Origin of the sequence: Halovenus marina (assembly GCF_051414115.1) — an archaeon.
Lineage (GTDB): Archaea > Halobacteriota > Halobacteria > Halobacteriales > Haloarculaceae > Halovenus > Halovenus marina.
Genome location: NZ_JBLKNZ010000001.1, coordinates 835,265 through 890,543, shown reverse-complemented (window position 1 = coordinate 890,543; position 55,279 = coordinate 835,265). Strand labels below are relative to the sequence as shown.

The 55,279-nt window shown below is 62.7% G+C and carries 57 protein-coding genes and 1 tRNA gene (2 of these 58 cut by a window edge); 27 read left to right on the top strand and 31 right to left on the bottom strand.

All coding sequences use genetic code 11. The features are described from left to right. Nucleotides 1-242 carry the 3' end of an alpha/beta fold hydrolase gene (locus ACMGFL_RS04505; protein ID WP_436934342.1) on the top strand. Its footprint begins 574 nt before the window's first position, so the window shows 242 of its 816 coding nt (coding positions 575-816); its start codon lies beyond the left edge, outside the window; the stop codon is at nt 240-242. 33 nt (nt 243-275) lie between these two features. Here ACMGFL_RS04505 and ACMGFL_RS04500 read toward each other — a convergent pair whose 3' ends face one another. From ACMGFL_RS04500 to ACMGFL_RS04470, 7 genes are all read right to left on the bottom strand, one after another. After that, nucleotides 276-758 (bottom strand): Hsp20/alpha crystallin family protein, encoded by a 483-nt coding sequence (locus ACMGFL_RS04500; RefSeq protein ID WP_436934341.1) that lies wholly within the window; start codon nt 756-758, stop codon nt 276-278. Continuing rightward, complete coding sequence (locus tag ACMGFL_RS04495) at nt 755-913, bottom strand: DUF7559 family protein (RefSeq protein WP_436934340.1); 159 nt, start codon at nt 911-913, stop codon at nt 755-757. The genes ACMGFL_RS04500 and ACMGFL_RS04495 overlap by 4 nt, the downstream gene beginning before the upstream one ends. A gap of 91 nt (nt 914-1,004) precedes the next feature. After that, on the bottom strand, nt 1,005-2,087 hold the full coding sequence (locus ACMGFL_RS04490; protein WP_436934339.1) for an ABC transporter ATP-binding protein: 1,083 nt from the start codon (nt 2,085-2,087) through the stop codon (nt 1,005-1,007). Beyond that, complete coding sequence (locus ACMGFL_RS04485; RefSeq protein ID WP_436934338.1) at nt 2,084-3,346, bottom strand: ABC transporter ATP-binding protein; 1,263 nt, start codon at nt 3,344-3,346, stop codon at nt 2,084-2,086. The genes ACMGFL_RS04490 and ACMGFL_RS04485 overlap by 4 nt, the downstream gene beginning before the upstream one ends. Continuing rightward, complete coding sequence (locus ACMGFL_RS04480; RefSeq protein WP_436934337.1) at nt 3,343-4,242, bottom strand: ABC transporter permease; 900 nt, start codon at nt 4,240-4,242, stop codon at nt 3,343-3,345. Before ACMGFL_RS04480 ends, ACMGFL_RS04485 begins: the two co-directional genes overlap by 4 nt. A gap of 6 nt (nt 4,243-4,248) precedes the next feature. Beyond that, a complete protein-coding gene (locus tag ACMGFL_RS04475) occupies nt 4,249-5,193 on the bottom strand; it encodes an ABC transporter permease (RefSeq protein ID WP_436934336.1) in 945 nt (314 codons plus the stop codon). A 30-nt stretch (nt 5,194-5,223) separates the two neighbouring features. Further along, nucleotides 5,224-6,936: an ABC transporter substrate-binding protein gene (locus tag ACMGFL_RS04470; RefSeq protein WP_436934335.1), complete on the bottom strand. Its 1,713-nt coding sequence runs from the start codon at nt 6,934-6,936 to the stop codon at nt 5,224-5,226. Nucleotides 6,937-7,070: 134 nt separating this feature from the next. Between ACMGFL_RS04470 and ACMGFL_RS04465 the strand changes: the two genes are divergently transcribed. From ACMGFL_RS04465 to ACMGFL_RS04445, 5 genes are all read left to right on the top strand, one after another. Continuing rightward, nucleotides 7,071-7,346 carry a DUF7577 domain-containing protein gene (locus ACMGFL_RS04465; protein ID WP_436934334.1) on the top strand — a complete coding sequence of 92 codons (276 nt, stop codon included), beginning with the start codon at nt 7,071-7,073 and terminating at the stop codon, nt 7,344-7,346. A gap of 3 nt (nt 7,347-7,349) precedes the next feature. Next, complete coding sequence (locus tag ACMGFL_RS04460; RefSeq protein WP_436934333.1) at nt 7,350-8,075, top strand: Nmad3 family putative nucleotide modification protein; 726 nt, start codon at nt 7,350-7,352, stop codon at nt 8,073-8,075. A 108-nt stretch (nt 8,076-8,183) separates the two neighbouring features. After that, nucleotides 8,184-8,870: an RAD55 family ATPase gene (locus tag ACMGFL_RS04455; RefSeq protein ID WP_436934332.1), complete on the top strand. Its 687-nt coding sequence runs from the start codon at nt 8,184-8,186 to the stop codon at nt 8,868-8,870. Nucleotides 8,871-8,907: 37 nt separating this feature from the next. Beyond that, nucleotides 8,908-9,312, top strand: coding sequence for a DUF8057 family protein (locus ACMGFL_RS04450; RefSeq protein WP_436934331.1), 405 nt, complete (start codon nt 8,908-8,910; stop codon nt 9,310-9,312). 76 nt (nt 9,313-9,388) lie between these two features. Continuing rightward, nucleotides 9,389-10,429, top strand: coding sequence for an NAD(P)/FAD-dependent oxidoreductase (locus tag ACMGFL_RS04445; RefSeq protein WP_436934330.1), 1,041 nt, complete (start codon nt 9,389-9,391; stop codon nt 10,427-10,429). Nucleotides 10,430-10,457: 28 nt separating this feature from the next. On the opposite strand, the gene ACMGFL_RS04440 is transcribed toward ACMGFL_RS04445, so the two are convergent. Continuing rightward, on the bottom strand, nt 10,458-10,796 hold the full coding sequence (locus ACMGFL_RS04440) for a 2Fe-2S iron-sulfur cluster-binding protein (protein ID WP_436934329.1): 339 nt from the start codon (nt 10,794-10,796) through the stop codon (nt 10,458-10,460). Between the two features lie 73 nt (nt 10,797-10,869). After that, nucleotides 10,870-12,240, bottom strand: a complete 1,371-nt coding sequence (locus ACMGFL_RS04435; RefSeq protein WP_436934328.1) for a glycosyltransferase family 87 protein — start codon at nt 12,238-12,240, stop codon at nt 10,870-10,872. 116 nt (nt 12,241-12,356) lie between these two features. Between ACMGFL_RS04435 and ACMGFL_RS04430 the strand changes: the two genes are divergently transcribed. From ACMGFL_RS04430 to ACMGFL_RS04415, 4 genes are all read left to right on the top strand, one after another. Further along, entirely contained in the window at nt 12,357-13,766 is a 1,410-nt protein-coding gene (locus ACMGFL_RS04430) for a geranylgeranyl reductase family protein (RefSeq protein WP_436934327.1), read from the top strand. Nucleotides 13,767-13,810: 44 nt separating this feature from the next. After that, a complete protein-coding gene (locus ACMGFL_RS04425; RefSeq protein WP_436934326.1) occupies nt 13,811-14,458 on the top strand; it encodes an isochorismatase family protein in 648 nt (215 codons plus the stop codon). 174 nt (nt 14,459-14,632) lie between these two features. Then, nucleotides 14,633-15,493, top strand: coding sequence for an SAM-dependent methyltransferase (locus ACMGFL_RS04420; RefSeq protein ID WP_436934325.1), 861 nt, complete (start codon nt 14,633-14,635; stop codon nt 15,491-15,493). A 77-nt stretch (nt 15,494-15,570) separates the two neighbouring features. After that, the gene (locus ACMGFL_RS04415; RefSeq protein WP_436934324.1) at nt 15,571-18,384 is read left to right on the top strand and encodes a DNA-directed DNA polymerase; all 2,814 of its coding nucleotides are present in this window, start codon (nt 15,571-15,573) and stop codon (nt 18,382-18,384) included. Between the two features lie 29 nt (nt 18,385-18,413). Here the strand turns inward: ACMGFL_RS04415 and ACMGFL_RS04410 are convergent, their stop codons facing one another. Further along, nucleotides 18,414-19,541, bottom strand: coding sequence for a LolA family protein (locus ACMGFL_RS04410; protein WP_436934323.1), 1,128 nt, complete (start codon nt 19,539-19,541; stop codon nt 18,414-18,416). A gap of 249 nt (nt 19,542-19,790) precedes the next feature. Here ACMGFL_RS04410 and ACMGFL_RS04405 point away from each other — a divergent pair, with 249 nt between their 5' ends. From ACMGFL_RS04405 to sufD, 3 genes are read left to right on the top strand one after another with little or no spacing between them, the layout of a single operon-like run. Beyond that, a complete protein-coding gene (locus ACMGFL_RS04405; protein WP_436934322.1) occupies nt 19,791-20,711 on the top strand; it encodes an ABC transporter ATP-binding protein in 921 nt (306 codons plus the stop codon). An 8-nt stretch (nt 20,712-20,719) separates the two neighbouring features. Beyond that, nucleotides 20,720-22,150, top strand: coding sequence for a Fe-S cluster assembly protein SufB (gene sufB, locus ACMGFL_RS04400; RefSeq protein ID WP_436934321.1), 1,431 nt, complete (start codon nt 20,720-20,722; stop codon nt 22,148-22,150). Between the two features lie 16 nt (nt 22,151-22,166). Then, nucleotides 22,167-23,387 (top strand): Fe-S cluster assembly protein SufD, encoded by a 1,221-nt coding sequence (gene sufD / locus ACMGFL_RS04395; RefSeq protein WP_436934320.1) that lies wholly within the window; start codon nt 22,167-22,169, stop codon nt 23,385-23,387. A 20-nt stretch (nt 23,388-23,407) separates the two neighbouring features. Here the strand turns inward: sufD and ACMGFL_RS04390 are convergent, their stop codons facing one another. Both ACMGFL_RS04390 and ACMGFL_RS04385 read right to left on the bottom strand, forming a co-directional pair. Next, on the bottom strand, nt 23,408-24,619 hold the full coding sequence (locus ACMGFL_RS04390) for a cation:proton antiporter (RefSeq protein ID WP_436934319.1): 1,212 nt from the start codon (nt 24,617-24,619) through the stop codon (nt 23,408-23,410). Nucleotides 24,620-24,693: 74 nt separating this feature from the next. Beyond that, complete coding sequence (locus tag ACMGFL_RS04385; protein WP_436934318.1) at nt 24,694-25,176, bottom strand: cation:proton antiporter regulatory subunit; 483 nt, start codon at nt 25,174-25,176, stop codon at nt 24,694-24,696. A 151-nt stretch (nt 25,177-25,327) separates the two neighbouring features. On the opposite strand from ACMGFL_RS04385, the gene ACMGFL_RS04380 reads away from it, so the two are divergent. From ACMGFL_RS04380 to ACMGFL_RS04370, 3 genes are all read left to right on the top strand, one after another. After that, a complete protein-coding gene (locus ACMGFL_RS04380) occupies nt 25,328-25,807 on the top strand; it encodes a ferritin-like domain-containing protein (RefSeq protein WP_436934317.1) in 480 nt (159 codons plus the stop codon). Between the two features lie 31 nt (nt 25,808-25,838). Continuing rightward, nucleotides 25,839-26,267, top strand: coding sequence for a metal-dependent transcriptional regulator (locus ACMGFL_RS04375; RefSeq protein ID WP_436934316.1), 429 nt, complete (start codon nt 25,839-25,841; stop codon nt 26,265-26,267). A 148-nt stretch (nt 26,268-26,415) separates the two neighbouring features. Further along, a complete protein-coding gene (locus ACMGFL_RS04370; protein WP_436934315.1) occupies nt 26,416-26,646 on the top strand; it encodes a hypothetical protein in 231 nt (76 codons plus the stop codon). 1 nt (nt 26,647) lies between these two features. On the opposite strand, the gene ACMGFL_RS04365 is transcribed toward ACMGFL_RS04370, so the two are convergent. Both ACMGFL_RS04365 and ACMGFL_RS04360 read right to left on the bottom strand, forming a co-directional pair. Beyond that, complete coding sequence (locus tag ACMGFL_RS04365) at nt 26,648-26,935, bottom strand: hypothetical protein (protein ID WP_436934314.1); 288 nt, start codon at nt 26,933-26,935, stop codon at nt 26,648-26,650. Nucleotides 26,936-27,021: 86 nt separating this feature from the next. Then, nucleotides 27,022-28,968 carry an ABC transporter ATP-binding protein gene (locus ACMGFL_RS04360; protein WP_436934313.1) on the bottom strand — a complete coding sequence of 649 codons (1,947 nt, stop codon included), beginning with the start codon at nt 28,966-28,968 and terminating at the stop codon, nt 27,022-27,024. 185 nt (nt 28,969-29,153) lie between these two features. Between ACMGFL_RS04360 and ACMGFL_RS04355 the strand changes: the two genes are divergently transcribed. Together ACMGFL_RS04355 and ACMGFL_RS04350 are read left to right on the top strand one after the other, a co-directional pair. Further along, nucleotides 29,154-29,645, top strand: a complete 492-nt coding sequence (locus ACMGFL_RS04355; RefSeq protein WP_436934312.1) for a cupin domain-containing protein — start codon at nt 29,154-29,156, stop codon at nt 29,643-29,645. 46 nt (nt 29,646-29,691) lie between these two features. Further along, nucleotides 29,692-29,765: transfer RNA gene (locus ACMGFL_RS04350), tRNA-Val, on the top strand. Nucleotides 29,766-30,111: 346 nt separating this feature from the next. Here ACMGFL_RS04350 and ACMGFL_RS04345 read toward each other — a convergent pair. The 8 genes from ACMGFL_RS04345 to ACMGFL_RS04310 form a co-directional block, all read right to left on the bottom strand. Continuing rightward, complete coding sequence (locus tag ACMGFL_RS04345; RefSeq protein ID WP_436934311.1) at nt 30,112-31,983, bottom strand: molybdopterin biosynthesis protein; 1,872 nt, start codon at nt 31,981-31,983, stop codon at nt 30,112-30,114. Further along, nucleotides 31,980-33,191 carry a molybdopterin molybdotransferase MoeA gene (locus ACMGFL_RS04340; protein ID WP_436934310.1) on the bottom strand — a complete coding sequence of 404 codons (1,212 nt, stop codon included), beginning with the start codon at nt 33,189-33,191 and terminating at the stop codon, nt 31,980-31,982. Before ACMGFL_RS04340 ends, ACMGFL_RS04345 begins: the two co-directional genes overlap by 4 nt. A gap of 59 nt (nt 33,192-33,250) precedes the next feature. Continuing rightward, nucleotides 33,251-33,880, bottom strand: coding sequence for a molybdenum cofactor guanylyltransferase (gene mobA / locus ACMGFL_RS04335; RefSeq protein WP_436934309.1), 630 nt, complete (start codon nt 33,878-33,880; stop codon nt 33,251-33,253). Between the two features lie 137 nt (nt 33,881-34,017). Continuing rightward, nucleotides 34,018-35,985 (bottom strand): molybdopterin oxidoreductase family protein, encoded by a 1,968-nt coding sequence (locus ACMGFL_RS04330; protein WP_436934308.1) that lies wholly within the window; start codon nt 35,983-35,985, stop codon nt 34,018-34,020. After that, the gene (locus ACMGFL_RS04325) at nt 35,982-36,578 is read right to left on the bottom strand and encodes a hypothetical protein (protein WP_436934307.1); all 597 of its coding nucleotides are present in this window, start codon (nt 36,576-36,578) and stop codon (nt 35,982-35,984) included. Before ACMGFL_RS04325 ends, ACMGFL_RS04330 begins: the two co-directional genes overlap by 4 nt. Further along, nucleotides 36,578-38,878 carry a formate dehydrogenase subunit alpha gene (gene fdhF / locus ACMGFL_RS04320; RefSeq protein WP_436934306.1) on the bottom strand — a complete coding sequence of 767 codons (2,301 nt, stop codon included), beginning with the start codon at nt 38,876-38,878 and terminating at the stop codon, nt 36,578-36,580. The genes ACMGFL_RS04325 and fdhF overlap by 1 nt, the downstream gene beginning before the upstream one ends. Continuing rightward, a complete protein-coding gene (locus ACMGFL_RS04315; protein ID WP_436934305.1) occupies nt 38,875-39,804 on the bottom strand; it encodes a 2Fe-2S iron-sulfur cluster-binding protein in 930 nt (309 codons plus the stop codon). The genes fdhF and ACMGFL_RS04315 overlap by 4 nt, the downstream gene beginning before the upstream one ends. Then, nucleotides 39,801-41,264: an NADH-ubiquinone oxidoreductase-F iron-sulfur binding region domain-containing protein gene (locus ACMGFL_RS04310; protein WP_436934304.1), complete on the bottom strand. Its 1,464-nt coding sequence runs from the start codon at nt 41,262-41,264 to the stop codon at nt 39,801-39,803. Before ACMGFL_RS04310 ends, ACMGFL_RS04315 begins: the two co-directional genes overlap by 4 nt. 155 nt (nt 41,265-41,419) lie before the next feature. On the opposite strand from ACMGFL_RS04310, the gene ACMGFL_RS04305 reads away from it, so the two are divergent. Both ACMGFL_RS04305 and ACMGFL_RS04300 read left to right on the top strand, forming a co-directional pair. Further along, a complete protein-coding gene (locus ACMGFL_RS04305; RefSeq protein WP_436934303.1) occupies nt 41,420-42,343 on the top strand; it encodes a winged helix-turn-helix domain-containing protein in 924 nt (307 codons plus the stop codon). A gap of 74 nt (nt 42,344-42,417) precedes the next feature. After that, nucleotides 42,418-43,002 (top strand): NADPH-dependent FMN reductase, encoded by a 585-nt coding sequence (locus ACMGFL_RS04300; RefSeq protein ID WP_436934302.1) that lies wholly within the window; start codon nt 42,418-42,420, stop codon nt 43,000-43,002. A 104-nt stretch (nt 43,003-43,106) separates the two neighbouring features. Here ACMGFL_RS04300 and ACMGFL_RS04295 read toward each other — a convergent pair whose 3' ends face one another. Both ACMGFL_RS04295 and ACMGFL_RS04290 read right to left on the bottom strand, forming a co-directional pair. Next, nucleotides 43,107-43,244, bottom strand: a complete 138-nt coding sequence (locus ACMGFL_RS04295; protein WP_436934301.1) for a hypothetical protein — start codon at nt 43,242-43,244, stop codon at nt 43,107-43,109. A gap of 122 nt (nt 43,245-43,366) precedes the next feature. Further along, nucleotides 43,367-44,410: a PAS domain-containing sensor histidine kinase gene (locus tag ACMGFL_RS04290; RefSeq protein WP_436934300.1), complete on the bottom strand. Its 1,044-nt coding sequence runs from the start codon at nt 44,408-44,410 to the stop codon at nt 43,367-43,369. A 160-nt stretch (nt 44,411-44,570) separates the two neighbouring features. Between ACMGFL_RS04290 and ACMGFL_RS04285 the strand changes: the two genes are divergently transcribed. Further along, nucleotides 44,571-45,749, top strand: a complete 1,179-nt coding sequence (locus ACMGFL_RS04285; RefSeq protein WP_436934299.1) for an inorganic phosphate transporter — start codon at nt 44,571-44,573, stop codon at nt 45,747-45,749. Nucleotides 45,750-45,959: 210 nt separating this feature from the next. Beyond that, nucleotides 45,960-46,451, top strand: a complete 492-nt coding sequence (locus ACMGFL_RS04280) for a DUF7978 family protein (protein WP_436934298.1) — start codon at nt 45,960-45,962, stop codon at nt 46,449-46,451. A gap of 12 nt (nt 46,452-46,463) precedes the next feature. Here ACMGFL_RS04280 and aroA read toward each other — a convergent pair whose 3' ends face one another. Further along, nucleotides 46,464-47,747, bottom strand: coding sequence for a 3-phosphoshikimate 1-carboxyvinyltransferase (gene aroA, locus ACMGFL_RS04275; protein ID WP_436934297.1), 1,284 nt, complete (start codon nt 47,745-47,747; stop codon nt 46,464-46,466). Nucleotides 47,748-47,857: 110 nt separating this feature from the next. Here aroA and ACMGFL_RS04270 point away from each other — a divergent pair, with 110 nt between their 5' ends. Next, nucleotides 47,858-49,033: a M24 family metallopeptidase gene (locus ACMGFL_RS04270; RefSeq protein ID WP_436934296.1), complete on the top strand. Its 1,176-nt coding sequence runs from the start codon at nt 47,858-47,860 to the stop codon at nt 49,031-49,033. Between the two features lie 93 nt (nt 49,034-49,126). Further along, entirely contained in the window at nt 49,127-49,336 is a 210-nt protein-coding gene (locus tag ACMGFL_RS04265; RefSeq protein ID WP_436934295.1) for a ribbon-helix-helix domain-containing protein, read from the top strand. Between the two features lie 18 nt (nt 49,337-49,354). Here the strand turns inward: ACMGFL_RS04265 and ACMGFL_RS04260 are convergent, their stop codons facing one another. Next, nucleotides 49,355-49,771 (bottom strand): JAB/MPN domain protein-containing protein, encoded by a 417-nt coding sequence (locus tag ACMGFL_RS04260; RefSeq protein ID WP_436934294.1) that lies wholly within the window; start codon nt 49,769-49,771, stop codon nt 49,355-49,357. A 46-nt stretch (nt 49,772-49,817) separates the two neighbouring features. Then, complete coding sequence (locus ACMGFL_RS04255; protein WP_436934293.1) at nt 49,818-50,492, bottom strand: hypothetical protein; 675 nt, start codon at nt 50,490-50,492, stop codon at nt 49,818-49,820. Nucleotides 50,493-50,587: 95 nt separating this feature from the next. Here ACMGFL_RS04255 and ACMGFL_RS04250 point away from each other — a divergent pair, with 95 nt between their 5' ends. From ACMGFL_RS04250 to ACMGFL_RS04240, 3 genes are all read left to right on the top strand, one after another. Further along, the gene (locus ACMGFL_RS04250; protein WP_436934292.1) at nt 50,588-51,007 is read left to right on the top strand and encodes a CBS domain-containing protein; all 420 of its coding nucleotides are present in this window, start codon (nt 50,588-50,590) and stop codon (nt 51,005-51,007) included. 58 nt (nt 51,008-51,065) lie between these two features. Continuing rightward, the gene (locus tag ACMGFL_RS04245) at nt 51,066-51,494 is read left to right on the top strand and encodes a universal stress protein (protein ID WP_436934291.1); all 429 of its coding nucleotides are present in this window, start codon (nt 51,066-51,068) and stop codon (nt 51,492-51,494) included. An 84-nt stretch (nt 51,495-51,578) separates the two neighbouring features. Beyond that, nucleotides 51,579-51,947, top strand: a complete 369-nt coding sequence (locus ACMGFL_RS04240) for a HesB/IscA family protein (protein ID WP_436934290.1) — start codon at nt 51,579-51,581, stop codon at nt 51,945-51,947. An 18-nt stretch (nt 51,948-51,965) separates the two neighbouring features. Here ACMGFL_RS04240 and ACMGFL_RS04235 read toward each other — a convergent pair whose 3' ends face one another. The 4 genes from ACMGFL_RS04235 to ACMGFL_RS04220 form a co-directional block, all read right to left on the bottom strand. Then, a complete protein-coding gene (locus tag ACMGFL_RS04235) occupies nt 51,966-52,169 on the bottom strand; it encodes a dodecin (protein ID WP_436934289.1) in 204 nt (67 codons plus the stop codon). Nucleotides 52,170-52,293: 124 nt separating this feature from the next. After that, the gene (locus ACMGFL_RS04230) at nt 52,294-52,755 is read right to left on the bottom strand and encodes a NuoI/complex I 23 kDa subunit family protein (RefSeq protein WP_436934288.1); all 462 of its coding nucleotides are present in this window, start codon (nt 52,753-52,755) and stop codon (nt 52,294-52,296) included. 49 nt (nt 52,756-52,804) lie between these two features. Then, nucleotides 52,805-53,860, bottom strand: coding sequence for a complex I subunit 1/NuoH family protein (locus tag ACMGFL_RS04225; protein ID WP_436934287.1), 1,056 nt, complete (start codon nt 53,858-53,860; stop codon nt 52,805-52,807). Beyond that, nucleotides 53,857-55,279: the 3' portion of an NADH-quinone oxidoreductase subunit D gene (locus tag ACMGFL_RS04220; RefSeq protein WP_436934286.1), read on the bottom strand. 257 nt of this gene lie beyond the right edge of the window; only the last 1,423 of its 1,680 coding nucleotides appear in the window; its start codon lies off the right edge, out of view; its stop codon occupies nt 53,857-53,859. Before ACMGFL_RS04220 ends, ACMGFL_RS04225 begins: the two co-directional genes overlap by 4 nt.

Genomic DNA, 55,279 nt, shown 5'->3' with positions numbered 1-55,279 from the left:
TCGCGGCCGCGACCGAATTTCGGGCGGACCCACTGTACGAGTACACCGAACCGGCACTCGTCTGTCACGGACTCGCGGACCCGATAGTGCCGGTCGAAGCAGGACGAACGCTCGCTGAGGAGTTGCCACGTGGGACCTTCGAGGCGGTAGAGGGGCGGCATCTCTGCTTTGCGGAGCACGCTCGGGCCGTCAACGACCGCGTGATCGCGTTTCTCGACGGCGTAGAAGCAGGCGAAGTCTGAGCAGTGGTCGAGCGGGAGTGACGCGGTAGCTGGTTATTCGTCGCCGCCGTCAGTCGGTTCGTCGTGCTCACCAGCGACATCATCATCCGATTCGTCGGCAGTCTCGTCCAGTTCGTCGTTCGCATCACCCGACTTGTCGGCGGCCTCGTCTGCTTTCGGCACGCGAACGTGAAGCGTCCCGTCGTCTTGCAGTTCGGCAGTTGCCTCGGCCGCCCGAACGGGCGTCTCAGGGAGGTCGACGCTGCCATGGAGTGTGAGACCGCGGCCGGGGAACTGCATCTCGAAGCCCTCGTAGAACTCGCGGAACCGGTCGATACGAACGTGGACTCGTCCGTCCTCGAATCGCACCTGCACGTCCTCGGCCTGTGCTCCCGGCGCGTCGAAGACGACGAGATAGGCGTCGTCGCTTTCGAGCAGGTCGGCGGGGATGGGACGGGTTTCCTGGACGCGGCTGACGGCGCGTCCGACCGTCTCGAAGACTGCCTCGCCGACCGACTCACCGATGTCGCGAATCACAGCGTCACCTCCGAGAGACAGTCCGTGCCGCCACAGTACGGGCACTGGAAGTCCTCGACTGTCACGCTGTCGGGCATATCGTAGGTGTAGTGCAACTCGAACATGTCGAGTTCACAGTCGTCGGAGGTGCAGACGACTTCGAGGGTCGCGGGCATACCGACACGTAGGGGCGCGCGACTAATCAATACCGTGGCTGAACGCTGCCACGGGTCAGCGTTCGACTGAGAGCCAGCGTGAGTTCGAGGCTCACTCCCGGTACTCTCGAACGCGCTCCGATGGATCGTCGACGCGTTCCTCGGTCAGGTCGACAGTCCCGAAGTGGCAGTGATGGGTGTGATTTTCTCCGGCGGAGCGCTCGACCGGTTCGACGGCCCCACAGACCTCCTGAGCCACGGGACATCTGGTGTGGAATCTGCATCCGCTCGGTGGGTTTTCCGGGTCCGGCGGTTGCCCCTCCAGTCGAACGCGAGAGCGGTTCGTCCCGGTGACGGTCGGCACAGAGCGCAACAGCGACATGGTGTAGGGATGTGAGGGCGACTCGAAGACGGCGTCGGTCGGTCCGACTTCGACGAGTTCGCCGAGATACATCACGCCGACGCGGTCAGTGATGTGGCGAATCGTTCGAAGGTCGTGGGAAATAAAGACCATCGTGAGGTCGAACTCGGCCTGAATCTCTTCGAGGAGCTGCAGGATCTGCGCCTGCACGGTGACGTCAAGCGCGCTCGTCGGTTCGTCGGCGACGATCAGCGTGGGATCGACGCTCAGCGCGCGCGCAATCTCGACGCGCTGTTGCTGACCGCCCGAGAGTTCGTGAGGGTACTTCTCCCGTCTCGCCGGGTCGAGTCCGACCTGTTCGAGCAGTTCGTCGATCCTGGCAGAGCGCTCCTCCGCGGTGAGGTCGGTGTGGATCACGAAGGAGCGTTCGAGGATCTGTTCGACGCGCTTGCGTGGGTTGAGCGACGACGAGGGGTCCTGATGGATGAACTGGATCTCGCTTCTGAGCGGGCGGAGTTGCCGCATCGAGGAGTTGGTGATGTCCTCGCCGCGGTAGGTGAGCGTCCCGCCGGTCGGCCGGTCGAGACGCACCAGTACCCGGCCGAGCGTCGACTTGCCACAGCCACTCTCACCGACGAGGCCGAACGTCTCCCCCTCCCGGAGATTCAGTGACACGCCGTCGACGGCGCGCACCTTCCGGTCGCGTCCCGGGAGCAGCGATGCGAGCATGCTCTCCGAGGACTGGTAATATCGTTCGAGTTCGTCCGCGACGAGGACGCTATCGTCGTCGGACACCTGCGTCGTCGCGTCTATCTCGTTACCGCTGACGGTCATCGGGACTCACCCCGCTCGTCCGATGGCGATTCTGGCTGATCAGCCGTCTGTAAGGCATCTGCGTCACCGTACAGCACACAGCGAGTGGTGTGGTCGGACGACTCCGCCCGCCGCGGCGGGGGAATCTCCGTCGAACCCTGTTCGCTCACGGCCGCCGGGTCGTCGTCGGGTCCGACAGGATAGACCGGCGGGAACCGCGAGTCGCAGGCCGCGTTTGCACTCGGACAGCGCGTCCGGAACGGACAGCCAGACGGTCGCTTCTGCGGGTCGGGGACGTTCCCCGGCAGCGGGTCCAGCGACTCCGTCCCGTCGAGGGTCGGAACGCTTTCGAGCAGGGCCTCCGTGTACGGGTGTTTCGGGTTCTCGAACAGTTCCCGCGTCGGGCCGGTTTCGACGACCCGTCCCGCGTACATCACCGCGACCCGGTCTGCGACCTCGTTGATGACGCCCATGTCGTGGGTGATGAAAAGCACCGAGGAACCGAACTCCGCCTGCAGTTCCTCGATCAGGTCGAGAATCTGGGCTTCGATGGTCACGTCGAGCGCAGTCGTCGGTTCGTCTGCGATCAGCAGTTCCGGCTGACAGCTAAGCGCCATCGCGATCATGGCGCGCTGGCGCATCCCGCCGGAGTACTCGTGGGGGTATTCGAGCGCACGCCGGTCCGGTTCCGGAATGCCCACTCTGTCGAACAACTCGACGGTGCGTTCCCAGGATTCCTCGAAGCGCTTCGGCCAGTCCTTCGGGCGGAGCAGGCTCGTGAAGGCGTTTCGCTCCAGTCGGGAGATGCTCTCTCCCGGGATGTCCTGATGCATCCGGATCGTCTCGGAAACCTGGTCGCCGACCGTCAGCACGGGATTCAGCGCGGCACCCGCGTCCTGAAAGATCATCGAGATCCGGTTTCCGCGAATCGATCGAAGGTCCTCCTCGTCCATGTCGATCAGGTTCTGTCCGTCGAACCGAACAGTCCCGTCGAGCGACGCCGAGGACTCGAACAACTGGAGGATGCTCCGTGCCGTGACCGACTTGCCGCTGCCGCTCTCGCCGACCAGTCCGACCGTCTCGCCCGCTCCGATTTCGATGTCGATCTCAGAGATGGCTTCGATCGGACCGCGCTGAGAGGGGAAACGAACGGAAAGATCCTCGATCGAGAGAAGCGGCTCCGACGGGGTTCCAGCGGGCGGTTCGTCACTTTCAGCGTGCGATCCATCAGTGTCGGGCGTTGATTCGCCGGATTCAGCGGTGGTGTCGTGGGTCGTCATTGTTCAGTGTCTAGCAACTCCTCTTCCTGCGGGTCGAGCGCGTCCCGCAGCGCGTCGCCGACGAAGTTGAGGCTCAGTACGGTCACGACGATAGCCATCCCCGGTGCAATCGTCCACCAGGGAGCCTGCGTCATGAAGTCCCGGCTCTGGGCCAGCATGCGCCCCCACGAAGGGTCCGGCGGGGGCACGCCGAGTCCGAGAAAGGACAGCGCGCTTTCGAGCAGGATGGCCACGGCCAGACTGATCGTCGCCTGCACGATGATCGGCGCGGTCACGTTCGGGAGAATCTCGCGGAAGATGATCCGGTAGTCGCGTTCGCCGATCCCCTGTGAGGCCTGCACGAAGTCCTCCTGCTTGACCGAGAGGACGCTCCCGCGGGTGATCCGGGCGAAGATCGGCCAGTAGACGATCCCGACCGCGAAGATGACGTTGTACTGGTTCTGCCCGAGCACGGCGACGAGCGCCAGGGCGAGCAGTAGGGCGGGGAAGGAGAAGATCATGTCGGCAAAGCGCATGATGCTCTCGCCGACGACGCCCTCGTAGTAGCCCGAGATAGCCCCGAGCGTGACGCCGACGAACGTCGCGACGCCGACGCCGAGCGAGGCGACGAACAGCGAGGTTCGCGCCCCGACGATAACCCGAACGAGGATGTCCCGGCCGTAGCGGTCAGTCCCGAGCGGGTGATCGATAGACGGCGACTGCAGCATGATCGCCAGGTTCGTCTGTTGGGGGTCGTATCCGATTATCAGCGGGACGGTGACTGCGGTCAGCGTGATAAACGAGAGGATCACAGCCCCGAGAAGCGCCAACTTGTTGTGGACGAGCGTCTGGAGAAACGAGCGAAGGATGGAGCGTTGCGCCGTTTGGTCCGGTTCGGATTCAGTGTTTGTTGCCATCTGTGATCACTCGTAGGAGATCCGCGGATCCAGATACGCGTAGACCAGATCCACCAGGAAGTTCACTGTGGTGAACAGGAATGCGGTGACGAGCAGCACACCTTGCAGGACGACGAAGTCACGGTTCTGAACGGCATCGAGCGTCAGCTGTCCGAATCCGGGGATCGCAAACACCTGCTCGATGACGATGGTGCCGCCGAGCAGGTAGCCCACGTTGAGACCGATGACCGTGACCGTCGGGATGAGCGCGTTCGCAATCGCGTGTTTGTTCTGGATCAGGTCCTTGGTCAGTCCTTTCGCCGTCGCCGTCTCGATGTACTGCTCGTTCATCACCTCGATGAGACTCGACCGCATCATCCGCATGACGATCGATGCGATGGCCGTTCCGAGCGCGATCCACGGGAGGATGAGGTGTTTGAACCCGGCTACCGGGTCATCGAGCGGCGAGACGAACCCGCCGGAGGGGAGCCACTGGAACGACTCCGCGAACAGCAAGATGAGCAGGATTCCGAGAAAGAAGTTCGGAATCGAGATGCCAGTGAAGGCAAACAGCGTGGCTCCGTAGTCCAGTTTGGTGTTGCGGTGCACCGCCGAGATGATGCCAGCGGGGATACCGATGATGATCGACAGGACCGTCGCACCGATTGCGAGCCAGAGCGTCTTCGGGAACGTCGTCGCGATCATCGACGAGACGGCCTCGCCGCTCATGATCGAGGTCCCGAAGTCGCCCTGGAGGACGCCTGCGAGCCAGTCGAGATAGCGGATGTGAAGCGGGTCGTTCAGTCCGAGTTGGGTCCGCACGGCGGCGACCTGCTCTTCGGTCGCCCCGGTTCCGAGCATCGTCCGGACGGGGTCGCCGCTGAGCACGTGAACGAGCAGGAAGGCGATGACGCTGACACCCAACAGGACGGGGATGTACTGCGCGAGTCGTTTGAGGATGTAGCCGTACATATGGGTAACGGAGCGGTCCGGGTGTGGACGTCAGTCCTCGATGTAGGTTTCGTGGAAGGTCGCCTGTTCGACCGGCGTCATCTCGTAGCCGCCGACCTCGTTCCTGAGGCCGGTCAGGTCCTGGCGGAAGTAGAGATACGTCATCGGCAGATCCTCGGAGACGATACTCTGGATCTGACTGTATATTTCGGCCCGCTCTTCGGTGCCGACCGTCGTACGCCCCTCCTCGACGAGCCGGTCGACCTCCTCGTTCGCGTAGCCCCAGTGGTTCCACGCACCCTCGGAGTGGTACTGCCGGTAGTACCAGCCGTCGGGGTCGATCCGTCCCGACCACGAGCCCACGGAGAGGTCGAAGTTGTTGTTCACCCAGACCTCCTGCAGCCACGTCGAGAAGTCCATAATGTCGATGGACATGTCAATACCGAACTGGCTGAGCTGTGAGCTGATGAGTGTGGCCGTGTCGGCGTAGGTCGGCCCCGGCGTTCGGGAGGCCTTGATCGTGAGGCTGATATCAGACGGGGAGTAGCCAGCGTCGGAGAGAAGCTGTTCGGCCTGTGCCATGTCCTGTTGGACGGTTTCACCGGTGTCGATGAGGTCATTCCAGGCGCTCGTGGGCGGTACCGGCGAGTCGACGACCTCGCCACGGCCGAACAGCACCCCCTGGATGAACTGTTCGCGGTTGATCGCGTGGTTGATCGCCTGCCGAACTCGGCGGTCACCCAGCGGTTCCTGGTTCGTGTTGAACCAGAAGCCCTGTTTCCAGAGCGCCGGAACCGACTCGACTCGCGTATCGCTCCCGCTGTCGATGTTGTTGGCGTTCTGGAATGGAACGCCGTACATGACGTGGGATTCGCCGGTGCTAAGCCGCGTCGACCGTGTGGCCGCTTCGGGGACGACATTGAAGTTGACGCTGTCCAGGAGGGGCATCCCATCCTGATGATAGTCGTCGAACCGCTGGAGTTCGAGTACCTCGTTGACGCTGTAGTTCTCGAAGCTAAAGGGCCCGGTTCCGACAGGGTTCTGCTGCAGGTCGACCTCCTCCTCAGCATCTGCAGGGACGATATACGCCCCCTCGGTGAACGCGACCAGGAACGGTGCGAACGGCTCCGAGAGGGTGAATCGGATCTCGTAATCGCCCATCGGCTCGATGTTCTCGACCAGCTGGAAGTTCGCCGCACGCGGTGAACCCAGGTCCGGGTCGAGGATCCGATTGATCGTGTACTCGACGTCGGCTGCAGTCAACTCGCCGCCGATCGGCTCGTGGAACTGAACGCCCTCTTTGAGCTGGATGGTGTATTCGAGGTTGTCGTCGCTCACCTGGTAGTCGGAGGCGAGCAGCGGTTCGACTTCGAGTTGGGCGTTGATGTCGAACAGCCCCTCCATCACGTTCTCGAAGGCGAGCTGTGCGACGTTTATCGTCGACGTGTGCGGGTCGAGGTTCTCCGGGTCGCCAGCGCTGGCCACCTGGAGCGTGCCACCCGTCGGCGGCCCACCGTTCGACCCATCGTCGCCGCTCCCATCACCGGAGCCATCGCCGCTGCCATCACCGCTTCCGTCGCCGGATCCGTCACCGCTGCCGTCTCCAGATCCGTCACCACTCCCGTCACCGGATCCATCGCCGCTGCCATCGTCGCCATCATCGCCACTACAGCCAGCGAGCGCGACCAGGGAGCCGGTACCAACCGCCGAGAGGATTCGTCGGCGGGAACTGCTGGGGACCGAGAACTTGTTGTGATCTGCCATATCCGGCATTATCAGTCTATATATTTAAAACCACCCCGTGGATTAATATACAGATTGTCACGAAAAAATCAGAAACGCGACAGGCAGTGGCTTGGAAGGCCAACTTCCAAATACCGTGACACCATAGGAGTGGTATGGAGATGTGGGCGTGGCTCGCGGCGTACGTCCTCGGGTTCGTGTTGCTCCAGGTCTATCTCTATCGGTACTTTGTGACCGGGGACTCCACGACGGAGAGCGCGACACCTGATTCGCCGGGGGAGCAGCGAGCACGCCCCGTCGAACGGTCGGCACGTCGGACTGAACCGCCGGAGGGCGACGAGGAGTATCTCCACTGTGAGAGCTGTGGAGCGTACAACGAGAACCACCAGATGTTCCGGTTCTGTGGCGAGTGCGGCACGAAACTCCGGTGAGCGATGGACAGCATCGCGATCAACGTCGGCGCAAACACGAACGAACCGGGGTTTCGTGGGCCAGTGCGTTCCGACGGTTCCTTCGTGTACCTCCCGATTCCCGAGTCGAAGCAGACGAGCGAACCGGTCCCGACGTACGGTGACATCATCGAGGGACTCGACATCTCGATTCCAGAGCGAGTACACGAAACGCCGGTGCATCTCGACCCTGAGTTTGCGGAGTACCCCCACTGCGAACGATACACCTACGGCGACGACTACGCGGTCAAGGCCGGGCCGCTCTCCGAACTGTCTGCGGGGTCGTACGTCTTTTTCTACGCCACGCTCTCGGTCACCGAACCCGCGACGTGGCTCCCGCCCGAGTGGGGCGCGTTTCTCATCGGGCAGTTTCGGCTGGCCCGCGATCCGGTGACTGGCGACGAGTATCAGACACTCTCGCCCGAGCGTCGACAGGTGTTCGCGTCCAACGCCCACGTCAAACGCGACCCGTTCGACGCCCGCGTGTTGCTCGTCGGTGATCCCGAGCAGTCGATGCTGTACGACAGAGCGATTCCGCTGAGTACACCGACAGGTGGCACAGAACCGGGCTGGCTGGTGACGGACCTGTCCGAGGACTCCGGAAAGGGGCCGTGGTGGCGACGGCCGCTCAGATTCGACGCGGCAGCGACCGAGCAGTTGCTCGACCTCCCGGCGGATCCGAGCCAGGTCATCGAAGGAGACAAGCGCTGATACTCGGGAAACGTTCGGGTGCAGTCCCGCGGTATCTTCGGGTGAGTGGATTATCAACGCTGATAGTCCGAGCCAACAACTATACTATGGGCACCCCCTGGTGTATGTATGCGCGTTTCGAGTGGTGTACCCGGATTCGATGACCTTGTCGAGGGAGGGCTGTTGAAGGACCGGCTGTACGTCGTCAGCGGCCCGCCGGGAAGTGGGAAGACCACGTTTTGCTCGCAGTTTATCACACAGGGCGTGAAGGAGGGCAAGGAGTGTCTGTACGTCACGATGCACGAGACCAAAGAGGAACTCAGCGAGGACATGTCGGGGTTCGAGTTTGGCTTCGACCGGGCGATGCAGTCCGACCAGTTGCAGTTTCTCAATCTCGTGACCGAAGCGGGCAAGCGAACGATCACCCAGTTCGGGACCGACGGCGGATTGACGAACCGGCTGGTCGCTTTCATCGAATCGAACGGGATCGACCACTGTGTCATCGACTCGACGATGCTCCTGCAACACTTCTTCTCGGATATGTCCGACGAGATAACCGGATTCCTCTCGGCGCTGAAACAGACCGAGGCCACAATCCTGTTGATCTCGGAGATGACCGACCCGACGTCGTACTCCGACGAGCACTATCTGGCACACGGGGTCATCTTCTTCCATAACTTCCTGGATTCCGGCGGGATGACCCGGGGCGTACAGGTGATCAAGATGCGCGGGACGGCAATCGACAGCGACATCCGCGAGCTGTCATTCTCCGACCAGGGCTTGCGAGTCCACACTGACAGGAAGGTGCAAGGATGACGTGCGACCCTCCATCCAGAGAGGTCACACCAGGATAATGAGCAGATACGAGCGTGCCTTCGGAACGGACTGGGACAGCCTCGACAAGACCGAGGCGATCGAACGTGCGTACGCGCTCGGTGTCGCGACCACGCTGGGGGAGTACCACCCGGACGAACTGGACGCCCTGCGTGCGGAGATGAACTCCGCATACGACAGGAGCGTCCTCGACCTGGCCTTCGACGAAGGGAAAAACGAGGGACGGGATCTCTCTGTCGAGCGATCCGACCCCGAAGACGAGCAAGTTTGGGCGGAACTCGTCGGGGAGGGCGACCCCGACGGCACGTCGACCGGCGGTCGAACAGGGCTCCCAGAATCACTGTCGGAACCTGATGTGCTCGACCGGCCGAACCTCGACCACACCGACGCGGTCGAACGGCCGAGTTTTCTGGATAAAGACTGAACGGACTATCTCGTCAGTGCACGACGAGCACACAGGTTCCGGGCCTTGAAATGCACACAGACCCTAGAGCAGATACATGAGTTCGGAGTCAGCCTACGAGGTTGCGGTCGTCGGCGGTGGTCCCGCTGGACTATCGGCGGCGTTGTACACGACGCGACTCGGTCACGACACTGTCCTTATCGACCGTGGTGGCGGTCGCGCGGCGATGATGGCCGACACCCACAACGTCGTCGGTGTGACCGAGGATATCTCCGGGATGGAGTATCTCCAGACCGGCATCGAGCAGATCAAATCCTACGGTGGTGACCACAAGCGGGCGTTCGTCTCCGACGCCACACAGCATGAGTCGGGCGCGTTCGAGCTAGAGATGGACACTGATACGATCCGCGCCGAACAGGTCGTGCTCGCCACTGGATTCAGCGACGGGCGACCGGACCCGCCCGCGCCACGAACGGCACGCGGTCTGCACTACTGTCTGCACTGTGATGCGTACATGTTCGTCGACGCGCCCGTGTACGTGATGGGGACCGGGAACAGCGCCGCACACGTCGCGATGATCATGCTCAATTTCACCAGCGACGTCGACATTCTGTTGAACGGCGACGAACCGACGTTCGACGAGGACACCGAGAGACAACTGCGCGCGCACCCGGTCGATATCGTCGAACCGGAGGTGACGGGCGTCGAAAACGACGACGAGGGCTGGCTCGAAGCGATGACGTTCGCGGACGGCACCCGGAGAGAGTACCGTGGCGGCTTCGCGATGTACGGCTCAGAGTACAACACGGAACTCGCGGAAGCGCTTGGCTGTGAGTTGAACGACGACGGCACCATCGCCGTCGACGACCACGGCCGGACGAGCGTCGACGGCATCTACGCCGTCGGTGACGTGACGCCCGGCCACAATCAGGTTCCAGTCGCTGTCGGTGAGGGGGCAAAAGCCGGACTGGCGATCCACTACGAACTACGGACGTATCCGAAATCGCTCGACGAGATCGAACAGTCGGGAGCGGTCGACGCAAGCGACGTGCCGGGGATGTCGGCCGATCTTCGCGCTCGCGCTCGTGAACACGAGTCGAACGTGAGCGTCGAGACAGAACAGGCAGCGGACGACTGAGCTAGTTGCTGTGTGAGCTATCGGCGGATTAGTCGTCGGCAGCGGCGGGACTGTCGCCGTCGGCGGCGGCGTACTCCTCGGCGTCGATGCTCGGCGGGTACTTGCCGCGGTCGAGTTGCAGATCTGACTGCGGGCGAGCCATACAGGTGAGTGCGTAGTTCTCGCGCTCCTCGTCGGTGAGGCCGCGCGCGGCCGGTTGCGTGACCTCGCCCGATTCGATCTTGGCCGAGCAGGCCAGACACATCCCGACCCGGCAGGAGTACTCCTGTGCGATGCCCTCCTCGATACAGCGACTCAGGATGGTCTCTTTCTCTGAAACGGAGATCGTCTCGCCGGTCCCGACGAACTCGACGGTGTGTTCGGTCATGCACTGGCCTACAACGGTGGCCAATAAAACTCTTTATCAGCGTGGTGGGGTTGCGGATCGAACCTGTGGCCGATCAGCGTGAGTTGGCTGCAGATCGAACACGTGGAGCGAGCCACGCCCACAGCGCCCGCACCTGCACCCGCGGGTCGAAGGCCGAGCGGTCGTCGGCGACTCTGAGTTTGTACACCGCACAGGCGAACAGCATCACCGACATCCCGATGGTCTGGAACGTCGCCGCACCGACAATTGCGGACAGCCAGCCCTGCAGCGGTTCGGGGAACCCGGTGAGATATTCGAGTTGTTCGCTCGGACGGTTGTTGAACGAGAACAGAATAGCCGCAGCGTAGAAGAGATACCGCTCCCACCCATCGCGCCAGAGGTACACGAGCGCGATCAGGGGGAAGAAGATGAGCACCGCGTACCACTGGAGCGACGGGTAGATCAGCATGGTCACGACTGTGGTCGCCAGAAGCGCCATCAACTGTTCGGTCAGGGTGTCGACGTTCACGTAGAACACGTAGAGAATGAGCGCCGAGAGTCCAGCCGAAAGCGCGGGCAAAACGACGTAGGGAGCCGACGGCCAGGCCCACCAGATGAGATGCGAGAGGGGGCGCTGGAAGGTCACGTACAGAAATCCGTCGGGCGGATAGCCGCCGATGAAGGCGTCAGAGCCACTTCTGCCGAGAAGCACGTCGGTGAAATAGAAGACCGAGGTGTCGAGACCGAACAGGACGACACCACCGATAAGTCCCGCCACGCCGGTCAGGAGAGCGACCGCTGTCGCCGTCCATCTGTGGTCGCGAAGGAACCACAGTCCAACGAGCGCGGGAAATATCTTGAACAGGGCGGCGACGGCGAAGACGACCCCGGCCAGCACTTCGCGGTCACGATACAGCCCCCAGAATCCGAGAGCGAACAGCCCACCCAGAAGAATGTTGATGTTGCCCCAGAAGATGCTTCCGTACGCGTGTTTCGAGAGGAGAAAGATCCCGAGAATGAGTCCACAGTCAAGCCAGCCGAGGCGGTGGTCGTGGGACTCGATAAAGCGAACGATGAGCACCGTCGCCAGCACGGCGGCGAGCACTGACAACACGGTCAGGAGCGTGTAGCCGGTCGACCACTCGAACAGGGTAAACGGGATCCAGGTCAGGGCCGTGATCGGCGGGTACAGGTAGTAGTAGGCGTCGTGGCCGGGCGGGTGAACCTGATAGAAGTTCGCCCCCTCCATGGCGGCTTCGGCGGCCACGTGATAGACGTGATAGTTGACGCCCATACTGCCGTAGATATCCCACGTCCACAGACCGATCCGAGGGTTGTCGAGATACAGATCCAGTCCGAGCGGGAAAGAGGCGGCGAGGATGATCCACGCTGCAATCGCCCGGTCACCGAACAGGGGGCGACCGAGCAGCGTCAGGCGGCGATTAAGACGGGAGGGCAGAGACATACAGGAGCGTGCGACTGCGATGACAATAAGTACTGGTGGACTATCCTCGCGAAGTCGGTCGGCGGGAGACGGTCGATGAGCGAAGAGTTTTCCCGCTCCGGAATTGACTGGGAGGCATGGCAACTGAGGAGGCCCAGCAGTCGAGCGCGGCGACGTCCGCGAACCGACGGACGACGTGGGACGCCGTGGTCGTCGGGGCAGGCACGTCCGGCTGTTACGCCGCAGCGACGCTGGCGGAGGCAGGATACGACGTCGTGATTATCGAACGAAAGGACCCGGAGGAAGCCGGACACATCGCCTGTGGTGACGCGCTGAAAGGAGCGAGCAACTTCCCGTCGGTGATCGACCGCTCACAGCTCGAACCCGCAATCACCAACAACGAGGTCGACCACGGCCAGTTCGAGATTCCACAACTCGACACCGTCGTCGACATTCCCGTGCCTGGCGAACTCGCCGTCGTCGACCGCTGGGAGTTCGGCCGCCGACTCATCGACGGCGCAGAGCGCACCGGCGTGAACTTCCACTACGATACGGTCGTCAACGACGTCGTCCAGAACGGACGGTTCAAAGGACTGAACGCGCGCTATCGTGGCGATCCGCTCACCTACGACGCCGACATCGTCATCGACGCGACGGGGTCGCTGTCGCTGCTGCAGGACAAGGCCGACTTCTCCGATGCGACCTTCGACACGAACGTTCGATACTCACAGTTTTCCTCGGCCTATCGGGAGATAATCGAGGTCGACGAACCGGTGGAGTGGTCGGACGCGCTCGTCTTCAAGCCGACCGAGCGTGCGGCTGGCTATCTGTGGTACTTCCCGCGGACGCCCACCGAGATAAACGCCGGACTCGGCTTTCAGATGACCGAGGAACCGATGCAACTCGTCGACGACCTCAAGCGCGACCTGCGAAATCGTCCGGAGTTCAAAAACGCGACCGTCAAAGACAAACTCGGCGCGGCCCTCCCGACGCGACGGCCCTACGACTCTGCTGTCGCGGACGGCTACATGGCCATCGGGGACGCCGCCGCCCACGTCAACCCCACCACTGGCGGGGGCATCGCCGGGGCCGCATACGCTGGCACCTACGCCGCGGAGGCCGCAATCGACGGCCTCGAAGATGGCGACGTGAGCGAATCGGCGCTCTGGGAGTACAACGAGCGCGTCATGGACCACTTCGGGGGCCGCTACGCCGCGCTCGACGTGTACAACATCTACACGACCGCCTACGACGTCGACGACCTGATGGGCCTGCTCGCCGCGCTCCCGGTCGGAAAGCTCTCCGAGGCCATCTACTCGGGGTCGGCGAACATCGGCCTGTGGCTCAAACTCAAGACGCTGTTCAAGGCACGCGGCCATCTGGATACGATCTACGACCTGTATCAGACGAAAAACCTCGCTGACGAATTGCTCGAACACTACGAGCGCTATCCCGACGGTCCCGACGAGTTCGGGGAGTGGCAGACCGAGCGGGACGCGATCATGGACCGCGTCTACGAGCAGGTCGGGGCAGAGCCGAAGTACTGACTGCAGTCGAGAGAGCTATCCCTGTGGTGTCGAAAGGGTCGGACATGTACCGCCCAGAGTCCGTGCCCGACGCAGATCTGGAGCAGATGGTCGACGACGGACAGTTCGGTCGCGAGGTCGGCGTCGGCGACGAGATTGCCGTTCTGATCGTGGACATGACCAGAGAGTTCACCGAAGACCGCTTCGCGAACGGGAATTCGGAGACGGGAAAGCCCACCGCGAAAGCGATATCGAGGCTCATGGAGACGGCCCGCGAACACGGGGTCCGGGGCTACTACTCCATTTCGCGGAAGGGAACACACGAGAACGAGGCGGGCAGATGGCACGACACGAGCGACGAGAAATCCCAGACCGAGGAGATGCTCACGCTCGACGATCAGCTCTCGCCCGCCGACGACGACGTCGTGTTCGACAAGCACAAGCCGAGCGTGTTTTTCGGGACACAGCTCGAAAGTATGCTCACCTACGACAGCATCGATACGCTGGTCGTCACGGGGATGACGACATCGGGGTGTGTCCGCGCGACGGTCGTCGACGCGTTCTCGTACAACTATCGCGTGCTGATTCCACAGGAGTGTGTCGCCGACCGGTCGCAGATCTCTCACGAGATCTCCCTGTTCGACATGGACATGAAATACGCCGACGTCACGACCCTCGAAGAGACGGTCGAACGCCTCCGGGGGGATGGCTGATAGTGATTATTGCGAGTCTTTACCGCCAGGCTGTCACAATCCGGGTGTGTACGCTCTCGAACACACCGTCTCCGTCCCGTGGTCACGAAAATTACCGCAATAATCACTATGAGAGTCAGGAGACGACGATCACCGAACGGGAACCCTTATCGAACGGGAGAACGATCTACCGGTATGGAGTCACGGGACCTGGACCCCGACGAGGTCGTCGACATCTACGACGAACTCCTGAAGACCTACGAGAAGGAGTGGGAACAGCGGGGCCACAGGAGTCTGCATTTCGGCTATTACGACGAGGAACACACCGAACCGGGCGAGGCCTCGATGAACACGATGCGAGTGCTCTCGGAGGCGCTCGACATCGACGAGAGCGACCGGATCCTCAACATCGGCTGTGGCGCTGGCGAGGACTCGGTCTGGAACGCTCGCGCGTACGGGGCCGAAGTCGTCGGGGTCAACATCAGCGAGACGCAACTCGACATCGCGCGCAAGAATGCCCGCGAGCACGACGTTTCAGAACTGACCACGTTCGCGAAAGACGACTTTCACGACCTCGACACTGTCGACGACGACTCGGTGGACGTCGTCTGGGGGCTGGAAGCGATCTCACATTCGCCGGACGTGTCACGGGTGCTCGAACAGGCAAAGCGCGTCCTCCGCGCCGACGGCCGGATCGGTGTGACCGATATGTTCACTCGCGCACTGGATCTCTCGTCGACCGACCGCGACCGCATCCGGACAGTCAACGAATCGCTCGGAGTGCGCGTGGGGAACGTCGACGACTTCAGGGAGGCGCTCGAAGCGGCAGGCTTTACGAACATTCGTGTTCGTGACCTCACGGAGGGCGTCGAGGAGTCAGCGGAGCAGCGCTACCGATTCTCGCGGATGGCACATCCCGGCTATCGCCTGCTCGGTCTGGTCGGGCGCACCTCCGAGACACAGATCGATGCGCTCGAAGCAAACGCCGATATCTATCGACTCGTGCGTGACGGCACGCTCGGGTACTTCCTAATCACCGCGGATCTGAGCGAGTGACCACACCCAGCGAGAGTGGGGTCTGATCGACGGCGGACCGCTGATGTTTTTACCGGAGGGCGTGATACCACACGCTAATGACCCAGTCCGAACTCGGGGCGTACGCCGCCGACTCCGACGACGATGATCGCCCTGCCCAGGCCGAGGCACAGGCGATTGCCGGAACGGCAACGACGACCGCCGACCGCGTCGACGCCGACGACGCGCTGTTTGCCCCGGTCGAGGGAACCGTCGAGATGGCGGTGATGCAGGTCGATTACACGGTCGAGGGTCGCGGCGACGAGGAGTATCCGGTCATCCACGTCTTCGGCCGGACGAGCGACCGGGAACTCGTCCACGCGAAGGTGCGGGACTTTCGCCCCTACTTCTACGCGCCGGTCGAGAACGTCACCGAGGGACGACTGGAGGAGTACGACCGGATCACTGACTGGGACGAAACCGACGACGATGGCGACCCCTTCGAGTCGATTCGCGGTGAGAAACTGGTCAAGATATACGGACAGACGCCGCGGGACGTGGGCCAAATTCGCGACGAGTTCGAGCACTACGAGGCGGACATCCTCTTTCCCAATCGATTTCTCATCGACAAGGACATCACGAGCGGGATCTCGATCCCCGCCCGCGAAGTCGACGATGACCCGCGACAGACCCTCCGCGTCCACCACGAGGAAGTCGAGCCAGTCGAGATGGACGTAAAGCCCCGAGTCAACACCTTCGACATCGAGGTCGACGACCGCTCTGGCTTCCCCGAGGACGGCGAGGAACCGATCATCTGTCTGTCCAGCCACGACTCCGACCGCGACGAGTACATCCTTTGGCTGTACGAAGCGCCCGGCGGGGAGGATCCCCCGGAAGCGATCGAGGGCTACGACCCGATAGACGACGACACCGTCGAATCTGACCTCGACGTCGATCTCCGAACCTTCGACACCGAGGAGGCGATGCTCGACGCCTTTCTCGGGTACATCGAGGACACCGACCCCGACATCGCGACTGGCTGGAACTTCACCGACTTCGACGCGCCGTACCTGCTCGACAGACTCGACGTTCTGGATAGCGGAACGGACCACGACCTGAACGTCGAACGCCTCTCCCGCGTCGACGAGGTGTGGCGCAGCGACTGGCAGGGCCCGGACGTCAAGGGCCGCGTCATGTTCGACCTGCTCTATGCCTACCAGCGCACCCAGTTTACGGAACTCGACTCCTATCGACTGGAGGACGTCGGGACACGCGAACTCGGCGTCGGCAAGGAACGCTACGCGGGCGACATCGGTGATCTCTGGGAGAACGACCCCGAGCGACTGCTGGAGTACAACCTCCGGGACGTGGAACTCTGTGTCGAACTCGACCGGGACCAGGACATCATCGCCTTCTGGAACGAGGTGCGCCAGTTCGTCGGGTGTAAAATCGAAGATGCGACCACGCCCGGCGACGCCGTCGACATGTACGTCCTCCATAAGCTTCACGACAACTTCGCGCTCCCGTCGAAGGGCCAACAGGAGGGCGAAGCCTACGAAGGCGGCGCGGTCTTCGACCCGATAACGGGGGTTCGAGAAAATGTCAGCGTGCTGGACCTGAAGAGCCTCTATCCGATGTGCATGGTGACGACGAACGCATCACCGGAGACGAAAGTCGACCCCGAGGCGTACGAGGGTGACACCTACCGCGCACCGAACGGCACGCACTTTCGGAAGGAACCGGACGGCGTCATCCGGGAGATGGTTGACGAGCTTCTGACAGAACGGGAAGAAAAGAAATCACAAAGAGACGAATTTAGCCCTAAAGAGCCAGAATACGAGCAGTTCGACAGACAGCAGTCAGCTGTCAAGGTGATTATGAATAGTTTGTACGGCGTGCTTGGTTGGGATCGGTTTCGCCTCTACGACAAGGAGATGGGGGCAGCGGTCACGGCGACGGGTCGGGAGGTAATCGAGTACACCGACGACGTCGTCCAAGCGGAGGGTTACGAGGTGGTCTACGGGGACACCGACAGCGTCATGTTAGAAGTCGGAGATGTTCGTCCAGCGGACGTCGAAGGGGGCGTGGAGGTCACCGACGAGATGCGCGAGAAACACCCCGGTATGGGCGAAGAGCAGTTGGAGACGGTGGCGGCGACCATCCAGAAGGGCTTCGAGTTAGAGGAACAGATCAACGACTCCTACGATTCGTTCGCCCTCGAAGAACTGAACGCCGCCGAACACCGCTTTCAGATCGAATTCGAGAAACTGTACCGACGATTCTTCCAGGCGGGCAAGAAAAAGCGCTACGCCGGACACATCATCTGGAAGGAGGGCAAGCACGTCGACGACATCGACATCACGGGATTCGAGTACCAGCGGTCGGATATTGCACCGATCACGAAACGCGTCCAGAAGGAAGTGATCGACATGATCGTCCGAGGCGAGGACACAGAGACGGTGAAAACGTACGTGACGGAGGTCATCGAGGACTTCAAGGAGGGCAATGTCGACCCCGAGGACGTGGGCATTCCGGGCGGCATCGGGAAACGACTCGACAACTACGACACCGACACCGCCCAGGTTCGGGGTGCGAAGTACGCGAACCTCCTCCTTGGGACGAACTTCCAGCGCGGGTCAAAACCGAAGCGACTGTATCTCGACCGCGTCCACGCGGACTTTTTCGAGCGCATCGAGCGCGAGGAAGGACTCGACCCCGCCGAGGACGTTCTCTACGGGGAGTTCCGCCGGGACCCGGACGTGATCTGCTTCGAGTACGCAGACCAGATCCCCGAGGAGTTCGAGGTCGACTGGGAGAAGATGCTGGACAAGACGCTCAAGGGACCGATCGAGCGCATTCTCGAAGCGCTCGACGTGACCTGGCAGGAAGTCGAGTCCGGACAGGAACAGACCGGACTCGGGCAGTATATGTGATACTGTCGGCAATAACCTCTCGAAAAGAATCACCCCTCGGCTGGAACACACTCGACAGAATCCCCGATCGTCAGGAGGGTCTCACGGTCGACTGGTCCACTGACGCTGTAGATCGCGCCGTCGCACCGCCACTGAATGGTATCGACTCCGGACTGACCGAGGTAGTAGTACGTTCGCCCGTTCCGGGTAACCTGCTCTGCCTCCTCCCGGACACCGCCAGTCGTGCGACGAGTGACGAAGATGTCTGCTGTCCCGTTCGTGTAGCGGAGCGAGACAGCATCCGTCGCGTTCGTTCCAGACTCGAATTCGAAATCAGCGGGGAGTTGTGGTGATGGAACAGGCTTGTCACTCCCCGAGACCAGCGCGTCGTAGCTCTCGAACCGGTCTATGCTCTGTCCCGGTCGCGACACAGTTGCATTTTCCGGCGGCACGAACTCGAAGATATCGTCATCGACCGTCGGGTCGAACTCGATGTCCTCGACTCTCATCGAGCCAGTAATGTGTTCTGTCTCTCCGTTGATCTCGGCTACGACCGTCCACTCCCCCCGCAGAACGACGTAGTGCTCGGTGTCGACATACAGCGTCTGTTCGAGCTGTGTTTCGGCGTCTTCGGTCGACTCCATCTGAAAAACAAACGCATCGCGGCCCGAGACGCGTTCGACACCCTCGTAGCTCACTTCGACCGGCTCACTCCAGAATCCGGGCTGTACCGCGGAGTTGCTGGTGGAACTGGACGTGAAGGCAGAAAAGATCGGCAAGACGACCGGTTCGGTCGGCTGCTCGGCCGCCACACTCTCGAACAGCTGTCTGATCTGCCGACTTTGATTTCTCACGCCGCCGGTTCCCTCGGTCGAGATAACCAACACTTCGTTATCCGCTGGGCTGTAGTTCCAGATCGTCGTCCCGTTCGAGACGGTGATCTGTCGCTCCCCGTCGACGGCGGTCACCGCATATCGCTCGCCAGTCGAGGGACGAACCGTTCGCTCGATCGTGTTCGATGTCGTCCCGTTATCCGTTGTGAACACCACTGTCGCGTTGTAGACGCCGACGTCGGAAAATTGCTCAGCGGCCGTTTCACCGGTTGGTAGTTCCGGCTCATCTCCGGCGAGTCCACTACAGCCAGCAAGTAAGAGAAGAACGCCGAGTCCGGCCGTCAAAATCACTCGTCGCCGCGAACAGGACGATGAGTGCAATACAGACATGTGCTGGTAGCTGGCGGTATCGTACACGTCCCACCCTTGTTTATCTGACTCATCTGTTTGCCAGTGACCACACCCAAAACGCTTCGGTATCCGACCGATAGTCCGTGAACAAAAAATATATTTCTTGGTTCGCAAAACACGACGTGCAAATCCGAAACTATTATGGGTCAGTCGCCCCACTTTTCGGATGACCTAAGAACACCTATGGCGACCCTTACAATTGACAACCTCCACGCAGAAGTCGCAGAGGAAAACGGTGAACAGATCCTTCACGGGGTGGATCTCGACGTATCGAGCGGTGAGATCCACGCGTTGATGGGGCCAAACGGCAGCGGAAAGTCGACGCTCGCGAAGGTCATCGCTGGCCATCCCGCCTATCGTGTCACCGACGGTTCGGTGACGCTCCACCTCGACGGCGACGAGTACGACGAGGAAATTCCCGATGACATGCGCGAGTGGGATCTCCTCGACCTGGAGCCAAACGAGCGCGCTGCGCTCGGTATCTTCCTCGGCTTCCAGTACCCCGCAGAGATCGAAGGCGTCACGATGGTGAACTTCCTCCGGACGGCGCTCAACGCGAAACTCGAAGAGCAAGAGGAACTCTTCGAGGACGAGGAGGAAGAAGAAGCCGAAGAAGAATCGACAAACGAGGACGCGGCGGGCTACGAGACGTCGCCGATGGAAGGCCCCGCGGACGAGGGCGAAGTCGGCGTCGCGGAGTTCCAGCAGATCCTCCAGGAGAAGATGGAACGGCTCGACATGGACGAGAAGTTCGCGAGCCGGTACCTCAACGCGGGCTTTTCCGGCGGCGAGAAAAAGCAAAACGAAGTGCTCCAGGCAGCTATCTTGGAGCCAGAAATCGCCGTCCTCGACGAAATCGACTCCGGACTCGACATCGACCGGCTACAGGACGTTTCGAACGGGATCAACGCCCTCCGCGACGAGGAAGGGGCGGGCATCCTGCAGATCACTCACTACCAGCGTATCCTCGACTACGTGGAACCGGACCACGTTCACGTCATGCTCGACGGCAAAGTCGCCAAAAGCGGCGGCGCGGAACTTGCCGAACAGCTCGAAGACGAGGGGTACGACTGGGTTCGTGAAGAAGTATACGAGACTGCATAACTACAACCATGAGTTCAGACCAAGACCACCTCAAAGACACCGACACGGAAGCCCGCTTCGAGTTCAAGAAAGAGGAGAAATCCGCCTTCGAGGCCGAGAAGGGCCTCACCGAGGAGACCATCCGAGTCATCTCGGAAGACAAGGACGAACCCGAATGGATGCTCGAACGGCGACTCCGCGCGCTGGAGCTGTTCAAGGAGCTCCCGATGCCGACCGACTGGCCGAGCGCGCCTGACCTCTCTGAGGTCGACGTCGACGAAATCGTCCCGTACATCCGTCCCGACATCGAGACACGCGGCGGCGTCGACGACTGGGAGGACCTGCCCGAGGAGATTCAGGACACCTTCGACAAACTCGGCATCCCGGAAGCAGAGAAAAACGCCCTCTCCGGTGTGGGCGCGCAGTACGAATCTGAGATTGTCTACCAGAACATGCAGGAACAGTGGGAGGAGAAGGGCGTCATCTTCTGTGACATGGACAAGGCAGTCCAGGAACACGAAGAGATCGTCCGCGAGCACTTCATGACGAAGTGTGTCCCCCCGAGCGACAACAAGTTCGCCGCGCTCCACGGTGCGATCTGGTCGGGCGGCTCGTTCGTGTACGTCCCCGAGGACACCACCGTCGAGATGCCCGTGCAGGCGTACTTCCGGATGAACTCCGACGGCATGGGCCAGTTCGAGCACACGCTCATCATCGCCGAGGAGAACTCCGAAGTCCACTACATCGAGGGCTGTTCGGCTCCGAAGTACTCGGAGTTCAACCTCCACTCGGGCGGCGTCGAAGTGTTCGTCAAGGAGGGCGCACACGTCCAGTACTCGACGGTGCAGAACTGGTCGAAGAACACCTACAACCTCAACACGAAACGCGCCATCGCTGAGGCCGACGCCACGATGGAGTGGGTCTCGGGGTCGATGGGCTCGAAGGCCACGATGCTGTACCCTTCGACCATCCTCAAAGGCCCCGGTGCGACGGACAACCACATCACTATCGCCTTCGCGGGCGAGGGCCAGAACATCGACACCGGCGCGAAGGTGTACCACAACGCGCCAAACACCAAATCGACCATCGAGTCGAAATCCATCAGCAAGGACGGCGGCCGCACCAACTACCGCGGCATCGTCCACATCAGCGACGGCGCGGAGAACTCCTCGACCGCCGTCGAGTGTGACGCGCTGATGTTCGACAACGAGTCCACCTCCGACACGATGCCGTACATGGAGATTCAGGAGAGCAAGGTCGACGTTGCCCACGAAGCGACGGTCGGCAAGATCGGTGACGAGGACGTGTTCTACCTGCAGTCTCGCGGCCTCGACGACGACGACGCAAAGCAGATGATCGTCGCTGGCTTCATCGAACCGATCACCGAGGAACTGCCCATCGAGTACGCGGTGGAGCTGAACCGCCTCATCGAACTGGAGATGGAGGGCAGTCTCGGATAACTCCGAGGTGATTTCCATGAGTACGCAGATACACGCAAACCTCACAGAATCGCAAGTAACGGAGATCAGCGAGTCACTCGGCGAACCTGAGTGGCTGCTGGAGACGCGTCTCGACGCGCTCGCTGCGCTCGATGGGTTGGACATGCCCGACGTCATCCGAACACCTGGCCGTGACTGGACGAACCTCGACGCGCTCGATTACGAGTCGCTGGTCGACCCGCTCGACTGGGCACAGGAGAAAGACCGCGTCAGCGCCGAGGGCGTCGACGTGCTCGACTGGGAGACGGCCCTGTCCGAACACGGCGACCTGATCGAGGAGTACTTCGGGACGGTCGTCGACACCGAGCGCGACTATCTGACAGCGCTCTCGACGGCGCTGTTCAGTGCCGGAACGGTCGTCTACGTCCCCGAGGGCGTCACCGCGGAGGACGTCAAGATCCGGACGCGGATGAACTCCCGGTCGCTGTTTAACTACACGCTCGTCGTGGCCGAGGAGTCTGCGAGCGTGACCATCCTCGAACGGCAGTCAACCGGCGAGGACGCGAAGGCAGTCGACGAGGGTCGCTACTACAGCGGCATCGTCGAGGCCGTCGCCGGGGAGAACGCACACGTTCAGTACGGTGCGCTCCAGAATCTCTCGGAAGAGACCTACAACTTCCAGGTCAAGCGCGGTCACGCAGACACCTACGGACAGATCAACTGGATCGACGGCAACATCGGCACCCGTCTCACGAAGTCGTCCGTGGAGACGCGCCTGATCGGCGACAGTAGCGAATCAAAGATTGTCGGCGCGTTCTTCGGCCACGACGACCAGCACTTCGACATCGCCAGTCGCGTCTGGCACGAGGGCGAGCACACGACAGCCGACCTCGTCACTCGCGGCGTCCTCGACGACGCAGCGCGCTCGGTCTACGAGGGTGTTCAGGATGTCGGCACCGACGCGTGGGACACGAACTCCTATCAGCGGGAGAACACCCTCATGCTCTCCGACGACAGCGAGGCCGACGCGTCACCGAAACTCATCATCAACAACCACGACACGGAAGCGAGTCACTCCGCGACCGTCGGTCAGGTCGACGCCGAGGAGTTGTTCTACATGACCTCCCGTAGCATCGGTGAAGAGCAGGCGACGAACATGCTCGTCGAGGGCTTTTTCGTCCCCGTTCTCGAAGAGATCGCGGTCGCAGAACTGCGCGAGGACCTCGAAGAACTCGTCGCCGGTCGACTCCGGAACTGACCGAGTCGAGCGTTCGATTGTTATTCAGACGGCGACAGCCGCGAGACGACAAAGCGCTCGAATGGCGCAGAGTACTGCATGAGTGTCGTCCCGAGAATTGCCATGACGAGCACGTAGCCGACGGCGAAGGCGTTGATCGTGTTCGCGAGATCCGTTGGGAAGGTGCCCGCCTGCGCCCCGGAGATGGCGAGTGCGGCGATGATGAGCGAGAACTCCCCGCGTGTGGTCATGCCGAGTGCGACACGAGTCGAACGGCGTGGACCCAGATCGAAGACACGCCCGCCGAGATAGCCGCTGACGAGTTTCGTCGGCGTCGTCACCGCGACAGCAACGGCGATGAGAACGAGCACGTCACCGAACAGCAGCGGGTCGGTGACGAGACCGATCCAGAAGAAAAAGATCGCGGCGAACGCATCGCGGAGCGGTTCCAGCGTGCGTTCGATGCGCTCGACCTCGTCGTGACCGAGCGAGGAAAACGCCATCCCGACGAAGAAGGCTGCGACCGCCTCGCTGACGCCGAGCGAGAGGGCGAGTCCGGCGACGAAGACGGTCACGGCGAGGGTCCGAAGCACGAGAAACTCCTTCGAGTCGGTATCGACGAGCGCTTTGAACAGGTCCGTTCCGGCGTACACGAGCACGAGTAACGCGAGGATGAACCCGAGGGCGATGGCGACGTCGAAGGCGGCCGCTTCGAGGCTGCCGCCACCGAGGACGATTGCGGTCGTGACGGCGAGATAGACGGCGATGACCAGATCCTCGAAGACGAGCGTCCCGAGCATCGGTTCTGCCTCGCTGTTTGCGATCCAGCCCATGTCGATCAGCGACTTGGTGATGACCGCCGACGAGGAGATGTAGACGATTCCGGCGGTGAGGAACGCGGGCAGCAGTGACCGGAAGAGCGCGAGTCCGAGCAGGAAGCCAACACCGAAGTTGATGAGCAGATCGATCGTTCCCGCCGTCGTGATCTGGGTGCGCTTTTCGAGCAACCGGTCGAGGTTGAATTCGAGACCGAGAAAGAAGAGGAGAAAGACGATACCGAGTTCTGCGCCGACGGTGACGACTTCGGATTCGGTGACGTAAGGGAGGTCGGTCCGGCCGATCACGTACTGACTAAGGGCCATCCCCACGACGATGTAGAAGGGGATGACGGACTGATTGATGCGGTTCGCAATCGCACCGACGGCTGCGACGGCCACGAACAGTACGCCGAGTTCGAGCAGGAGATCAGCCATACGACTGTGCGTGTTCCGGTAGCAGTCGAAGCGAATCAGTCAGAGACACAACAGAGCGTCTGTGAGCGCGTCGCTCACCCATCTGCGAGAACCTCCTCGAAGGCCTCGCAGTTCTCGGGGGTTCCGATGACGATCAGTGTGTCGCCCTCCTGAAAGTCGGTATCGGCAGGCGGGCTATCGATCGTCTGTTCCCCGCGCTGGATCGCGACGATGGTTGCGCCCGTTCGGTTGCCGATGTGGGCGCTTTCGAGCGTTTCACCGATCAGGCCCGACCCCGGGGCAACCTCGTACCATTCGAGCAGGAGTCCGCCGGGGAGTGTCGTCTCGGTCGTTTCGGCCTCGACGGGCTGAAAGTGTGCGCCCTCGATGATAGAGCCGATCTTTCGCGCCAGTTTGTCCTCGAACGAGAAGACCTTCTCCGCGTCGGCGTCGGGGTCGGGTCGACGAAATAGCTCGCGCTTGCCCGTGTTGTGGATGACGATCACCATCTCGTTGTCGTCGAGTTCGACCTCGAACTTCTTGCCGACCCCCGGGAGCGACGATTCCGTGATTGTCATACTCGAACCTTGCACAGCGAGTACGTGAATGTTGCCCCGGGAGCGCCGACCACGAGGAGTGCAACGGGTGGATCTGCCAACAGTTAAGTCTGCGTGTGGCATATTCCTCGGGTATGGAGCCATCAGCGGGAGCGTTGGCGGTGAGAGCAGCATGAGCCTCGGCTCACCGCTCCAATCTGACCACCAGCTCGCCCGACTGTTACAGATCGGGATCGTACTCGAAGAGGTCGTCGAGGCGCGTGCGGCCAAACACGCTCGCGAAGCCCCGGGACTCGATGATGACATTCGGTCGTTTCTGGAAGAAGCCGCCGAGGAGTCCGCCGAGCACCGCGAGCGCCTCGACGCGCTAGTCGACTCGCTCGACGCCGAGACGATTCCGTTCGACGAGATTCAGACGCTCGTCGAGGCACAGTACGAGGCAGACGACGAGTTCGACGGCGTCCTCTACGACCAACTGTGCAACGAGGAGACGGCCTACAAGTTTTACGACGACCTGATCGACGCGATCGAGTCGTCGTCTGCGGAGTTCAGCGTCGACCGCGAATCGGTACTGGCCGAACTTCGTGCGATCCGCGACGAGGAGGAAGCGGGCGTCGAAGAGGTAACGCAACTCATGGAGGAAACACGATGACAGTACGAGCGACTCACACGTGGGGGCAACGATGAACACGGCAAACCAGTATCTCAAGGCGATCTACCTGGTGCAGGAACTCGAAGACGGCCCGGCATCGACCGGCTCTATTGCCGAGATGCTCGATGTCAGCCCGGCGAGTGCAAACGAGATGGTCGGGAAGCTCGAACAGCAGGGGCTGTGCAGCCACGAGAAGTACAAGGGCGTCGACCTGACCGAGGAAGGCATCGTGCGGGCCCGCGACGCGCTCCAGAACTACTGCATCATCGAACGATTCCTCGTGGAGGTACTCGAAGTCGAGGACTTCCGAACAGAGGCACGCCAGCTCGAACCGGTGATAGACGAGACAGTTGCCGAACGACTCGACACGATCATCCATCGGGAGCCCCAGTGTCCGGACTGTTTCGACGCCGAGGAAGACGTCTGCTCGCTGCTCGAACTCGAAACCACAGCCGACTGATCTGTCGGCCGTCCGTCTGACCGCACGACGATTCTGTATGACAACCGCCACCACGACGTGTCCGTCTTTCGTCCGGCGATTCACCGAAAACAGCCGTCTGACGCGCGTCTGACGGCGTTTAATGAGGAACGAGGTCCTGTAGGCTAGTATGCGCATACGCCGTGGCGAGTTCGAGCGGATCCGTTCGGTGCTCGAAGAAGCCGACGCGGAGGAGCCGCTGACGGCACGGGAGATTCTCGGGTTGCTCGAAGACCACGGAGAGGAGTTCGACAGCGCCCACCGCATCGCGACGGTGCTCGGTCGCCGTGAGGAGACGGGCGACGTCGAAGTAATCCGCGACCAGCCCTATCGGTATCGGTTCCCGACTGCGAACAACTAATCTACGCGCCGAACTCGGTGAGGAGTCGGTACACCAGTGCGATGAGAAAGAGCGTACCGAAGGCGACTGCCGCCGACGCGACGGCGTGAGAGTGCGGCTGTCCGCGACGAGAGCCGAATGCGTAGACGCCAAGCACCACTCCAGCAGTGACCACGCCACCGACGAGGCCATACAGGAGTTCCTGAACGCTGCCCCCGAGAACAAGCACAGTCCCGGCGGTTGCGAGTACGGCGAGAACGGCAAACCCGGCGATAACTACCCATTTGCTCGGGGAGTCAGTCGTATCCATCTGTCTGACGCGGTGTAACTCCCGGGGGCTAATAACGGTTTATATCGAAATCGGGACTCACTCGACGTTTTTGTATCCGCCGCAGATCAGTCGTCGACATCCGTCTGTGCGCGCCGTCGTGCTGCGCGCTGGATGAACTCCTCGGGGAGTGCGTCGATCTCACCGGCCTGCACACCCCAGAGGTGGGCGTACAGTCCGCCGTTGTCGAGCAAGTCGTCGTGTGTGCCCCGCTCGACGATCTGTCCGTCCTCGATGACGAGGATCCGGTCTGCGTCCTTGATCGTGGAGAGTCGATGTGCGATGGCGAATGTCGTCCGGTCCGCGGCCAGTTTGTCGATAGAGCGCTGAATGAGCATCTCCGTCTCGGTGTCGACATCGCTGGTGGCCTCGTCGAGAATGAGAATATCCGGGTCCTTGAGAATCGCTCGCGCTATCGAGAGGCGCTGGCGCTGGCCGCCCGAGAGCTTCACGCCGCGCTCACCGACCTCCGTGTCGTAGCCGTCGGGGAGGTTCTGGATGAACCCGTGTGCCTCGGCCATCTTCGCGGCCTCGACGACCGCCTCGCGGCTAGCGTCGAAGGTGCCGTAGGCGATGTTCTCCTCGACAGTACCGAAAAAGAGGAAGGTGTCCTGGCTGACGTAGCCCATCGACTCCCGGAGACTCCGCAGTGTCACGTTCCGCACGTCCTGTCCGTCGATACGGATTGCGCCCTCGTCGACGTCGTACATCCGCAAGAGAAGTTTCAGCACCGTCGACTTGCCAGCCCCGGTCGGACCCACGAGTGCGACGGTGTCGCCGCCCTCGACCTCGAAGTCGATATCCTCGAGCAGCAGTTCCTCCTCGTCGTAGCCAAAGGACACGTCTTCGTAGGTGACGGTTCCCTCGGTGACGTCGATGTGCTCGGCGTCTGTCGCCTCTGCGACGCGGTGGGGCTCGTCCATCAGCCCGAAGGTTCTGGCGGCGGAGGCGCGAGCGCGCTGGTACATGTTGATGACCTGTCCGAACTGGGCCATCGGCCAGACAAAGCGCTGCGTGAGCGTGATGAAGACGACGAAGGTTCCGATCTTCAGGTCGCCGGTAAAGGGCCCCGGACCGCCGGTTCCCGGATCCTGCAGCGCCCAGAGGCCGCCGACGATGAACGTCAGCGCGAATCCGAGCCCCGCGAGCACGCGGAGGCCGGGGAAGAACTTGATCCGGGTGCGAATGGCGTCCCAGTTCGCCCCGAAGTAGTCATAGGAGACTTCCTCGACGCGCTCTGACTCGTACTCCTCGGTGGTGCTCGACTTGATGACCTGGATGCCGCCGAGGTTGTTCTCCAGTCGGGAGTTGACCTTGCCGACCGTCGAGCGGACTTCGGCGTATTTCGGCTGGATGATCCTGATGAAGACGTAGGTGAAGAGCATGATAAGCGGCACGGGGACCATCGCCACGAGGGCGAGTTGCCAGTTGTAGGAAAACAGGATGACGCCGATGGCGACGACCATCACGACCATCCGGAACATCGAGTTCATCCCGTCGTTGAGAAACCGCTCCAGTCGGTTGACGTCGTTCGAGAGAATCGACATCATCTCGCCGGTCTGCTTGTCGGCAAAAAAGTCCATGTTCAGCCGCTGCATCTTGTCGTAGGTGTCGGTTCGAACGTCGTGCTGGATGTTCTGGGCAAAGGAGTTAAAGCCCCAGTTGCGAAGCCAGTGAAAGACCGCGCCGAACAGGAAGGCCCCGGCGATGATGGAGATTGTGAACCAGAACTGGCCGGTCTGTGAGGTGGGCGCGATGGGTGCGACCAGACTGCCGCCGACGGGAAACGCCTCCGCGTAGCCGACTTCCTCGCGGATGACCGCATCGATTGCCACGCCGAGCATGACCGGCGGAAGCAAATCCAGAACGCGCGCGAAGATACTCGCGATGATGCCAGTCGACACCTGCAGCTTGTAGCGAGCGCCGTACGCGCGGAACAGCCGCTTCATCGGGTTTTCGATCTTGTCCCGCTGCTCCTCGAACGGGTCGTCTTCCTCCCACTCGATGCCACTCATTGCATCTCTTAGGCTCTCGAACGCTGAAAAGGGTTGCCGAGTCAGGGAGAACGTACAGACATATTGATGGGTTCGGTAGCGGATGGCAGAGTGCAACTGATCACAGGGCAGGGGGAACCGAGTGGCGTCGGCGAACACCCTGACCACAACCATTTTCGGTTTCCCTCCCGGAGACGCTCACAGAGATGGCAGATGCGGAGAAGTACTCGGTCGCGGTCGGTATCAACCGAAACCTCGGCGCGAAACTGAGAGTGGCGCCCGAGGAGGGCGAAAGCGACGTCGCAGTCGTCGAGCACACGCTGCCCCCGAACACGCTCGCCGCACCGTTGCATCGACACTCGTGTGAGGACGAACTATCGTACATCCTCGAAGGAACGATGGGCGTACAGGAGGAGGAATCGGTGTCGACTGTCGAAACGGGCGAGTTCGCAGTCAAGGCCCGGGACGTGTGGCACACCTTCTGGAACGCAGGGTCCGGGCAACTGCGATTTCTCGAAATCATCGCGCCGGGGGAGTTTGCGTGGTACTTCGAGCGGGCAGACGAGATTCTGCCCGAACAGGGGGAGCCAGACGAGACGGAAGCGCGGGAACTGGCCGAACTACACGACGCCTTCGAGTTCGAGATGAAACCAGAGAGTGTCCCCGAACTCCTCGAGCGGCACGGGCTGGACGTGTAGAGCGCAGACAGTAAATGTTATTCCCCGCCGTCGACTGGTTCCGATAGGGTTCGTGGTCTAGCTGGTTATGACGCGGCCTTTACAAGGCCGAGGTCGGCGGTTCGAAACCGCCCGAACCCACTATTCTGTTGCGAACGAAGTGAGCAACGAATAGTGATGAGAGGGCGCGTTTCGGGCCCAGAGGACGAGCGGAGCGAAGTCCTCGCGGTTCGAAACCGCCCGAACCCATTCTGCGAGGAACGGACGTGACGAGCGAATGGGTCTGCGGTTTCGAAGCAGGGAGTGGAGTAAAGCGGAACGACCGAGGTTCGAAACCGCCCGAACCCATAGCAGTTTGCTGCGAACGAACGTGAGTAGCAACTGCTTTCGTGAGGGCTTTCGAACCAGGCGAGACGCGCACAGCGCAGCGAGCACGTCTCGGCGCGGTTCGAAACCGCCGGGAGAAGGAGTTCTCCCGAGCCCTCACTCACTCCGCTTCGAACCCCACAAGTCCGTCACAGACACCCTCCTCGAGCGGGAACAGCGACCGGAAATCCGCGACCGCTGCCTTGTCGATTCGGTCCGGATTCCCGAGGACAGACACCGATTGCGTGTCGACGGGAACGAACCCGAGACCCAACTCGCGCGCCGTCGCTTCGAGTCCCAGCCCCAGGTCCGCCGTGCGGTCGAGGACGCGCCGTGGTGGGCTCTCGTAGCCGCGAGCCGTGAGTCCGAATCCTTCGATCGCATCGGTAACTTCGTCGACGGACACGCCGCGACGGTCAGCGACTGACTCGATTTTCGCATCGAGCGATGCGCGCAGGCCGGATCCCTCGGGTCGATTGACAAAGCGAAGGTCACGGTCAACCAGATCGGCAAGTCCCGAGACGTGCTCGGGGTTGGACTCAGGGACAACGAGTCCCCAGCGTCGCGACCAGCGGCCGAGTTCGACAACCTCGATGTCGTAGTCTCGCGGGCCAGCCACGACCGCAACATCTGGGATCCCATCTCGGAGCCACCGCACCCCCTCTCTGCTGCCGACAGACAGATAGCGGGGGCGCTCGACGCCGTCGAGCAGACGTGCGATCAGGGGGTCGGCCTCGCCGACGCCGAGAAGTGCTGGTGGGGTGGTCGAACCGAACAGCGTCACCTCGACTCGGTCGTCGGCGTCGATCTGTTCGATATCGGGTGGGATCTCGACGACGCCGTCGGCCTCGACGAGACTCGTCGTCGCGCCGCTTCCCTTGTCGACGGGATAGACGAGCGGCTCCGACCCGTCCGTCACCAGCCCAACGGGGAGAAACCGCGTTCGTCCTTCCCGGTATCGCACGGTTCGGGCCATCGTCCCCGTCAGCGACCCGCGCTGGGTCTGTGGCTGACCGGCGGCCGCCCGGAGCGTCGGGGCGACGAACACCCGAAAGATCGTCAGTGCAGAGACGGGAAAGCCGGGCAAGCCGACGAAGGGCGTCCCGTCGAATCGCCCGACGAGCATCGGCTTGCCGGGCTTGACCGCGACGCCGTGACACTGCAACTCGCCGTGCTCCTCGACGAGTCGATAGATCTGGTCTGTCGCACCGGCACTCGTCGACCCCGAGGTGAGTACGAGGTCACACTCCTGCGCGGCGTCGGTGAGTGTGCGGGCTATCTCTGCGCCGTCGTCAACGTGTTGGTAGTACACTGACTCACAGCCAGTCTCCGCAACGCTGGTTCCGATCGTGTAGCTGTTGACGTCGTAGATCTCACCGGCGTCGCTGTCGATGGACTCGCCGGGGGAGACAAGTTCGTCCCCGGTCGAGATAACCGCGACCCGAGGGGGCTGTCTGACCGGAATCTCGTCGACCCCGGTCGCAGACAGCAGACCGATCTCACGGGGCGTGAGCCGCGTTCCCGGACCGAGCGCAAGGTCGCCCGCAGCGACGTCACTTCCGGCGATCATCACCCCCTCGCCCGGCGCGACAGCGGTTCGGACGAGTACTGTTTCGCCGTCGCGTTCGGTGCGCTCGACCATCACCACCGCATCCGCGCCCTCGGGGACGACCGCTCCGGTCGCAACCTGTGCTGCCTGCCCGGATTCGATGGTCACGTCCGGTCGGACGCCAGCGTCGATCGTCTCCACGACGGTGAGTGTGGCTGGCGCAGTCTCGTCGACACCGAACGTGTCGCGCGCCCGGACGGCGTAGCCGTCGACGTTCGAGCGGTCGAATCCGGGAACGTCGATGGCCGCATCGATGCGCTCGGCGAGAACGTGCCCGTGCGCCGCTTCGAGTGGGACGTGCTCGATTCCAGTGTCGAGGTCGAACGCGTCGACCAACTCGCGGGCCGCATCCGGCGGTGTCAGGTCGCGGAACTCCTTTCTCACGGCGTCCACCTCCAGCGTTCGACAGTGACAGGCTCTCCGGTGGCGATTCCCTCGCTGTGTTCGGGAACGACGACCCAGCCGTCGGCGCGCGTGACACTCGACAGGACGGACGCGCCGCCAGCCCTGACGACAGACGCCACGCGCTCGTCGCCGTCAGTCTCGGTCCGAACGCGAACGAACGACCGGATCCCCGGTTCGCTGTGGATTTTCTCGGCGAGTCGCGCGTCGACGGTTGGGAGCGGATCGAGGGACGCGCCCACACTCCACGTGATCGCCGGGCGGAGAAACTGCACTGCGTTGACGAGGCAGGAGACCGGATAGCCCGGCAACAGCACCACCGGCGTGTCCTCGACGACACCGAGTGCGACGGGATGGCCTGGCTTGATGCCGACGCCGCGAACGCGAAGGTCGCCCAGCTCAGAGACGACCGCTGGAAGCAGGTCGCGTTTGCCGACCGAAGAGCCACCCGTAGTCACGACGATGTCAGCGTCGAGCGCTCCACGGATCGAATCAGCCAGTTCCACCTCGTCGTCAGGGGCGATGTCGTGACGGAGTGGCTCCCCACCCCAGCGACGCGCGTACTGGGTGACCGTCAACCCGTTCGTTTCGACCGTCTCGCCCGGTTCGGGCGACGTCTCGACGAGTTCCTCCCCGGTCGGAACGACCGCGACGGTGGGTCGCTCGAAGACCGACACCGTCTCCCGGCCGACCGACCTGAGCAATCCGAGATCCGGGGGGTCGAGCCGACGACCCGGCTCGAACAGCGTCTGGCCGCACTCGACGTCCTCGCCAGTTGGTGCCACGTTCTCACGCTCCCCGACCGCCCGAAACACCTCGATTTCGTCCTCGAATACATCGACGTCTTCGACGATGACGACCGCATCCGCGCCTTCCGGAAGTGCGCTCCCGGTATGAACCTGTGCACACTCGCCGGACGCTACCGGCGGGTCAGCGATCTGGAGCGGGCGCGGACTCCGATCCCCGGCACCGAAGGTGTCCGCGGCCCTGACCGCGTAGCCGTCCATCGCGGCCCGGGGATAGTGCGGAACGTTCCGGCCTGCAGTCACCGTCTCTGCGACGATTCGACCGTCGGCCGCCGCGAGTTCGACCGTCTCCGTCCGCCCGTGTGGGTCGACGATTTCGTGTAGCCGCTCGCGTGCGTCGGCCAACGACGTACGCGATTTGAACGGCGTGTGTGCGTCGGCCATGTGCGATGGTTTGCCAAACGAGAGCAGAGGGTAAAAACGGTCGGATGGATTCGAGTTGGTCACTGGCTTTCGTCGCCCAGTCGCTGTCGCGCCGCGACCAGATCCGCCTGCGTGTTGACGTTCTCGACGCTCTCGGTCGATCCGTACGCTTCGATGTCCTCCTGTTCGACGACCACGTGGTCGAGTGCCGCGATCAATCGACGCATCGACGGGTCGCTCTCTTTGCCATTCTCATCGAGTTCGGCACAGGCACTTCTGGTCTCGGAGACGCGATAGACACCGTGGAGCGGTTGGAGCGAGTCATCGATGCGTGGCACGGCCGCGTCGACACCCTGTGCCCGCTCGAACAGATACGACACCAGATCCGGGTCGAGGAAGGGCATGTCGCAAGCGACGACGAACGCGTACGCCCCGTCAGCGACCGCGAGTCCGGTCCTGATCCCGGCGACCGGCCCCCGACCAGGCTTCTCGTCGATAGCGTAGCGAACGTCACAGGGGCAGTCAGCCATCGCCTCCCTGATCGCGGGGCGCTGGTCGTCCCGACAGTTGACGACCACCTCGTCCACGACAGACGCGAGTCGCTCCACGACGTGCTGTACCATCGGCGTTCCGGCGAGCGGTGCGAGCGCCTTGTCAGCCTCGCCGAAGCGAGTCGAGTACCCGCCCGCGACGACGACGCCACTTTGCATGCCCACTCGTTGGCCGACGAGCGTCAAGACGGTTGCGTCGTGGATGATTAGTCGAGTCGCCGTTTGATCATGGCGTCGATTTACCGAGACTGGAGAAAGACGGCGAGAACGGAGGCCACGAGACCAAGGAGGCGATGCTACGAAGGCCCGCTGGAGGCAGACGCAACGGACTCGACGCTGACGGTATCCTCGTCGCCTCTGAGCAGCGGGTCGGCAAGCGTCGCATGGAGAGCGACCGTGCCGGGTCGAACGTCCCCGTTCGGTTCGGCCCGTCCCGTGACGAACGTCTCCGAGTTCGAGAGGACGACCCGGTCGCCGCGTTCGATATCGCGCTCGGCGGCCTCGTCCGGGTGGAGTCGTACGGTCTCGTCGGACTGCCGGTCGCCGCCCGCTCGACCGCTGACGACGAGTCGGAGTTCGTCCGACTCCGGGGCGGCGACGACCGGCTGAACTGTCGTCAGCGACGTCTTGCCGTCCGAGGTGGCGAACCGCTCCCGGTACAGGACAGCCTCGCCGCCCGGCCAGCGATAGCTCGACCCGCATTCGAGCGCCGACCACTCGAATATCGGGGTGAGCCGACTCAGTTCCCGATGGGCAGACTGTGGAGTCAGCCCCTCAAACTGGTCGCCAGCGCCCCGCGTCCGTTCGGCGAGTCGCGCGCCGAGTTCGCGCAGGATCCGGAAGTCGGACCGTGCGCCCTGTGGCAGTGATTCGACCGGCGTGAGCGGCTGTATCTGTCGGTCGAGATTCGTCACCGTGCCCCGCTTTTCGAGCAGTCGCGCCGCTGGCAACACCACGTCGGCGTGTGCCGTCGTCTCGCTCGCCGCGATGTCGAGAACGACCAGGGTCTCCAGGCCGTCGAATCGCTGTTCGAGCCACGCGCTGTCGTGCTTCGAGACGGCTGGGTTCTCGCCGACAACGACTGCAGCGCGAATTTCCTTGCCGAAGGCCGCAAGTGCCTCGTCGGCCGAACGTCCGGGGGACTCGGGCGGTCCGACTCCCCACTCGCGTGCGAACCGCTCGCGGACGGCCGAGTCGTCGACTGGCTGATGTCCGGGGAGTCTGTCCGGCACACAGCCAGCGTCGGTCGCCCCCTGTTCGTTGACGAGGCCGCGAAACACGTGCAGGCCGGTCCCGGGCGCACCGAGATTCCCGGTGAGCGCGAGCAGGTTGAACAGCGCATCGGGCGCGCTGACCGTCTCCGGACCGCCCTCGATCCCGGTTCCGGTTATCGCCGCCGTTCGACTGCCCTCGATTGCGGTCGCAACGTCTCTGAGTCGGTCGAGATCGACGCCAGCGACGTCGGCGGCCGCCGCAGTATCGAAGGCGTCGAGATCCGCCAGGAACCGCTCGCTTCCGTTCGTCCGCGCCGCGAGGAACTCGGCGTCGAAGGCATCCCGTTCGTAGGTCAGGGCGCTCAGGAGGTCACAGACGAGCGCGTCCGTGTCGGGCCGAGGGGAGACGTGAATGTCGGCGAGTCGCGTCGTCTCCGATCCCACCGGGTCGATATGAACGAGCGTCGCGCCGTCGTCGACCGTCGGGCGGACGGAAGAGTTGAACGCGACTGGCTGGCGGGCGGCCGGGTCGGCCCCGACGACGAGAATCGTCTCCGCCTCGCGCAGGTCGTCGAGGCTGTTCGTCGACGCGGGCCATCCCGCGCGCTCGCTGAGTGTCGCGGCGGTTTCGGCGTGACACAGCCGTGACCGGTTGTCGACGTTGTTGGTTCCGAGAACCCGAGCCAGTTTCTGCAGGAGGTAGTTCTCCTCGTTCGTACACTGGGGCGCGCCGAGAAAGGCGAGCGCGTCCGGCCCGGCACGGTTGCAAATCGCAGTGAGTGCGTCGACGATGCGGCGATACGCTCGCTCCCACGATGTCGCGACGAGTTCACCGTCGCGGCGAACCTGTGGCTGTGTGAGTCGTTCGCCGTCTTGCTCGAAGGCCCGGATCCCGCTCGCACAGAGGCGGCCGTTTCGGTTCACCGGGCCGCTGTGGCCGACCGCTCGATCCTCCTCGCCCCGTTCGAGTCGACAGCCGACGGCACAGCGCGGACAGACCGTATCTGACTCGGTCTCCTCCGGGTCGAGGTCCGCCCTCTGGTCGCTCATTTCCCGTTCGAGCTATCGCCGAGTCCCCGGAGCAACTCGACCAGGAACCGGACGCCGTCGCGAACCTCCTTGCCTCCGAGCGAGCGGAGCGAATCGAGCAGTCCGCTCTCGGACTCGTCCTGAATCGACCGTTCGGCCTCGCCGACGGCACCCAGAAGCCGGTTCAGCCCCTGTGCCGTCTCCTCGTCGATGTCGAGGACGGCGAGGACGCGAGCGGTCTCCAGCAGGTCTTCAAGGTCGCCGGACTGCTGGAGATCGAGCAAGAGCGCGAGCGCATCGTCCAGATCCGCCGCGCTCTCCCCGACCGTCGCCGCGAGATCAGCGGTGTCGTCGGTGAGGAGTCCGTCGCCAGCTTCGACCAGCGCAGCGAGCGATTCGGTGACGTTCTCGACTTCCGCCTCGTCGGCGCTCGCGACGATCAGGATGGCGGTCGCGAGCAGGTCGTCGACTTCGTCGGTCGCCTCCACCGCCTCCGCGAGTCGGTCGCCGTGTTTCCCGAGCGCCTCCCGGAGCGCCCGCTCGCCGGGTTCGGTCTCCGCCGACGCACCGCCGAGCGTGGCGTCCTCGGGGTGCGAGGAGGTCGGCTCGGCCATCAGTCGTCACCCTCCGCTGGCTCTCCGGGTTCACTGTCTGGACGCGTGCCGTCCGTGGTGTTCTGTCCCGCCTGGTCTGCTGGCTCGATGCGAACGGCCGAGACCTTGTACTCCGGCGTCGCGGCGTCCGGGTCGAGGTGTTCCTCGTCAGTCAGGCGGTTGACGGCGCTCTCGGCGAAGTGGATCGGGACGAAGACGGTATCGGCTCCGACGCGGTCGGTGACCTGCGCCGGGACGGTGATCTCGCCGCGCCGTGAGGTGACCGTCACCATGTCGCCTCCCTCGATACCGTGGGTATCCGCCGTCTCGGGGTTGATCTCGACAAAGTCACTCGGCGTGTACTCCATGATCCCCTCCTCGCGGTGGGTCATCGTCCCCGTGTGGTACTGGTAGAGCACCCGTCCGGTCGTCAGCGTGAGCGGGTACGTCTCGTCGGGGGTCTCTGCGGGTTCGCTGAACCCGACACCCTCCAGATTCGCCTTTCCGTCTTCGGTGTTGAACTCCTCCTCGTACAGGCGCGTCGTGCCCGGGTGGTCCTCGTCCCAGCAGGGCCACTGGAGGCCGCCCTCGGCGTCGACGCGCTCGTGTGTCACGCCGCCGTAGATCGGCGTCAGCGAGTTGACCTCCTCCATGATATCGGCAGTGGAGGCGTAGTTCCACTCCCGGCCCATGCGATTTGCCAGGTCCTGCAGAATCTTCCAGTCCGGCCGCGAGTTGCCCTTTGGCTCCATCACCTGCTTGACCATCTGCACCGTCCTGTCGGTGTTGGTGAACGTGCCCGTCTTCTCGACGAAGGAGCAGGCTGGCAGGACGACGTCGGCGTACTCGGCCGTCTCGTTGAGGAAGAGGTCCTGCACGACGAGGAAATAGAGGTCTTCGAGCACCTCGCCAGCGTGGGTGATCCCCGGTTCCGAGAGAGCCGCGTTCTCGCCGATAATGTACATTCCGCGAACGTCGTTCCGGTCGGCGGCGAGAAACATCTGCGTGGTGTAATGGCCGTACTCCGGCGAGATGTCACAGTCCCAGGCGTCCTCGAACTTCGCCCGAATCTCGCCGTCAGCGATGTCCTGATAGCCGGGGAAGTTGTCCGGGAGCGGCCCCATGTCGCCGCCGCCGCCCTGGACGTTGTTCTGCCCGCGGAACGGGGAGACGCCCGTTCCGGGTTTGCCGAGGTTGCCGGTGATGGCCGCGAGGTTCGCCATCGCGATGACGTTCTCGGTGCCGTGTGAGTGTTCGGTCAGTCCGAGCGTCCACCCGAAGACGCAGGTGTCGGCCGCAGCGATCGTTTCGGCAGCAGAGGCGATTTCCGCGGGCGGGAGGCCGGTTATCTCCTCGACGCGCTCGGGGGTGAACTCCTGCACAGATTCTTTGACGTCCTCGAATCCCGTCGTTCGCTGTGCGACGAACTCCTCGTCGTACAGGTCGTTTTCGATTAGATGTCGCGTGATGCCGTTTATCCACGCCGCGTCGTAGCCCGGCTTGATCTGACTGTACTGGGTTGCGTACTCGGCGATCTGTATCTCGCGAGGGTCGAACACGAGCAGGTCGGCACCGTCGCGGACGTTCTGTTTGATCCGCGTGGCGAGAACAGGATGGGCCTCGGTCGTGTTCGACCCGGTCAGCAGATAGCAGTCGGTCTGTTCCAGATCCCTGACGCTGACCGATGCCGCCCCGTAGCCATAGGTGCGCGCCAGTCCGGCGACCGTCGAGGAGTGGCAGAGCCGGTTGCAGTTGTCGACGCTGTTCGTGCCGAGCACCTGCCGGGCGAACTTGCCCATCAGGTAGTTCTCCTCGTTGGTCGCCTTCGAGGAGGCGATCAGGGCGAGCGACTCGCCGCCGTGGTCGTCTCTAATTTCGCCGAGACCGTCGACAACTCGCTGCAGGGCCTCGTTCCAGGATGCCGTGCGGAACTGACCGTTCTCGTCTCTGACGAGCGGTTCCGTCAGTCGGTCGTCGGAGTTGATGAAGTCGTAGCCGAACTTGCCCTTGACACAGGTGGAGATGCCGTTTATCGGGGCATCCTCCGCCTCGGTCGGGCGGGCAGCGAGAATCTCCTCGCCGTCGGAGTACAGGTCGAACCGACAGCCGACGGCGCAGTAGCCACAGGTCGTATCGGCGACGTTCAGCTCTTCGAGACGTTTGTCGCCAATTGACTGTGCAATCTCGAAGAGTTTCCCCTCGGAGAGGGTTTCGGCCGCGACGCCCTCTGCGACGTGTTCGACGTTCTGGAGGGCCTGCTCTTTCGCTCGCTCCATGTAGTTGGCGACGCCGCTGACGGTTCCATCACGTTCGTCGCTCATGGCCACTCCCTCCCCTCGGGAGACCGTTCTGTCTTGGCTGGTTCGCCTTTGGCCTGTTCGGGCATCTCGTCGCGCTTTTTCGGCGTCATCGGCCCCTTCGAGCGGTGCTCGCTCTCGTAGGTCCGTCCGATGCTGTTTTTCTGTGTGAATCCGGGCAGCGGAATGGTGGTCGCGTCCTCGATGCCCTTCTCGACGAGCGCACCGGTCGGACAGACCGTCGCGCAGTGGCCACAGGAGACGCAGGTCGAGTCGTCCATCGTCTCGGCGTCGCTCTGGAAGCCAATCCTGGTGTCCGTGCCGCTGCCCTCCATCCGGAGGACGCCCTCGACCTGCACGTCGTTGCAGGCCTCGACACAACGGTTACAGAGGATGCACTTGTTGCGGTCGATCTGGATGAACGACGAGGAGTCGTCGAGCGGTTCGTAGGCGTCGCGGTCGTCGAGGACGCCGTAGCGCGGTTCGTCGACGTCCTGGTCGATTGCTGCGTCCTGTAGCTCACAGCGGCCGTTCTTTCCGCAGGTCGTACAGCGCAGGTTGTGGTCAGAGAGAACGAGGTCGAGATTGACGCTGCGGGCGGTCGCCGCGTCGTCTGTGTCAGTGCTGACCACGTCGCCGTCGCGGGCCGAGCGACTGCACGAGGGGACGACGCCCGCACGCTCCGTCTCGACCATGCAGGTGCGACACTCCGACCGATGACCGATCCCCTCTCGCCCATAGTGACACAGCGCGGGAACCGTTTCGTCGGTGTCGGTCGCTTCGATGGCGTCGAGCAGCGTGCTTCCGGCGGGGACAGTCACCTCGTCGCCGTCGACGGTGACGGTCACGTCGCCGTCGGTTGCTCCCGTCTCGACTGGCGGGTCAGTCGCGGTGCCCGGTGCGATACGTTCTGTCAGCGGTGGTGCGTCGGTGGTGTGGTCGAGACTCATCGTGCCTCCATGGGGTCCGAACAGGTGCCTGCCGGACAGCGTCCGTCTGCGTGTGCTTCGATTTCGCTCTCGAACGTTGCGAGTGCAGTTTCGACGGGCCGTGCGGCGGCGACGCCGAACGCACAGAGGCTCGTCGTCGCCATCACGTCGGTCAGTTCATCGATCGTCGCTCTGTCGTACTGGCCGTCGTAGACGTCACGGAGCAGTTCCGCGAGTTGTGTCGTCCCCTCACGACAGGGGACACACCGCCCGCAGTTTGCGTCCGCGCCGAACGACGCCCGCTTGCCGATAAAGGAGAGCAGACACTGATCCTCCGAGAGGACGTTGATGATTCCGTCCGTTCCGAGACCGGCCGCTGTGAGCGACTCGGGGTCGAGTGTGGTCGCGAGCGAGTCGGTCAGCCCCCCGAATCGTCCGCCGACGCAAGCGGCTTTGAACTGCCCGTCGACACCGACGGCGTCGATGGCGTCGTCGAGTGTCGCCGATTCGGGCAGTTCGAGCGTCGCCGTCGCGTCGACGTCCCCCTCGACGGTGACGACGCGCGTTCGAGGGACCTCCCCGCGGAGCGAGACGGCGAGGTGTGCCATCGTCCGGGGCGTGTGAACCAGCGTCGGCTGGCCGTCGAGACCGAACACAGGCGGCCCGGGCGGTCGGCGGCGGGCTTCGAGGCGGTGGTTCCCCTCGATGTCTTCGATTGCCATCGTCGGCTCCCCCGCTCGGTAGACGTCCTCCCCGGCGACGATATCCATCGGCGCGGCCGGGTCGGGGAAGAGGTCGACGGCTTCGGTCGCGACGTCGAGCGCGCGCTCGTCGGCCTCGGAGCAATAGACCACGACGCGTTCGGCGTCGACCGCTCGCGCGAGCGCGTTCGCGCCGTCGAGGGCCTCGAACGGGGCGCTTTCGAGCAACAGGCGATCCGCCGGGGTGTCGTGACCGTTGACCACCACCGTGGGACGTCCGTCCGCCGCCGTGGCCTGTTCCCAGGAATCGACGACCGGTTCGTCGTGTGCCCAGTCGCTCCAGCCACGGCCCAGCAGGCTGTCACCGGTGTCGAACACGTCCGCAGTCGGTGGGTCGACGAACCCGCCAGCGCGCTCGTGGTCGTCGACGCTCGTGGGCCGACGCCAGCCACAGCCGCCGAGGACAGCGCTGACTCCCGGGAAGACGTCCGACGGGGGAAAGCCCGCAGGGTCCGGGTCGTGGTCGGCGACTGCGCGTGGTCCGGCACCGGCGATATCGCCGCTCTCCAGACAGGCTGCTGCGATCGTTTTCATTCGACTGCTGGAACACTGCCTGTAGAGTGCCGTCTCGCTGCCGCGGGTGAGACAGACGAGCGGTTCGAGCGCCGCGTAGCCGGTCGGTCCGACCTCGCGTATCTCCCACGAGGTCGTCGCTCTCTCGGCCAGCGGTGCGGCGTCCGCGCCTGCAGAAACCCGTATCACAGATCGTGTAGATGTCATCTGATATCGTGTCACGTAGACTCACTGGAGCGACGCTAATAAACTCCCGGGAGCACCGAGGGGAGTGCGATCAGGTCGTCCGTGGTCGCTGGTTTGGACAGGCGACCCGAAAAGCGATGGCCAATTTTTATATCGAACAGCACGGGGTGGTACGCATGAGCAACAGGGAGGAAGATGGCGTCGTGACCGACGCCGAATCGGCGTTCAAGACGCTCGGTCACGACCTCCGACTCGAAATCCTGCTCGCACTGTGGGAGGCACCCGAGTTTTCGCTGTCGTTCTCGGACCTCCGCAAGGCGGTGAACGAACGCGATTCCGGGAGTTTCACCTATCATCTCTCGGAACTGCAGGACCACTTCGTCGCCGAAACCGACAGTGGCTACGAACTCCAGTACCCCGGTCACCGCGTGCTGGATGCGATCCAGAGCGGCGTCTTTCACGAGCAGGCCACCGTCGGGCCGACTGAACTCGACGAGACCTGTCGGGAGTGTGGGTCGTCGCTCGCCTTCGAGTACGGGACGGATTTCATCGCCCGGGTCCGGTGTCCAGACTGCGGGAACCGCGCGCTGGAGTGGCCCTTCGACCCCGGCGGCACCGCAAGCAGAGACCCGAGCGCCGTCGTCGAGGCGTTCGACCGGCGGACGCGACTCGTCTGGTCATGTGCGCTCGACGGCGTGTGCCCGTTCTGTGCTGGCCGGGTCGAGCGCGAACTCGCAAGCAGTGTCACCGATCAGGGGACCTGTATCGGCGTCATCGAACAACTGGAGCGCTACGATGAGTATTTCGCGCGCAACCACCCCGTGCTCGTCTCGGTCGATTGCGAGCACTGTAGCTTCTACAGTTTCATCCCCGCCGGGGTCGTTCTCCTGACGCGGCCGGCGGTCACAGCACGGCTCCACGACGCCGACATCCGCATCCGCGACCGACCGCTGTGGAGTCTCGGCTTCGTCGTCGACGAAGCGGCGGTCAGCGTGCAGGCGGATCCAGTGCACGCCGAAGTCGCCATCGTAGATACCGACAAACCACTGACGTTCGTCGTCGACGAGACGCTCACCGTGACCGCGAGCCACGGCGAGTGAAAACATACGCTATTTTACTGGAACTCAATTCACCAAGTCTTTAACTGGAAACCGTCCGTGGTATTCTATCACCGATGAACGTAACTGATAGCAAACATGTCGTCGCACTCTGTGGCAGTCAGCGCGACGGAAGCCACACACGCAGTGCGCTCGAGCAGACCCTCACAGCAGCAGAAACACGCGGTGCAACGACAGAACTTCTCGACCTGACCGAACTGGACCTGCCGGTGTTCGATCCAGACCAAACCGATGCTGGCGACGCGGAGACCCTCCGTCAGCGCGTACAGGACGCAGATGCAGTTCTGCTGGGGACACCGATGTATCACGGGTCGTACTCGTCGACGCTGAAGACAGCACTCGATTACTGTGGGTTCGACGAGTTCGAGGAGACGACGGTGGGCCTGCTCGTCGTCTCTGGAGGCGGATTTCCGACCCCTGCACTGGAACACCTCCGCTCGGTCGCTCGTGCACTGGACGCGTGGGTGCTCCCACATCAGGTCGCAATCCCGAACGCACACGACGCCTTCGAGGGTGGACAGTTGACGGATGAGAGTCTGCTCGATCGTGTCGAGACGCTCGGAACAGATCTCGTCGAATACGCAGGCGTCGAATCGTATCCAGAGGCAGTCCCTGCCTGTACGGTTTCCACGGCAGATTGACACGCTGTCGAAGCGAGATTGATCGAAGTCACAGACCGGAAAACAAGCCGTAAACTACTGTACCCGGGCAGAAAATGCGGTGCCCAGCGTGGGGTGGCCGACCGCTACGAGACGCCCTCGAACTCAACCACTTCGACGGTGTGGCCGGTCTCCTCGATGTGGGCTTTCGCCATCGTCTGTGCCGCGACCCGTGACGGGTGGAATCCGACTCGACCACACACGTCGCAGTTGAACTCGTACATACACTTCGCTGTTCGTAACGTACACTATTAATGATTACTATTGTCGGCCCCCCGGCCGAGCAGAGACACACCTATACGATATGTTACCGTCAAGCGAGTACAAGTACCTGTCGAACCGCTCGCTATCGGCCCGAGGAGATGGTATCGAACACGAGCGTAACGGCGTTGCCGTCACCGTTAGCCCGCCGCGCGAACTGGAGTTGTGCACCGACGGCGTCGACGACCCACTGTGTGATCCAGAGACCGAGTCCCTCGGCGTGTTGCAGCGGGTTTTCGTTTCCAGCTTTCAGCGCGGTAATCGTCTCCGAGGAGATCGGATCGCACTCGTCGAGCACGCGAACGCGGTAGGTGTCGTCGTCTTCGACGATTTCGACCGAGACGGGACCAGCACCGGTCGGATGGTGCACAATCGCGTTCTCGATGACCTCTGTGAGCGCGACATCGAACGCGGGAGGTGCGCGTGCCTGTGCACGGGGAGGCAGATCCGTCTCGATGGTGACGTTCGGATGCTTGATCTCGAACTTCTCGGCAATCGTCTCGGTGACACTGACCAGATCGATGCTGCAATCGGCGTCGGGCGGCGCTTCGAGATACTTCTGTGCCTTACGCGCTTTGTCGCTGAGCGTGACGATTTCCTCGGCCACTTCCTCAATTTTGTCGGCTGCTGTCTGATACTGGGGCTGGTCGACTTCCTTGAGCGTCTTCGCGTGAAGCAGAATGAGATTCATCCGGTTGCGGATGTCGTGGCGAAGCGTCCGGTTCAGGACGTTTATCTGCTGGTTGCGTTGCTTGCGCGTATCCTGGGCGGACCCGACGACCGCTCCCTCAGGTTCGACGAGGGTGAACTCGAATTCGACCGGGATCCCGGTGCCGTTTTTCGTCTCCAGACAGGTGGCCCACGTCTCCGAATCCGCCGTCTCGTCGTGCCGAAGCAGATGAACGCGACGGCTCCACTTCTCCCGCTCGCTCTCGTGGATCAGTGCGCTGATCCGCGTTCCAACAAGTTCGGATCGTTCGTATCCAGACAGGCGCAAGAACGGTTCGTTGACACGTTCGATGGCACCCCCCGAGTCGACGATAAAGAGCGGATCCGAGGCATGCTCTATCAGTTGTTCGTACGTCCCATCGGCCTGCTGACCCAGATCCACAGTTCGATCCTGTACCATCTGTGCTCCCCCGCACAACACCCTGTTGTGTGCACAACTACCTCATAGGGGTTTAATTTATTTTTGGGTGGTTTATTACATGTTGTCGTGTCAGAACGAGCGGTGCGTGCGTGAACCCGACAATTGCAAATCTTAAGTTGAACGGGGCCGACGTGCGACCGTGAGCGAATTGTTACTCTGGGTTGGCCTGGCTGTCGCCTGTTTCGTCGGATACAACATCGGTGGGTCGACGACCGGGCCAGCGTTTGGCCCGGCAGTCGGGGCCGGTGCGATCTCGAAGGCGGTCGCCGCTGGCCTGATGTCGATTTTCTTTTTCGTCGGCGCGTGGACTATCGGCCGTCGGGTCGTCGATACGCTCGGGACAGAACTCGTGACGGACACGGCGATTTTCTCGATCGAAGCGAACGTCACCGTCCTGTTTTTCATCGGTGGGGCGTTGTTTATCGGCAACACGGCTGGCGTTCCCGCCTCGACGTCGATGACAGCAGTCGGTGCAATTGCGGGGCTGGGCGTCGCGGCTGGCGAACTCAACTGGATCGTGATGGGACAGATCGTCACCTGGTGGATCGTCGCACCGATCATCGCGTTCTGGGTCTCGGGTGTCATCGGTCGCTACTTCTACGCTCGACTGAACCGCCGGATTGCGCTGGTGCAATCGGAGGGAAAGCTCATCGAATTCGACCGCTCGGGGGTCGTTCCGCGACCGGCCTCAGGGCCAAACACGACGCGCCGTGAGCTGGCTGGCGTGGCCGTCATCGGAACGATCGGCTGCTTGATGGCGTTTTCCTCGGGAACCTCGAACATCGCGAATGCGATCGCGCCGCTCGTCGGCAGCGGCGACCTGGACATAAACGTCGGCATCATCATGGGGTCGGTCGCCGTCTCGGTCGGTGCCTTTACGATCGGCCGCCGGACGCTCGAAACCCTCGGGAACGACCTCACGTCGCTGCCGCTGACCGCCGCCATCATCGTCGCGACTGTGAGCGCGACCATCGTCATCATCCTCTCTGCGATCGGGATCCCGGCGAGTTTCGTCATCATCGCCACGATGAGCATCATCGGACTCGGGTGGGGGCGCGCGACACGAACGACGACCGTCGCAGACCGGGTTCGCGGCGAAAAATCGGTGCCGGTCTCGGTCGGTTCGCTGGCCAGCGACGAGGAGGGCGAGGAACTCCCAGCGATCGGTGAAGAAGAACCGGAAGAGATTCCCGCCGCGAACGAACTGTTCAACCCGTCGACGACCGCCCGGGTGGTCGTCATGCAAAACGTCGTCCCGCTCATCGCGACGGTCGGCGCTTATCTCACGTTCACGTTCGTCCCAATCTTCGGGTTCTGATACTGCCTGTTCAGGGCGATACTGAACGTCCACTGGCGGAGGGTTCCGGCTGTCCAACTCGATCAGTCTCGAAAAGAGACGAACCGGCCGTTCGAACCACATCGGAACGAGCAGAAAACACGCTGAATGCCTGAGTGTGCAATCTGCAGAACGTGTGGAGAATGGTAAGATTACAAAGGTTTAAAATGTCCTGTAGACCATTATCAGGTCATGTCGGGACAGTCGAATAGCAACATACGGCAGGGCGCACTGTTCGGGGCCGGAGCGTACCTGCTCAGTTTGGTCACAGCCATTCTTGCAGTCACGCTGGGAGCTCCCGACGAGATGAAATTCTATCAGGACGTGAGAGGGGGTAAACGGTATATCTTTGCGCAGTTCAACATTCACGAACTCAATCTTCTCACCGGCGGAGAGGTATCGGCAGGAGTGCTCCTGTGGACCGTGGTTACCGCCATCATTCTGCTGTTCGTCGGGTTCGCAGTCGCTTCAGGTGTGAATATCGGATCCGGTGACGCGTTCAGACAGGGTGTGTCCATCACGATCGGATATTTCCTCGTCACCATACTCGCGGTCGTGTATCTGTTTATCCAACCATACAACCCCGATTTGGTGGATCTGTTGATCTGGCTCGTCGTCACGGGTATCGTCTATCCTGTCGTCTTCGGCGGTATCGGCGGCATCATCGCAGAGAACACTCGGTAGCCGCGTCGTACCTTACGCTGTTTCTGCGACCGCTGCGCCCAGTTCTTCGAGGACGTCGAAAAATGACGGGAACGACACGTCGACGTGCTCTGCACCGCGGATGGTGGTCGTCCCCTCCGCGACCAGTCCGGCAAGCGACAGCGCCATGATGATCCGGTGGTCGTGGCGACCATCGAGCGTCGCACCGCCGAGACTGCTCTCGCCGCCGTGGACGGTGAGTGTCGCCACCTCCTCCTCGATGGCCGCGCCCATCTCGGTCAGCGACTCGGCCATTGCTCGCACGCGGTCGGTTTCCTTGTAGCGGACGTGTTCGCAGTCTGTGATCGTCGTCGTCCCCTCGGCAACTGCGCCGAGTACCGCAATCGTCGGCAGCAGGTCCGGCGTGTCCGCGACGCTCACCTCGATCCCGGTCAGGTCTGACTGGCTGACGGTGATGTGGCCACGCTCGCGGTTCCAGTCGACGCTCGCGCCCATCCGTTCGAGAATGTCGACGATTGCCTGGTCGCCCTGTGCACTCGGATACGCGCCCGTGACGGTGACGCTGTCGTCACCAGCGATGGCACCGGCCGCAAGCAGGTAGGACATCGACGAGAAATCGCCGGGGACGGTGTAGGAATCGGCGTCGTAGGTCTGTCGACCGGCGGCCGAAAAGCCCCGCCCGGTGTTGCGTGCCGAGACGCCGAAGGCTTCGAGCACTTCGATGGTGATGTCCACATAGGGTGCTGACTTGAGTTCGGTCTGCAGGGAGATGTCGACGCCGGAATCCGTGACTGCGCCCGCCATGAGCAACGCGGTGATGAACTGCGAGGAGACATCGCCCGGGATTGCGGCGGTGCCACCGATGATCGGGCCGCCAACGACGAGCGGAGCCTGTCCGTTCTCGCGGGTGCTCTCAGCGCGGCCGCCGAGCTGTTCGATGGCACGCAGGAGCGGCCCCTGCGGACGCGAGCGAAGTGATTCGTCGCCGGTCAGGACCACCAGTCCATCGACGAGCGAGGCCGCCGCCGTCGTGAGTCGCATCGTCGTCCCGCTGTTCGCACAGTCGATGACGTCGTCAGGAACTGCGGGAACACCGGCAAAGCCATCGACGTGGAGTGCGTCGTCCTCCTCGGTGACGGTTCCTCCGAACGCCTCGACTGCGCGCATCGTCGCCCTCGTGTCGGCGCTGACGAGCGGCCGCTCGATGCGCGTCCCCTCGCCGTATCCGGCAGCGAGAATCGCCCGGTGCGTGTAGCTTTTCGACGGTGGAGCCTGCGTCTCCCCCCGAACTGACGAGCGCGTAATCTCGATGTCCATGCTGGTCGAGTCGGCGTCCTGAGACATGAGCGTGTCGAATGGCAGAGCGGACGGGTCCGAACTAGATCGAACAGCAGACAGTATAAGTGCGCGGCGGGCAACTGACGCGTATGGATCCAGACCTCTCCCCTCTCTCGGACCACCTGCGCGAGACGGGTGTGGACGGCTATCTCGTCCACGCCGCCTCCGACGTCCCTGACCAGTACTACCTCTCAGGGTTCGACGCGCCGGACCCGTTCGTGACGCTGTACGACGGCGACGTGCATCTCCTCTTTTTGCGCAGTCTGGAGTACGGCCGCGCGACGCGTGAAGCACGCGCGTCGACGATCAGCCGTGGGTCGGCGTTCGGACTCGCGGAAAAGATCGACGAACACGGTTCAGAGGAGGCCGGTGACCGCGTTCTCGCGGCGTTTCTCGACGAACACGGCGTCGAGTCAGTCGCGACACCGCCGCGCTTCCCACTTCGGGTCGCGGATGGGCTCCGCGAGCAGGGCGTGACGGTTCGGGCCGACGACGACAGCGCGGTCGAGGGCGTCCGCGCAACCAAAACTGGCGAGGAGATCGACCACATCCGCACGGCACAGCGAGCGAACGAGGCGGCGATGGCGCGGGCGGAGGAACTCATCGCGGAGGCGAGCGTCGACGGCGAGGGGCGACTCCACGAGGACGGGGAAGTGCTGACCAGCGAGCGCGTCAAATCCGAAATCGAGCTGACGCTGCTGAAACGGGGCTGTTCGCTCGACGACACCATCGTCGCCTGTGGCGCAGACGCCGCAGACCCACACGACCGGGGGAGCGGCCCGCTGCTCGCAAACGAGGCTATCGTCGTCGACATCTTCCCAAAGCACAAGACGAACCGCTACTTCGCGGACATGACCAGAACGTTCTGTCACGGCGACCCGTCAGACCAGATTCAGGAGTGGTACGCGCTGACGCTCAGGGCACAGGAAGCGGCGCTCGACGCCATCGAACCCGGCGTCTACGCGAGCGAGGTTCACGGCGCTGTCTGTGACGTCTACGAGAACGCGGGCGTACCGACGCTGCGCAGCGACGAGACGACCGAGACCGGGTTCATCCACAGCACGGGACACGGCCTCGGCCTCGCCATCCACGAACAGCCGTCGGTCGCCACCAACGACGACCCCCTCGAACCCGGCCACGTCGTCACCGTCGAACCCGGCGTCTACGACCCCGACGTCGGCGGCGTCCGGATCGAGGATCTTGTCGTCATCACCGAGGACGGCTTCGAGAACCTCACCGAGTACGAGAAGGAGCTGACGGTCTGATCGCAGGCGAGCGTCGCAGTCAGAAGTGCGAGTACGGGTCAGGTGGGGAGAAAAGACACAACGCATAACCGCAGGCCTGCCCACTCTCAGAGCATGACCGACTACACTACGGTTTCGATCCCGAAGGAACTCGCAGACCGCGTCGAGGAGACTATCGAGGGGACGAGCTTTCAGAGCACGAGCGACCTGGTTCGATTTCTGCTCAGAAGTATCGTCATCCAGCACCAGCAGCGCGGCGAACTGACCGAATCGGAGTTCGAGGAGATCGCGGACCAACTCAGCGAACTCGGCTATCTCGAGTGACCGACGCGAGACGCAGAGTTACTCGGGCCGAATTGCTTCTTCGGGCGGGTCCACATCGAGGATCGTGTACGCACGAGCCGTGCCGCCGCGGTCGAACGCCTCGAAGGAGTCCTCGTCCCACGGCGGGACGGCGACGAAGACGAACTCCCGAAGTTCGTCACGCTTCGTCACGCGGAGGTCGCCCTGCGGATGCGAGACGAAAATGCCCGGCGTCTGTCCCGCGGGCGTGCCGAGATCGACGCCGAAGACGGCGTTGACCGCGCCGTCCTCGTTCGGGAAATAGAAGTGCGTGAACACGCGCTGGTCGGGGTCGAGACCGGTGTCGGGCAGCGTCTCCGCCCGCGTCACTGCAAGTGGCACAGTCGTCGAGTCGGGGTCCGCGTCCGATCCCAACCGCAGCAGCGTCTCGACCAGCCCGCGAGTGATGTAGATCACACTCGCAAATACGGCCGCACCACACTTAAGATCGGTTCGCTCCCGGTCACAGCGGCAGCATATCGCGCGCCGTTTTGAGATACAGCCGCGGCATTCGCCTGCGTGCGCCATCGAGTGCGTCGTCGAGCACGGCCGTCGCGTCCTCGTGAACGCCGGGGCCGTGGCCGACGAGGATCCGCTCGGGGTCGAAGCGTGCGAGCGTTCGCGGCGGCCGCAGACGCAAGGCGGGATGGACGCCCAGCCGCTCGCCAGCAGTCAGATAGTACTCGGCTGTGCCGACCGCCTCCGGAACCACGAGTACGCCGGTCGCGTCGTGGTGGAGAATCGCCTCCTGCCAGAATCGGTTGTCGACCAGTTCGTGCACGACGTAGCCCGTCTCACCGAGTTCGTGCTCGAACCGTTCGACGGGTGCGTCGATTTCGGGGTCGACGTCGTCGAAAAACGCTGGAATATACACCGGAACGTCGTGACGAGCGGCGACCGCTGCGGCGTCTCGTTTGTGTCGATCCAGCAGGACGACGACGCCACAGACGTCGCCGTACTCTGCGACGAGTTCGTCGACCCCCTCGCCGTCGACGGGGTCGACGAGATAGACGCCAGCATCGGTCGCGAGCGCGTGACTCGCTCGCTGCATCGTCTCCTCGGGATGGGCGATCCAGCCCACACCGGACTCGAACCGGTCGATCACCTCGATAGCTTCTGTCTCCGCTGTTTCCTGCATAGTCCAGTTAACGGCCCCACGAGCAAAAACCCTCAATCAACGCTGTTTGGTCGGTGACCCCTACAGTTACGCCACCACGGAGGGTAATCGAACGTATGCGCGTTCAGGAAGTGATGTCCACACCGGTCGTGACGGTTCCGCCCGACGCAACGCTTCAGCAGGCCATCGGGGCGATGCTGAACGACCGGGTCGGAAGCGCCGTCGTAGTCGAGCACGGGCCGGTCGGTATCATCACTCGTTCGGACATCCTCCGTGCGACCTATCACGAGGAGACCGCGCTGTCGAAACTCACCGTTCGAGCGGGGATGAGCGACGACCTGGTTACGACGACATCCGAAACGACAGTCACCAAGGCGCTTCGCACGATGCAGTCACACAACGTCAAGAAACTGCCTGTGCTTTCGGAGATGGGTCTGGTCGGCATCGTCACGATGACCGATATTGCACGGCACCAACCCGAGCGCGTTCGCACTGCGCGCAAGGAGATCGAGCGAAAGGACGAGTGGACCGACTAGTGAGCCAACCAGCGTATCGAAACTGGTGTATACGGGTACGCTGAAACCCTTGGATACGATGTACGACGACATTCTTGTTCCGACCGACGGGAGTGCGGGTATCGGGACAGTGCTCGACCACACGGCCGACCTCGCGACCAGACACGACGCGACCGTCCACGCGCTGTACGTGATCGACGACCGGTCCTTTCTCACGCTCGACGAGGAGATGAAATCCGACGTCGTCGAGGACCTGCACACGGAAGGCGAGCGGGCGACCGAGACCGTCGCCGACCGACTCCAGTCTGCGGGAATCGATGTCTCGACGGCGATCCGTCGAGGGACGCCCGCAGAGGTCATCCTCTCGTATATCGACGAGGCGGACATCGACATCGTCACGATGGGAACCCAGGCCGACGAGTACGAGAAGAACATGCTCGGCAGCACCTCACAGAAGGTGGTCGCGCGCTCGTCGGTTCCGGTGCTGACGATAAACGTCCCGCGCTGAATTACTCGAATCGAACTGAGAGTCTCGTGACAGCCTGCGGGTGGCCCGTCAGGGTTAACAGGACGGGCGTACTATCGGAACAGTATGAGCACGACCGAGGAGTCCCCAGACCCGGGCGAGCGAGACCTGGCGGTGACCGAATCCGCAGCGGAGCAGGCACTCGATCTCCTGCGGGAGAAGGAGATGGACATCGACACAGCGGGCCTTCGCCTGTACGTCCAGCAGGGCGGGTGTGCTGGCCTCTCCTATGGGATGCGCTTCGAGCACGAACCGGAGGAAGACGACGGCGTCTACGAACATCACGGACTGCGGGTGTTCATCGACCCGGCGAGCAAAAACTACGTCGAGGGGTCGGTGCTGGACTACGAGGGCGGTCTGCAGGGCGCTGGCTTCCACGTCGAGAACCCGAACGTCGTCAGCGAGTGTGGCTGTGGCGAAAGCTTCCGCACCTGATCCGAATCGCGCCCGAGACTACGGCTCCTCGAGTTCGAAGGCGACCTCGACTTCTGCCTGATACTCCCGGCCCTCGGCGCTTGCAATCTCGACGCCCATCTCCTTGACTTCGACCCACTGAACGTTGTCCAGTGTCATCTCCGCGCGGTCGACCGCGTCGTCGACTGCGTCCTCGAATCGCTCTGTACTCGTGCCGATGAGCGTGACTTTCTTGAATACCATCGTCTGACTCCTGGAGCGCGAGAGTCTCTCCGCGCGCCAAGTGCTAGCTATTCACAGAGAGTGCTTATAGATTGGGTCGGTATAGAGCGCTTCGAGAGACAACAGGTCAAAACCAGCCGCGACGTTACTGGTAGTCGACTTCGCCCTCTCCTTCACCGACCCAGGCGCTTCGGTCGGGTTCGCGCGCCTCCAGCGGGTCGATGTCGTTGTACCACGGGACGTTTTTGAGTTCCTCCTTGCTGTAGGCCAGTTCGTCTCTGGTCTCGCCGACGAACTCGAAGTTCTGGGTCAGGAGGATTGCGTCGACGGGACAGACCTCCTCACAGAGCCGACAGTAGATGCACTGGCCGATGTGGAGGTTGTACTGTTCGCCGTTGCGCTGGTCGTCCATCACGATCTGGATGGTGTCGTTCGGACAGACGTTCTCACACTGGCGACACCAGATACAGCGCTCCTGGCTGAACTTGTGGACGCCGCGGAATCGTGGTGAAACCTCCGGTTCCTCGTTTGGATATCTGACGGTGAACGTCTCACCGTCGAGCGCGTGTTTCATCGTCGTTGCCATGCCCTTGAGTAGTCCGATCATCTGTGGTCACCTCCTGTGGATGTCGCCCGAAGCGCGTCGGTCACGCCAGTCATATGCCGAACACCCCGACGATTGTCGCGGTCAAAAGCAGGTTCGCAAACGCGAGTACCAGCATCCCCTTCCAGCCGATTTCGATGAGCTGGTCGATCCGAACCCGGGGCAGCGCCGAGCGCGCCCACTGAGTGAGCAGGAAGACGGCCCAGATCTTGATCAGAAACCAGACCAGCCCCGGCAACACGGGCCCGGCAGGTCCGCCGAGGAAGATGGTCGCGATGATCGCTCCACCGAGGAAGATATGGATGAACTCCCCGAGATAGATCAAGACGAAATACACCGACGAGTACTCGGTCTGGAACCCGGCGACGATCTCGGTCGGCGCTTCGGGGATGTCGAATGGGTTGCGACCCACTTCCGCCAGATTCGCGACCAGAAAGAGCCCGAATGCGAAGGGGTTGATGATGGCAAACCAGGCAGGGATCGAAAGTGGGCCGATTGCGACCAAGGTCTCCTGTTGCACCTCGACGATCGTAGACATCCGAAGCGATTCAGAGAAGATGACGACCGAGATGCCAGTCAGAATGAGCGGAATCTCGTAAGCGAGATTCTGCGCCACAGCTCGGAGTCCACCGAGATACGAGTACTTGTTGTTCGAGGCGTAGCCAGCCATGACGAGGCCGATCGAGGCAATCGACGCGACAGCGAAGGCAAAGGCCAGCCCGACTTCGGGGTCTGCAAGCTGAAAGTCGACGGGGCCGAGACTCCCCATCGGGATGACCGCGAATCCAAGCAGCGCCGAGGAGGCGATGACGAGCGGGGCGAGATCGTAGGCCGGTCTGTCTGCCCCTTCGGGGACGATGAGTTCCTTCGAGATCAGGCGCACGGCGTCCGGAAGGATGTGTCCGAGGCCGAGCGGCCCGAGTTTGTTCACCGAGATGCGGTCAGTGAAGGCCGCCGTGATCTTCCGTTTCGCCCACGGCCCAGCGAGTGCGGCGTTGCCGAGGATGATGGTGCCAACGATGGCCGCCCCGAGAAACGCCGCGATGAACTGCCCGAGGATGACGCCTTCGAGGCCGAGCGCGTCGCTGATGGTCTCCGGGAGCGTCATCGGTCTACCTCCCCGAGGACGACGTCGAGACTGCCAAGCGCTGCGACCATGTCGGGGACGTACTCGCCTTCCGAGAGCACTGGCAGCGACTGGAGGTTACAGAAGCACGGACTTCGGATCTTGAATCGGGCTGGTTTGTCCGTCCCATCAGCGCGGATGTAGATGCCGAGTTCGCCCTTCGCCGCCTCGACGGCCTTGTACACCTCCGTATCGGGGTCCGGCTTGAGCGTCCGCGGGACGTTCGCCTGAATCTCGCGGTCGTCCTCGGGCCACTCTTCGAGCAGGTCGACACACTGCTCGATGATTCGCGTCGACTGTTCCATCTCCTTGAGGCGGACGAGCGCACGCGAGAAGTTGTCCCCGCCGTCGTCGGTGATGACGTCCCAGTCGAGTTCCTCGTAGTAGCCGTACGGGTCGTCCCGGCGCAGGTCGTAATCCACGCCCGACCCACGAGCGACCGGCCCCGTGGTCCCGTAGCTTTTGGCCTTCTCGTAGGGCAGGATTCCGGTGTCGATCACCCGCGACTGGAAGAGTTCGTTCGATGTCAGGAGGTTGTGATACTCCTCCAGCTTGCTCGGGAACTCGTCGGTGAACGTACGAACCTTCTCGAAGTACTTCTCGCGGGGTTCGGGCAGGTCCCAGGCCACACCGCCGAGTCGGAGGTAGTTGAACATCAACCGCTGACCGGTCAGGTCCTCCAGCAGATTCTGGAGCTTCTCGCGGTCGGTGATCCCGTACATGAAGATGGCGGTGAAGTCCCCGTAGATGTCGAGCGCGAACGTCGAAATCGCGAGCAGGTGTGCCGCGATCCGACACATCTCCGCAGACATCGTCCGGATAACCTGTGCGTAGTCGGGCACCTCGATATCTGCAAGTGTCTCGGCCGCCCGCGCATAGGCCCACTCGTTAAGGATGCCAGCAGAGATGTAATCCCACCGGTCGGGGTAGGGCATAATCTGGTGCCGGTAGGTCGACTGCTGGCACATCTGTTCCTCACAGCGGTGTAGATAGCCCATGTCGGGTTCGACGTCAGCGACTTGCTCACCATCGAGTGTCGTCTTGAGATGCAAGACGCCGTGTGTCGCGGGGTGGTGTGGCCCGATGTTGACGAACATCGTGTCGGGCTTGTCGGGCACGTCCGTTCGCTTCTCGACCGGGTTCGCGTGTTCGCGCAGCGAGACGATCTGTGGCTTGTCCTGGTTGTAATCCAGCGAGAGCGGATGGCCCTGCCACGTCTCCGGCAAGAGGATGCGGCGCAGGTCCGGATGGTCCTCGTACTCGATGCCAACCAGGTCGTATGCCTCTCGCTCGTGCCACTCCGCGGTGTCGAACACGCCCGACCCGGACTGACTCCGTGGATCGTCCCGCGGCGTCGGGACGACAATCGAGAGTTCCTGCGTCGGGTCAGCGTACTTCCGG

Excerpts from the sequence above, each read along its gene's own strand:
- ACMGFL_RS04495 (WP_436934340.1), bottom strand. The coding sequence starts at position 913 with ATGCCCGCGACCCTCGAAGTCGTCTGCACCTCCGACGACTGTGAACTC.
- ACMGFL_RS04490 (WP_436934339.1), bottom strand. The coding sequence starts at position 2,087 with ATGACCGTCAGCGGTAACGAGATAGACGCGACGACGCAGGTGTCCGAC.
- ACMGFL_RS04485 (WP_436934338.1), bottom strand. The coding sequence starts at position 3,346 with ATGACGACCCACGACACCACCGCTGAATCCGGCGAATCAACGCCCGAC.
- ACMGFL_RS04480 (WP_436934337.1), bottom strand. The coding sequence starts at position 4,242 with ATGGCAACAAACACTGAATCCGAACCGGACCAAACGGCGCAACGCTCC.
- ACMGFL_RS04475 (WP_436934336.1), bottom strand. The coding sequence starts at position 5,193 with ATGTACGGCTACATCCTCAAACGACTCGCGCAGTACATCCCCGTCCTG.
- ACMGFL_RS04470 (WP_436934335.1), bottom strand. The coding sequence starts at position 6,936 with ATGGCAGATCACAACAAGTTCTCGGTCCCCAGCAGTTCCCGCCGACGA.
- ACMGFL_RS04465 (WP_436934334.1), top strand. The coding sequence starts at position 7,071 with ATGGAGATGTGGGCGTGGCTCGCGGCGTACGTCCTCGGGTTCGTGTTG.
- ACMGFL_RS04460 (WP_436934333.1), top strand. The coding sequence starts at position 7,350 with ATGGACAGCATCGCGATCAACGTCGGCGCAAACACGAACGAACCGGGG.
- ACMGFL_RS04455 (WP_436934332.1), top strand. The coding sequence starts at position 8,184 with ATGCGCGTTTCGAGTGGTGTACCCGGATTCGATGACCTTGTCGAGGGA.
- ACMGFL_RS04450 (WP_436934331.1), top strand. The coding sequence starts at position 8,908 with ATGAGCAGATACGAGCGTGCCTTCGGAACGGACTGGGACAGCCTCGAC.
- ACMGFL_RS04445 (WP_436934330.1), top strand. The coding sequence starts at position 9,389 with ATGAGTTCGGAGTCAGCCTACGAGGTTGCGGTCGTCGGCGGTGGTCCC.
- ACMGFL_RS04440 (WP_436934329.1), bottom strand. The coding sequence starts at position 10,796 with ATGACCGAACACACCGTCGAGTTCGTCGGGACCGGCGAGACGATCTCC.
- ACMGFL_RS04435 (WP_436934328.1), bottom strand. The coding sequence starts at position 12,240 with ATGTCTCTGCCCTCCCGTCTTAATCGCCGCCTGACGCTGCTCGGTCGC.
- ACMGFL_RS04430 (WP_436934327.1), top strand. The coding sequence starts at position 12,357 with ATGGCAACTGAGGAGGCCCAGCAGTCGAGCGCGGCGACGTCCGCGAAC.
- ACMGFL_RS04425 (WP_436934326.1), top strand. The coding sequence starts at position 13,811 with ATGTACCGCCCAGAGTCCGTGCCCGACGCAGATCTGGAGCAGATGGTC.
- ACMGFL_RS04420 (WP_436934325.1), top strand. The coding sequence starts at position 14,633 with ATGGAGTCACGGGACCTGGACCCCGACGAGGTCGTCGACATCTACGAC.
- ACMGFL_RS04415 (WP_436934324.1), top strand. The coding sequence starts at position 15,571 with ATGACCCAGTCCGAACTCGGGGCGTACGCCGCCGACTCCGACGACGAT.
- ACMGFL_RS04405 (WP_436934322.1), top strand. The coding sequence starts at position 19,791 with ATGGCGACCCTTACAATTGACAACCTCCACGCAGAAGTCGCAGAGGAA.
- sufB (WP_436934321.1), top strand. The coding sequence starts at position 20,720 with ATGAGTTCAGACCAAGACCACCTCAAAGACACCGACACGGAAGCCCGC.
- sufD (WP_436934320.1), top strand. The coding sequence starts at position 22,167 with ATGAGTACGCAGATACACGCAAACCTCACAGAATCGCAAGTAACGGAG.
- ACMGFL_RS04390 (WP_436934319.1), bottom strand. The coding sequence starts at position 24,619 with ATGGCTGATCTCCTGCTCGAACTCGGCGTACTGTTCGTGGCCGTCGCA.
- ACMGFL_RS04385 (WP_436934318.1), bottom strand. The coding sequence starts at position 25,176 with ATGACAATCACGGAATCGTCGCTCCCGGGGGTCGGCAAGAAGTTCGAG.
- ACMGFL_RS04380 (WP_436934317.1), top strand. The coding sequence starts at position 25,328 with ATGAGCCTCGGCTCACCGCTCCAATCTGACCACCAGCTCGCCCGACTG.
- ACMGFL_RS04375 (WP_436934316.1), top strand. The coding sequence starts at position 25,839 with ATGAACACGGCAAACCAGTATCTCAAGGCGATCTACCTGGTGCAGGAA.
- ACMGFL_RS04370 (WP_436934315.1), top strand. The coding sequence starts at position 26,416 with ATGCGCATACGCCGTGGCGAGTTCGAGCGGATCCGTTCGGTGCTCGAA.
- ACMGFL_RS04365 (WP_436934314.1), bottom strand. The coding sequence starts at position 26,935 with ATGGATACGACTGACTCCCCGAGCAAATGGGTAGTTATCGCCGGGTTT.
- ACMGFL_RS04360 (WP_436934313.1), bottom strand. The coding sequence starts at position 28,968 with ATGAGTGGCATCGAGTGGGAGGAAGACGACCCGTTCGAGGAGCAGCGG.
- ACMGFL_RS04355 (WP_436934312.1), top strand. The coding sequence starts at position 29,154 with ATGGCAGATGCGGAGAAGTACTCGGTCGCGGTCGGTATCAACCGAAAC.
- ACMGFL_RS04340 (WP_436934310.1), bottom strand. The coding sequence starts at position 33,191 with ATGGCCGACGCACACACGCCGTTCAAATCGCGTACGTCGTTGGCCGAC.
- mobA (WP_436934309.1), bottom strand. The coding sequence starts at position 33,880 with ATGCAAAGTGGCGTCGTCGTCGCGGGCGGGTACTCGACTCGCTTCGGC.
- ACMGFL_RS04330 (WP_436934308.1), bottom strand. The coding sequence starts at position 35,985 with ATGAGCGACCAGAGGGCGGACCTCGACCCGGAGGAGACCGAGTCAGAT.
- ACMGFL_RS04325 (WP_436934307.1), bottom strand. The coding sequence starts at position 36,578 with ATGGCCGAGCCGACCTCCTCGCACCCCGAGGACGCCACGCTCGGCGGT.
- fdhF (WP_436934306.1), bottom strand. The coding sequence starts at position 38,878 with ATGAGCGACGAACGTGATGGAACCGTCAGCGGCGTCGCCAACTACATG.
- ACMGFL_RS04315 (WP_436934305.1), bottom strand. The coding sequence starts at position 39,804 with ATGAGTCTCGACCACACCACCGACGCACCACCGCTGACAGAACGTATC.
- ACMGFL_RS04310 (WP_436934304.1), bottom strand. The coding sequence starts at position 41,264 with ATGACATCTACACGATCTGTGATACGGGTTTCTGCAGGCGCGGACGCC.
- ACMGFL_RS04305 (WP_436934303.1), top strand. The coding sequence starts at position 41,420 with ATGAGCAACAGGGAGGAAGATGGCGTCGTGACCGACGCCGAATCGGCG.
- ACMGFL_RS04300 (WP_436934302.1), top strand. The coding sequence starts at position 42,418 with ATGAACGTAACTGATAGCAAACATGTCGTCGCACTCTGTGGCAGTCAG.
- ACMGFL_RS04295 (WP_436934301.1), bottom strand. The coding sequence starts at position 43,244 with ATGTACGAGTTCAACTGCGACGTGTGTGGTCGAGTCGGATTCCACCCG.
- ACMGFL_RS04290 (WP_436934300.1), bottom strand. The coding sequence starts at position 44,410 with ATGGTACAGGATCGAACTGTGGATCTGGGTCAGCAGGCCGATGGGACG.
- ACMGFL_RS04280 (WP_436934298.1), top strand. The coding sequence starts at position 45,960 with ATGTCGGGACAGTCGAATAGCAACATACGGCAGGGCGCACTGTTCGGG.
- aroA (WP_436934297.1), bottom strand. The coding sequence starts at position 47,747 with ATGGACATCGAGATTACGCGCTCGTCAGTTCGGGGGGAGACGCAGGCT.
- ACMGFL_RS04270 (WP_436934296.1), top strand. The coding sequence starts at position 47,858 with ATGGATCCAGACCTCTCCCCTCTCTCGGACCACCTGCGCGAGACGGGT.
- ACMGFL_RS04265 (WP_436934295.1), top strand. The coding sequence starts at position 49,127 with ATGACCGACTACACTACGGTTTCGATCCCGAAGGAACTCGCAGACCGC.
- ACMGFL_RS04255 (WP_436934293.1), bottom strand. The coding sequence starts at position 50,492 with ATGCAGGAAACAGCGGAGACAGAAGCTATCGAGGTGATCGACCGGTTC.
- ACMGFL_RS04250 (WP_436934292.1), top strand. The coding sequence starts at position 50,588 with ATGCGCGTTCAGGAAGTGATGTCCACACCGGTCGTGACGGTTCCGCCC.
- ACMGFL_RS04245 (WP_436934291.1), top strand. The coding sequence starts at position 51,066 with ATGTACGACGACATTCTTGTTCCGACCGACGGGAGTGCGGGTATCGGG.
- ACMGFL_RS04240 (WP_436934290.1), top strand. The coding sequence starts at position 51,579 with ATGAGCACGACCGAGGAGTCCCCAGACCCGGGCGAGCGAGACCTGGCG.
- ACMGFL_RS04235 (WP_436934289.1), bottom strand. The coding sequence starts at position 52,169 with ATGGTATTCAAGAAAGTCACGCTCATCGGCACGAGTACAGAGCGATTC.
- ACMGFL_RS04230 (WP_436934288.1), bottom strand. The coding sequence starts at position 52,755 with ATGATCGGACTACTCAAGGGCATGGCAACGACGATGAAACACGCGCTC.
- ACMGFL_RS04225 (WP_436934287.1), bottom strand. The coding sequence starts at position 53,860 with ATGACGCTCCCGGAGACCATCAGCGACGCGCTCGGCCTCGAAGGCGTC.